53 protein-coding genes and 1 pseudogene (2 of these 54 cut by a window edge) are annotated in these 57671 nt (G+C 68.1%); 19 read left to right on the top strand and 35 right to left on the bottom strand.

Annotated elements, in window-relative coordinates:
* The 6 genes from UK23_RS06265 to sbnB form a co-directional block, all read right to left on the bottom strand.
* Window positions 1-94, bottom strand: partial view of an SDR family NAD(P)-dependent oxidoreductase gene (locus tag UK23_RS06265; protein ID WP_052684411.1) — the 5' portion only. It extends 629 nt beyond the left edge of the window; only the first 94 of its 723 coding nucleotides appear in the window; its start codon is at window positions 92-94; the stop codon falls past the left edge of the window.
* Window positions 91-1008 carry an NAD(P)-dependent oxidoreductase gene (locus tag UK23_RS06260; protein ID WP_052684410.1) on the bottom strand — a complete coding sequence of 306 codons (918 nt, stop codon included), beginning with the start codon at window positions 1006-1008 and terminating at the stop codon, window positions 91-93. The genes UK23_RS06265 and UK23_RS06260 overlap by 4 nt, the downstream gene beginning before the upstream one ends.
* Before the next feature lie 2 nt (window positions 1009-1010).
* Window positions 1011-2147 (bottom strand): Glu/Leu/Phe/Val dehydrogenase dimerization domain-containing protein, encoded by a 1137-nt coding sequence (locus UK23_RS06255; RefSeq protein ID WP_082114443.1) that lies wholly within the window; start codon window positions 2145-2147, stop codon window positions 1011-1013.
* On the bottom strand, window positions 2144-3796 hold the full coding sequence (locus UK23_RS06250; protein ID WP_045310389.1) for a thiamine pyrophosphate-dependent enzyme: 1653 nt from the start codon (window positions 3794-3796) through the stop codon (window positions 2144-2146). Before UK23_RS06250 ends, UK23_RS06255 begins: the two co-directional genes overlap by 4 nt.
* Window positions 3793-4770 carry a 2,3-diaminopropionate biosynthesis protein SbnA gene (gene sbnA, locus UK23_RS06245; RefSeq protein WP_045310388.1) on the bottom strand — a complete coding sequence of 326 codons (978 nt, stop codon included), beginning with the start codon at window positions 4768-4770 and terminating at the stop codon, window positions 3793-3795. Before sbnA ends, UK23_RS06250 begins: the two co-directional genes overlap by 4 nt.
* Before the next feature lie 65 nt (window positions 4771-4835).
* Window positions 4836-5840: a 2,3-diaminopropionate biosynthesis protein SbnB gene (gene sbnB / locus UK23_RS06240; RefSeq protein ID WP_045310387.1), complete on the bottom strand. Its 1005-nt coding sequence runs from the start codon at window positions 5838-5840 to the stop codon at window positions 4836-4838.
* A 270-nt stretch (window positions 5841-6110) separates the two neighbouring features.
* Here sbnB and UK23_RS06235 point away from each other — a divergent pair, with 270 nt between their 5' ends.
* Genes UK23_RS06235 through UK23_RS06215 form a run of 5 tightly spaced genes read left to right on the top strand, consistent with a single transcriptional unit; the run spans window position 6111 to window position 11320 of the window.
* Entirely contained in the window at window positions 6111-7169 is a 1059-nt protein-coding gene (locus tag UK23_RS06235; RefSeq protein WP_045310386.1) for a phytanoyl-CoA dioxygenase family protein, read from the top strand.
* The gene (locus UK23_RS06230) at window positions 7151-8455 is read left to right on the top strand and encodes a DUF6271 family protein (protein WP_045310385.1); all 1305 of its coding nucleotides are present in this window, start codon (window positions 7151-7153) and stop codon (window positions 8453-8455) included. Before UK23_RS06235 ends, UK23_RS06230 begins: the two co-directional genes overlap by 19 nt.
* Window positions 8456-8468: 13 nt before the next feature.
* Window positions 8469-9653 carry an ornithine decarboxylase gene (locus UK23_RS06225; protein WP_045310384.1) on the top strand — a complete coding sequence of 395 codons (1185 nt, stop codon included), beginning with the start codon at window positions 8469-8471 and terminating at the stop codon, window positions 9651-9653.
* Complete coding sequence (locus tag UK23_RS53600; protein ID WP_045310383.1) at window positions 9646-10134, top strand: GNAT family N-acetyltransferase; 489 nt, start codon at window positions 9646-9648, stop codon at window positions 10132-10134. The genes UK23_RS06225 and UK23_RS53600 overlap by 8 nt, the downstream gene beginning before the upstream one ends.
* Before the next feature lie 13 nt (window positions 10135-10147).
* Entirely contained in the window at window positions 10148-11320 is a 1173-nt protein-coding gene (locus UK23_RS06215; RefSeq protein WP_045310382.1) for an MFS transporter, read from the top strand.
* 49 nt (window positions 11321-11369) lie between these two features.
* Here UK23_RS06215 and UK23_RS06210 read toward each other — a convergent pair whose 3' ends face one another.
* On the bottom strand, window positions 11370-12374 hold the full coding sequence (locus UK23_RS06210) for a ParB/RepB/Spo0J family partition protein (protein WP_196777633.1): 1005 nt from the start codon (window positions 12372-12374) through the stop codon (window positions 11370-11372).
* 699 nt (window positions 12375-13073) lie between these two features.
* Between UK23_RS06210 and UK23_RS06205 the strand changes: the two genes are divergently transcribed.
* Entirely contained in the window at window positions 13074-14474 is a 1401-nt protein-coding gene (locus UK23_RS06205) for an aldehyde dehydrogenase family protein (protein WP_045310381.1), read from the top strand.
* Between the two features lies 1 nt (window position 14475).
* Window positions 14476-15495, top strand: a complete 1020-nt coding sequence (locus tag UK23_RS06200) for a C-terminal binding protein (RefSeq protein WP_045310380.1) — start codon at window positions 14476-14478, stop codon at window positions 15493-15495.
* Between the two features lie 121 nt (window positions 15496-15616).
* Here UK23_RS06200 and UK23_RS52535 read toward each other — a convergent pair whose 3' ends face one another.
* From UK23_RS52535 to UK23_RS06135, 13 genes are all read right to left on the bottom strand, one after another.
* On the bottom strand, window positions 15617-17866 hold the full coding sequence (locus tag UK23_RS52535) for an iron-containing alcohol dehydrogenase (RefSeq protein ID WP_052684409.1): 2250 nt from the start codon (window positions 17864-17866) through the stop codon (window positions 15617-15619).
* Complete coding sequence (locus UK23_RS06190; protein ID WP_045310379.1) at window positions 17859-18737, bottom strand: isocitrate lyase/phosphoenolpyruvate mutase family protein; 879 nt, start codon at window positions 18735-18737, stop codon at window positions 17859-17861. Before UK23_RS06190 ends, UK23_RS52535 begins: the two co-directional genes overlap by 8 nt.
* 51 nt (window positions 18738-18788) lie before the next feature.
* A complete protein-coding gene (locus UK23_RS06185) occupies window positions 18789-19937 on the bottom strand; it encodes a nucleotidyltransferase family protein (protein WP_045310378.1) in 1149 nt (382 codons plus the stop codon).
* 51 nt (window positions 19938-19988) lie between these two features.
* Window positions 19989-20651, bottom strand: a complete 663-nt coding sequence (locus UK23_RS06180; RefSeq protein WP_045310377.1) for an HAD-IA family hydrolase — start codon at window positions 20649-20651, stop codon at window positions 19989-19991.
* Window positions 20648-21313, bottom strand: a complete 666-nt coding sequence (locus tag UK23_RS06175; RefSeq protein WP_045310376.1) for a ribulose-phosphate 3-epimerase — start codon at window positions 21311-21313, stop codon at window positions 20648-20650. Before UK23_RS06175 ends, UK23_RS06180 begins: the two co-directional genes overlap by 4 nt.
* Window positions 21314-22420: a DegT/DnrJ/EryC1/StrS family aminotransferase gene (locus UK23_RS06170; RefSeq protein WP_045310375.1), complete on the bottom strand. Its 1107-nt coding sequence runs from the start codon at window positions 22418-22420 to the stop codon at window positions 21314-21316.
* Between the two features lie 26 nt (window positions 22421-22446).
* Entirely contained in the window at window positions 22447-23544 is a 1098-nt protein-coding gene (locus UK23_RS06165; protein ID WP_052684408.1) for a hypothetical protein, read from the bottom strand.
* Window positions 23541-24677, bottom strand: coding sequence for a sedoheptulose 7-phosphate cyclase (locus tag UK23_RS06160; protein ID WP_045310415.1), 1137 nt, complete (start codon window positions 24675-24677; stop codon window positions 23541-23543). Before UK23_RS06160 ends, UK23_RS06165 begins: the two co-directional genes overlap by 4 nt.
* On the bottom strand, window positions 24674-25741 hold the full coding sequence (locus tag UK23_RS06155) for an ROK family protein (protein ID WP_052684407.1): 1068 nt from the start codon (window positions 25739-25741) through the stop codon (window positions 24674-24676). Before UK23_RS06155 ends, UK23_RS06160 begins: the two co-directional genes overlap by 4 nt.
* Window positions 25738-26409 carry a 6-phosphogluconolactonase gene (pgl, locus tag UK23_RS06150; RefSeq protein WP_052684406.1) on the bottom strand — a complete coding sequence of 224 codons (672 nt, stop codon included), beginning with the start codon at window positions 26407-26409 and terminating at the stop codon, window positions 25738-25740. The genes UK23_RS06155 and pgl overlap by 4 nt, the downstream gene beginning before the upstream one ends.
* A gap of 133 nt (window positions 26410-26542) precedes the next feature.
* Complete coding sequence (locus UK23_RS06145) at window positions 26543-28003, bottom strand: glycoside hydrolase family 3 protein (protein WP_156212857.1); 1461 nt, start codon at window positions 28001-28003, stop codon at window positions 26543-26545.
* Window positions 28004-28075: 72 nt separating this feature from the next.
* Window positions 28076-29860 (bottom strand): ABC transporter ATP-binding protein, encoded by a 1785-nt coding sequence (locus tag UK23_RS06140; RefSeq protein WP_045310372.1) that lies wholly within the window; start codon window positions 29858-29860, stop codon window positions 28076-28078.
* Entirely contained in the window at window positions 29860-31758 is a 1899-nt protein-coding gene (locus UK23_RS06135; protein ID WP_196777632.1) for an ABC transporter ATP-binding protein, read from the bottom strand. The genes UK23_RS06140 and UK23_RS06135 overlap by 1 nt, the downstream gene beginning before the upstream one ends.
* A gap of 527 nt (window positions 31759-32285) precedes the next feature.
* On the opposite strand from UK23_RS06135, the gene UK23_RS06130 reads away from it, so the two are divergent.
* From UK23_RS06130 to acpA, 4 genes are all read left to right on the top strand, one after another.
* Window positions 32286-33125 carry a peptidoglycan-binding domain-containing protein gene (locus UK23_RS06130; RefSeq protein ID WP_045310371.1) on the top strand — a complete coding sequence of 280 codons (840 nt, stop codon included), beginning with the start codon at window positions 32286-32288 and terminating at the stop codon, window positions 33123-33125.
* 44 nt (window positions 33126-33169) lie between these two features.
* The gene (locus UK23_RS50010) at window positions 33170-33991 is read left to right on the top strand and encodes a CHAP domain-containing protein (protein WP_082114440.1); all 822 of its coding nucleotides are present in this window, start codon (window positions 33170-33172) and stop codon (window positions 33989-33991) included.
* Window positions 33992-34300: 309 nt separating this feature from the next.
* Complete coding sequence (locus UK23_RS06120; protein WP_052684404.1) at window positions 34301-35605, top strand: TolB family protein; 1305 nt, start codon at window positions 34301-34303, stop codon at window positions 35603-35605.
* Window positions 35606-35745: 140 nt separating this feature from the next.
* On the top strand, window positions 35746-37404 hold the full coding sequence (gene acpA / locus UK23_RS06115) for an acid phosphatase (protein WP_045310370.1): 1659 nt from the start codon (window positions 35746-35748) through the stop codon (window positions 37402-37404).
* A gap of 80 nt (window positions 37405-37484) precedes the next feature.
* Here the strand turns inward: acpA and UK23_RS51300 are convergent, their stop codons facing one another.
* From UK23_RS51300 to UK23_RS48305, 3 genes are read right to left on the bottom strand one after another with little or no spacing between them, the layout of a single operon-like run.
* Window positions 37485-38177, bottom strand: a complete 693-nt coding sequence (locus UK23_RS51300) for a hypothetical protein (RefSeq protein ID WP_156212855.1) — start codon at window positions 38175-38177, stop codon at window positions 37485-37487.
* A 10-nt stretch (window positions 38178-38187) separates the two neighbouring features.
* Window positions 38188-38631, bottom strand: coding sequence for a hypothetical protein (locus UK23_RS06105; RefSeq protein WP_156212853.1), 444 nt, complete (start codon window positions 38629-38631; stop codon window positions 38188-38190).
* Between the two features lie 48 nt (window positions 38632-38679).
* Window positions 38680-39171 carry a WXG100 family type VII secretion target gene (locus UK23_RS48305; protein ID WP_156212851.1) on the bottom strand — a complete coding sequence of 164 codons (492 nt, stop codon included), beginning with the start codon at window positions 39169-39171 and terminating at the stop codon, window positions 38680-38682.
* Between the two features lie 456 nt (window positions 39172-39627).
* Between UK23_RS48305 and UK23_RS06095 the strand changes: the two genes are divergently transcribed.
* On the top strand, window positions 39628-39870 hold the full coding sequence (locus UK23_RS06095) for a hypothetical protein (RefSeq protein ID WP_045310367.1): 243 nt from the start codon (window positions 39628-39630) through the stop codon (window positions 39868-39870).
* A 171-nt stretch (window positions 39871-40041) separates the two neighbouring features.
* On the opposite strand, the gene UK23_RS52530 is transcribed toward UK23_RS06095, so the two are convergent.
* Complete coding sequence (locus tag UK23_RS52530) at window positions 40042-40224, bottom strand: hypothetical protein (RefSeq protein ID WP_052684402.1); 183 nt, start codon at window positions 40222-40224, stop codon at window positions 40042-40044.
* 634 nt (window positions 40225-40858) lie between these two features.
* Between UK23_RS52530 and UK23_RS06085 the strand changes: the two genes are divergently transcribed.
* Genes UK23_RS06085 through UK23_RS06075 form a run of 3 tightly spaced genes read left to right on the top strand, consistent with a single transcriptional unit; the run spans window position 40859 to window position 44682 of the window.
* Complete coding sequence (locus UK23_RS06085) at window positions 40859-42790, top strand: SIR2 family protein (RefSeq protein WP_156212849.1); 1932 nt, start codon at window positions 40859-40861, stop codon at window positions 42788-42790.
* Between the two features lie 39 nt (window positions 42791-42829).
* Window positions 42830-43840: a radical SAM protein gene (locus UK23_RS06080; RefSeq protein ID WP_045310365.1), complete on the top strand. Its 1011-nt coding sequence runs from the start codon at window positions 42830-42832 to the stop codon at window positions 43838-43840.
* 2 nt (window positions 43841-43842) lie between these two features.
* Complete coding sequence (locus UK23_RS06075; protein ID WP_045310364.1) at window positions 43843-44682, top strand: inositol monophosphatase family protein; 840 nt, start codon at window positions 43843-43845, stop codon at window positions 44680-44682.
* On the opposite strand, the gene UK23_RS54940 is transcribed toward UK23_RS06075, so the two are convergent.
* The 7 genes from UK23_RS54940 to UK23_RS06045 all read right to left on the bottom strand — a co-directional run bounded on the left by UK23_RS54940 (window position 44676) and on the right by UK23_RS06045 (window position 49753).
* A complete protein-coding gene (locus UK23_RS54940; RefSeq protein ID WP_419503868.1) occupies window positions 44676-44909 on the bottom strand; it encodes a DUF4365 domain-containing protein in 234 nt (77 codons plus the stop codon). The two genes, UK23_RS06075 and UK23_RS54940, sit on opposite strands and share 7 nt — an antisense overlap.
* Before the next feature lie 315 nt (window positions 44910-45224).
* On the bottom strand, window positions 45225-45707 hold the full coding sequence (locus UK23_RS06070; RefSeq protein WP_231114393.1) for a hypothetical protein: 483 nt from the start codon (window positions 45705-45707) through the stop codon (window positions 45225-45227).
* 143 nt (window positions 45708-45850) lie between these two features.
* Entirely contained in the window at window positions 45851-46402 is a 552-nt protein-coding gene (locus UK23_RS06065) for a hypothetical protein (RefSeq protein ID WP_156212847.1), read from the bottom strand.
* Between the two features lie 129 nt (window positions 46403-46531).
* Window positions 46532-46984 (bottom strand): hypothetical protein, encoded by a 453-nt coding sequence (locus UK23_RS06060; protein WP_045310362.1) that lies wholly within the window; start codon window positions 46982-46984, stop codon window positions 46532-46534.
* Window positions 46981-48456 (bottom strand): lipase family protein, encoded by a 1476-nt coding sequence (locus UK23_RS06055; RefSeq protein WP_156212845.1) that lies wholly within the window; start codon window positions 48454-48456, stop codon window positions 46981-46983. Before UK23_RS06055 ends, UK23_RS06060 begins: the two co-directional genes overlap by 4 nt.
* Window positions 48423-49217: a hypothetical protein gene (locus tag UK23_RS06050; RefSeq protein ID WP_156212843.1), complete on the bottom strand. Its 795-nt coding sequence runs from the start codon at window positions 49215-49217 to the stop codon at window positions 48423-48425. The genes UK23_RS06055 and UK23_RS06050 overlap by 34 nt, the downstream gene beginning before the upstream one ends.
* The gene (locus UK23_RS06045; protein ID WP_196777631.1) at window positions 49214-49753 is read right to left on the bottom strand and encodes a hypothetical protein; all 540 of its coding nucleotides are present in this window, start codon (window positions 49751-49753) and stop codon (window positions 49214-49216) included. The genes UK23_RS06050 and UK23_RS06045 overlap by 4 nt, the downstream gene beginning before the upstream one ends.
* Window positions 49754-49981: 228 nt before the next feature.
* On the opposite strand from UK23_RS06045, the gene UK23_RS06040 reads away from it, so the two are divergent.
* Window positions 49982-50332 (top strand): ESX secretion-associated protein EspG, encoded by a 351-nt coding sequence (locus UK23_RS06040; protein ID WP_045310358.1) that lies wholly within the window; start codon window positions 49982-49984, stop codon window positions 50330-50332.
* A 14-nt stretch (window positions 50333-50346) separates the two neighbouring features.
* Here the strand turns inward: UK23_RS06040 and UK23_RS06035 are convergent, their stop codons facing one another.
* From UK23_RS06035 to UK23_RS54930, 4 genes and pseudogenes are all read right to left on the bottom strand, one after another.
* Window positions 50347-50787, bottom strand: a complete 441-nt coding sequence (locus UK23_RS06035; RefSeq protein ID WP_052684400.1) for a hypothetical protein — start codon at window positions 50785-50787, stop codon at window positions 50347-50349.
* A gap of 25 nt (window positions 50788-50812) precedes the next feature.
* Complete coding sequence (locus UK23_RS49995) at window positions 50813-51292, bottom strand: hypothetical protein (RefSeq protein ID WP_052684399.1); 480 nt, start codon at window positions 51290-51292, stop codon at window positions 50813-50815.
* 1404 nt (window positions 51293-52696) lie between these two features.
* Entirely contained in the window at window positions 52697-52804 is a 108-nt protein-coding gene (locus UK23_RS54935) for an IS3 family transposase (RefSeq protein WP_419503867.1), read from the bottom strand.
* Window positions 52805-52821: 17 nt separating this feature from the next.
* Window positions 52822-52932, bottom strand: a pseudogene (locus UK23_RS54930) (integrase core domain-containing protein); the annotation flags it as partial.
* Between the two features lie 219 nt (window positions 52933-53151).
* Between UK23_RS54930 and UK23_RS06030 the strand changes: the two are divergent.
* The 3 genes from UK23_RS06030 to UK23_RS06020 all read left to right on the top strand — a co-directional run.
* On the top strand, window positions 53152-53766 hold the full coding sequence (locus UK23_RS06030; RefSeq protein ID WP_052684398.1) for a DUF3825 domain-containing protein: 615 nt from the start codon (window positions 53152-53154) through the stop codon (window positions 53764-53766).
* A 554-nt stretch (window positions 53767-54320) separates the two neighbouring features.
* Complete coding sequence (locus tag UK23_RS06025; RefSeq protein ID WP_196777629.1) at window positions 54321-57527, top strand: helicase-related protein; 3207 nt, start codon at window positions 54321-54323, stop codon at window positions 57525-57527.
* Window positions 57524-57671, top strand: partial view of a DUF1156 domain-containing protein gene (locus UK23_RS06020; RefSeq protein WP_045310355.1) — the 5' end (the start) only. 2573 nt of this gene lie beyond the right edge of the window; the window shows 148 of its 2721 coding nt (coding positions 1-148); it begins with the start codon at window positions 57524-57526; its stop codon lies off the right edge, out of view. Before UK23_RS06025 ends, UK23_RS06020 begins: the two co-directional genes overlap by 4 nt.

Genomic DNA, 57671 nt, shown 5'->3' with positions numbered 1-57671 from the left:
GGACCGCGATCGCACCGTTCTTCTCGGCCTGGCCCGCGATCGCGGTGCCCAGCGCGCCGAACCCGCCGGTGATCAGGACGACCGGCTGTCTCATCCGCTGCTCCGAACCGTCAGAAGGTCACCATCACGCCGGAAGTCCTCGAGGTGCGCGAGGAACGTCCTCGCGACCTCGGCCGGTTCGCCGGGGAAGGCGAACGCCCGATGGGGCGACACGACCAGCCGCGGGACGTCCCAGGCCGGGTCGTCGTCCGGCAGCGGCTCCTGCTCGTGCACGTCGGCGAAAGCACCCCGCAACCGCCCGGCCCGCAGTGCGGTGTGCAGTGCGGCGTTGTCGATCGACTCGCCGCGGCCCACGTTCACCACCACCGCGTGCGACGGCAGCGCGGCGATCACCTCGCGGCCGATCAGGCCTCTGGTGCCCGGACCGCCGGGCAGGCAGGCGACCAGGTGGTCGAGATCCGCGGCCTCCCGCGCCAGACCGGCGACCCCGATCGTCCGCCACGCCCCCGGAACGGCCACCGCGCCGTCCCTGGTCACCGCGACCGGGCGAGCGCCGAACGCCACCAGCCGCCGCACCACGGCACGGCCGATGCGTCCCGCGCCGGCCACGCCCACCCGGCTGCCGGCCAGCAGCAACGCGTCCGAGCGGAACCAGGCCGCGCCGCGCCGGTTCGCGAGGTCCGGCAAGTCCTTCAGCAGCAGCAGAAGTCCCGACAGCGCGTACTCGGCGACGGCCGTCACGGGCACCTCCGCGGAGGTCGTGACCAGCACGCCGGGCGGGAGTCCCGTGGCGGCCAGGTGATCAGTGCCCGTGCCGGTCAGGTGCAGCCAGCGCAGCCGGGGCAGATCCGCGAGGCTGCCCGGCGGGAAGTGGTACCCGATCAGCACATCCGCCTCGCGCGCCGCCGGGCCGACCCGCTCCTCCACCCGCAGGCTCACCCCGTCGGCGGCCGCGAGCTCGGGAGCGAGGCGCGCGGCCATGCCGCAGCAGGCGATGCAGACCCGCATCGCTACCACGCGGTGCGGCGTTGCGCGAGCAGGTGCGGCACGGGATCGGTCACGCCACCGGCGATGAGCTCCATCGCCGCCTCGGTGTTCTCCCGCACCCGCAGGCCGACCCAGTCGAACATCCAGTTCACCATCGGCTTCAGCGCCAGGCCGAACGGGACGGTCCCGGTCAGCACGCAACCGGTGGCCGCGGCCGCGCCGACGTTCGCCACGACGTCGGGGATCAGCAGAACCCCTTGCCCGGCCAGCATTTCCTTCGCCTCGGCGGTGCAGCACAGGTTGCCGCCCTCCACGACGACCTCCGCGGTGACCCGGCGCACGTTGTCCGCCCGGATCGCGTCGACGTCGGCGGCGAGGACCAGCACGTCCGCGTCGACGCCGAGCCACGCCTCGGGTTCGCCGTGCACGGTCACCCCGTCCGGCATCCGGGTCCTGTCCATGACGCCGGCCGAGTCCGTGAGATCCAGCAGGTGCCCGACGGGCAGGCCTTCGCGCGCCTCGACCGTGCCGCGGATGTCGGCGACGGCCACGACGGAATGCCCGCGCTCAGCCAGGCTCTTGGCCACCGCGCGGCCGACCGTGCCGAACCCCTGGATCGCCACCCGGCAGGGACGGCTGCCGAACCGGGTCCTGATCGCCGCGGCCGCCGCCTCGCACACCCCGAACCCGGTGATGTCCGCGAGATGCGTCCACAACGTGCCCCAGTCGACCGGCAGGCGGCCCACGCGCGGGTTCTGCGCCACGTCGTAGCCTGCCTCCGCCAGGAACAGGTCGCGGTCCGCGTGCGTGATGCCGAGATCGCAGCCGAGGTAGACACCTCCGTGCAGCAACGGCGAACTGACCCGGCCGAACGCGCGCAGGGTCGTCTCGCGATCACCCGTGCCCACCCGGATCCCGGCCTTCGCACCGCCGATGGGCAGCCCGGCCAGCGCGAGTTTCGTGGACATGGCCCTGGCGAGCTGGGCGACCTCCTGCCTCGAGACGGTCCCGGTCATCCGGGTGCCGCCCATCGCCATGCCGTCGACCAGCGAGTCGACGGCCACCCAGGCCTGCAGCCCCGGCGAGAAGAGCTCGGTCACCGAACACGGGTCGGTTCCGTCCGCGGCCACCACGGCGCGCTCGAGTCGTACGGTGGTCATCTGATCTTCCCCTGTGCTGTGAAGCCCGGCGGTTGCAGTCCAGGCAGGTGCTTGTAGGCCGAAATCCAGGACAGGCTCGTGCGCACGGACACGACGACGGGCCCGTCGCAGGCGAGGGCGGCCTTGAGAACTCCGATGAGGTCGCTCTCGTCCTCGACCGCCATCCCTTGTGCGCCATGGGCTCTGGCCAGCGCGACGAAGTCCGGGTTGTGCAGGTCGGTCGCGACGACCCTGCCGGGGAAGGCGCGTTCCTGGTGCTGGCGGATCGTCCCGTAGCTGCCGTTGTCGGCGATGACGATCACCAGCCGGGCGCCGCGGCCCACCGCGGTGGCGAGCTCGGTCCCGGTCATCAGGAACCCGCCGTCACCGACGAACGTGATCACCGTGCGATCGGGGTGGCGCAGCGCCGCGGCCAGACCGGACGGCACACCGAAACCCATCGCCCCGCAGCCCAGACCGAGCAGCGTGCCGCCGTCGCCGAACCGGTGGTAGCGGTGCACCCAGCTGGTGAAGTTCCCCGCGTCCACCGTGACGACGGCGTCGTCGTCGGCCAGGGTGGTCAGCGCCGCGACCACAGCGCCGAACGGCAGCCCGTCGCCTGGACTCGGCGGCGGGGTCCACGTGCTGTTGCCGACCTCCGCGTCGTGCAGCTTCTCGATCCACCGGCGGCGTTCGGCGTTCTCACCGGCCGGGTGCCCGGCCAGCCTGCCGAGGAACGCGGCCGGGTCGCAGCTGATGGCCCGGCCACCGCCGAGCCGCTGGGGGTCCGGGTACACCTGGATCGTCGTGGCCGGCGCCAGGTTCCCGGTGGTCACCACGTCCAACCGGCTGCCCACCGCGAGCAGCAGGTCGGTGGTGCCGAGCAGGTCTCGTTGCCACGGCTGGGTGGCGAGGTGGAGATGGCCCGCGTAGTGCGGGTGGTGGTTGCCGATCAGGTCCTGGTGCTTGTTGCTGACGACCACCGGCAGCGCCAGTTCCTCCGCGGCCCGGCGCAACGCCCGCCGTCCTGCGGGAGCGGCCGCCAGCAGACCTCCGCCCAGCAGCAACGGGCGGCGCGCCCGCGCCAGCGCTTCCGCCACCTCGGCGACCGTTTCGGCCGCGGGGACGGCCGACGGTGCGGCCGGGCGGGCCGCGGCGGGCGAGGTCAGCTCTCCGAAGACGTCCTCGGGAACCACCAGCACCGCGGGACCGGGGGTGCCCTGCGTGGCCGCGCGCAACGCACGGGTCGTCATCTCGGCGGTGTACCGGGCGTCGTGCAGGGTCCACACGCCTTTCGCCTGGTCCGCGAACGTGCGGTGGTAGTCCATCTCCTGGAACGCGTCCCGGCCCAGGTCCGCGCGCGTGACCTGGCCGACGACGAGCAGCAGCGGTGCCGCGTCCTGGTGCGCGGCGTGGATCGCGATCGCCGCGTTCGACGCCCCCGGCCCTCTGTTGACCAGGCACACGCCAGGACGTCCGGTGAGCTTGCCGTCGGCCAGCGCGGCGAACGCGGCGGACGCCTCGTGGCGGCAGGTCACCACGTCGACATCGCTGTCGTGCAACGCGTCGAGCGCAGGCAGGAAGCTCTCCCCCGCGACGCAGTAGACGCGGTCGACGCCGTGCGCGGCCAAGGTGCTGACGAGCACGTCGGCGGCGCGCACGTACGTCATGACAGGACCCTTCCCGGAACGGTCGCGAGCTCGGGACCGAAGTGCTCGCTCACCCAGTTGTCGTCGTACACCGTGTCGACGTACCGCTCGGCGAGGTCCGGGCTGATCACCACCGCGGTGAGCCGCCCGTCCGGGTCGTGCCGGGACAGCCAGTCCATCGCACCGGCGACGACGGTTCCGGTCGAGCCACCGAAGAGGAAACCCTTGGCCGCCAGCATTCTGCAGTATCGGACGGTGTCCTGTTCGGACACGTGCACCACGTCCGCGGGCAGCTCGGGGTCGAGCAGCGGCGGGCGGGTGCTGGTGCCCAGACCCGGGATGAGCCGCGGCCCCGGCTGCCCGCCGAAGCTCACCGAGCCGACCGCGTCGACGGCGACGACCCGCACCTCGGGTGCCTTGTCCTGGAAGAACTTCACGCACCCGGTGAGCGTTCCTCCGGTGCCGGCTCCCGCGAACAGCACGTCCAGGCCGGGGAACTGCGCGGCGACCTCCGCCGCGGTGAGGTCGCGGTGCGCCATCCAGTTCGCCTCGTTCTCGTACTGGTTGAGCCACAGGTACCTGTCGTCGCTCGCGCACAGCTGGCGCACGTGGGCGATCCGCCCGGCGAGGAAGCCCCCGTTGCGGTCCGGTGTGGACAGCACGACCACCTCGGTGCCCATGGCCCGCAACAGCTTCACCGTCGCCGGGTTGCATCGGATGTCGGTGACGCAGACGAACCGGTGGCCACTGGCGGCGGCGATGGCGCCGAGCGCGAGACCGAGGTTGCCCGAGCTGGACTCGACCAGCACCGAGTCGGGGCCGAGCCGGCCGTCCGCCTCCGCGGCCGCGACCATGCTCGCCGCGGTCTTCAGCTTCACCGAACCCGTGAGGTTGAGCCCCTCGACCTTCAGGTACAGACCGCGCCCGAGCACCTGCCGGAGGTCGACGTACACGTCCGATCGCACGAACTGGTGCGGCGCCGAGATGACGGGCACGGATTCCCCTCGCTGTCGGGCCGGGTGAGCGTGTTCAACTGCGGAAGTGCCGTGGTTGAACGCCGCTACCAGCGTTCGGTCTCCTCGAAGAAGTCCGGGGTCGCCGCCACCTGGCCGGACTCCACCGCCGCGGTGTAGACGTGCACGCCCACCGCGAGGTCGAGCACGCCGAGCCCGAACGGGGAGAAGATCCGCGGCCGCCGGTCGTCGAGCACGAGCTCGCCGGTGAGCACGTCGGCGAGCGTGCCGCTGATGAACGCGCGGTCACCGGTCTGCTGCTCGGCGAGATGCGGTGAGGTGCCCGCGGTCAGGCAGTGGTCCACGTCGTCGACGACGTTCTGGGCGTTGAGGATGACGTCGGGACCCAGGTCGCGCAGAGAGATGTTCAGCACCGTCTGCTCAGGACGCAACGCCGAACCGTCCACAATGTACGGACTGGCCGCCGTGGTGGCGAGCACCACGACGTCGGACGCGGCCAGCACTTCGCCGAGCGACGCGGACGACGAGGGCACGCCGGTCATCTCGTGCGCCCTGGCCGCCAGCGCGCCGGCGTAGTCGCCGACCTGGTCGTGGACGAGGATCTCGCCGATGTCCCAGCCGTGCGCGACGAAGAAATTCAGGATGTTGCGCGCGATGACACCGGCGCCGACGAACCCGACGGTGCCCGCCTTCCGGCTGCCCACCAGGGCTTCCGCGCCCAGCACCGCGCTCGCCGCGGTCCGCGCCGAGCTGATCTGCGCCGCTTCCAGCAGGGCGAACGGGTAACCGGTGTCGTAGTCGTTGAGCACCACGACCGCGGACGCGCGCGGGACGTTGCGGGCGATGTTGGCCGGAAAGCTGCCGATCCACTTGATTCCCGCGACCCGCACGTCACCACCGACGTACGCGGGCAACGCGATGATCCGGGCGTCCGGCTTCTCCGGGAAGCGGAGGAAGTAGCTGTTCGGGTTGACCGTGTCGCCCTTGCCGTGCAACAGGTAGCACTCGCGGACGATGTCACTGATCCTGGTCGGCGAGGACTGGATCACCGAGTGGACGACGCGGCCGGGCACAACCGTGAAACCGAACAAGTCTTGCCCCCTTTTTCCGATGCCGCCGCAGGTTATCCAGCGACCCCCACCGTGTCGAGCAAGCCCGGCGTACAACCGAGAACGGTCGGCACTTGAACATCGGCCGCCACACGTTCGTGGGATTTTCCCAGTCCCGCAAGGGATCCCGGAACCTTGACACATAACAGCGGCATCGGTTCAGATTCGGGCTGACAGGTACTCATCTTCCGCATCGCCCTCGCGTGGCCGCTTCTGCCCGCGCCGACCGCGATTCACCCTCGGGAAGCTCCCATGTCACAGGATTTCCTGCACCGATCGCCGTCCGACATCCCCTACTTCAGCGCGAACGCCGAAACCTATCTGGCGCAGACGCCGTTGCGCGACCTCACCAAGTCGCGCCCGCTGCGCGTGCTGTCCGAAGAGGATTTCGCGCACTGGCAGACCTACGGCTACGTGGTCGTCCGGGAGGCGATCTCCCCGGCCGCGGCCCGCGAGCTGCTGGACTTCGCCTGGGACTTCCAGGGCCTCGACCCCGGCAGACCGGAAACCTGGTACCCGCAACGGGAGTACCGGTCCGACCTGGACAGGGACCTGCACGTCTACGGGTTCGTGGAGGCCTACCACCACCAGCTGCTGTGGGACAGCCGTCAGTCGCAACGGGTGTACGACGCCTTCGTCGACGTGTGGGACTGCGAGGAGCTGTGGGTCTCGCTGGACCGGCTCAACCTCAACCCGCCCAACGTCGGCAACCGCGACCGCGCGCTCATCCCGCACACCGACACCGGGTTCGACATCGAGCTGCACTGGGACGTCGACACCACGCTGTCCGTGCCACCGCAACGGGTCCAGGGCATCATCGCGCTCACGCAGACGCGGCCGGAGCTCGGCGGCTTCCAGTGCGCGCCCGAGCTGTTCCGCGTCCTCGAGCGGTGGAAGGCACTGCAGCCGGCGGACCGCGACCCGATCCGGCCCGACGTCGACAGGGCGGTGTTCCCCGTCGTGCAGCCCCAGCTGAACCCCGGCGACCTGCTCATCTTCAACGGACTGCTGGCACACGGCGTCGGCCCCAACGTGTCCGAGAACGGCGTGCGGGCGGCGCAGTACCTCGCCATGATGCCCGCGCTCGAGTCGCACGAACGACTCCGGCGGTCCCGGATCGACTCGTGGCGCGAGCTCTCGACACCGGACTGGAACGCGACGTTGCTCGGCGACGCGATCCGGCACGAGTCGCTGCGCTACCCCGCGGCCACCCTCAACCCCCTCGGCCGCAGGCTCCTGGGGCTCGACTCCTGGGGCGTCACCACGTCCGAGAGCACGATCGGAGAGCCGGCGTGCGCAGGATCTGCCTGACCCTGCCGACGAACCGGCCCTGCGCCGACACGCTCACCGCGGTCGCGCAGGAGGCGTCCTGGGCGGCCGGGCACTTCGGCGTCGAGGTGGTCCTGCTGGTCCTCGACTCGTCCAGCCGCGTCTCGTTCGCCCGGCACGCCGCGGTGCTGGCGGGAAGCCCCCGCTCCGGCGCCACGGTGCTGCACCTGGACGAGGACGACCAGCGGGCGTTCCTGCGTCAGGTGGTCGACGGGGCCGGTGTCCTCAAACCGGACCTGCTGCTGGACTTGATGCTGCCGGCCGGCGTGTCCTACGGCGCGTGCACCAACCGGGCGTTCCTCCTCGCCGCCGCGCTCGGCTGCGAGTCGGTGCACCGCAGGGACTCGGACTTCCGGTACCAGATCCACGACGGCACCAAGGTCTTCCCCGTCCTGCACGAGCTCACCTCGCTCGGCTGGCGGGCACGCGACGTGATCGGCTCGGTGACCGAGACAGACCTCGACCCGGCGCATCTGGACAGACCGGTGGTGCTGGCGGGCGGCTCGTTCATCGGTGAGCTGTCGGTCGACATCGGTGAGATCGCCGCGCTGGACAAGGAGGTCTACTACGACGTCGTCGGACTGTGGGCGCCCGCCGGCTGGTCGCGGGAGGAGAAGCGGAAGCTGGCCGACGACTCGTTCGCCGGCGCGGGCGACGAGCCGTTCACCGGCGACCACTCCGTTCTGTCCGTTGTGGACCCGATGCACGTCGACATGTGCAACATCGCCTTCTACCAGGTGCACGAGCAGATGCCGTTGTCACCCGCGACCGACACCATCGGCAGCGACTACTTCCTGCACCACCTCGTGCGCAGCGCCGGACTGCCCGGCGTGCTGCACAACCGCCACATCGTGAACTACCACACCGCGGAACGGAAGACCGGCGCCGGTTTCGACGCCTACCACCTGCGGCTGACCAAGTTCTTCCTGTCCATGCTCTACCTCCACTTCGTCTACGACCGGATGGCGGAGCTCGGCGACTCGTTGCTGGACAGTCGTTTCCACGTGCGCACCCCGGTCGTCGCGGAGCTCATCAGGAACAGCACCGAACTGGCCGAGGACGAGAACGCGGAGCGCCTCGACGTCCTGGGCCGGTCCTATCGCAAGCTGGGCGGCCGCTACGCCGCCTTCGCCGCCACCCTGCCCGAACGCGGCCCGCTGCTGCTCGCCGAGGCCGAACGGGACGCGGCGGACTTCGCGCTGCTGGCCGAGGACTGGGCGGCGCTCGTGTCGCGGAGCAAGGCGACCCCGTTGCGGCAGAACCGGTAACGGCACCCCGGAGATGCGACTGAACACACGACTGCGGGCCGCCCTGACAGCGGCGGACGAAGACCAGATCGTCTACGACATCACGGGCATCGAGGACACGTACGACGCGCTGACCGGAGAACTGCCGGGCGTTCGCGTCCGGTTCGCCATGAAGGCCTGCCCGGTCGGCGCTGTGCTGGAGGCGTTGTCCGGGCGCGGCGCCGGCTTCGACACGGCCGGTCCCAACGAGATCGCGCAGGCCCTCGCCGCGGGAGCGCCGGCGAGCGAGATCCACTACGGCAACACCGTGAAGTCCGACCGGGACATCGCCGACGCGCACCGCCTGGGGGTCCGCGACTTCGCGACCGACAGCGTCGAGGACGTCGTGGCGATCGCGGCCGGCGCACCGGGATCGAGGGTCTTCTGCCGGCTCGCGACCGCCGGAACCGGTGCGCTGTGGGGACTCAGCCGCAAGAACGGGTGCTCGGCGGCCGACGCGGTGCGGGTGCTGGAGACGGCCCGTGCCTCGGGGCTGACGCCGTCCGGCCTGTCCGTGCACGTCGGCTCGCAGCAGATGACCGCCAGGGCGTGGCAAGACGCGTTCGACACCCTGGCCTGGGTGCTCACCGAGCTCCGGCACCGGGCGATCCACCTCGACCACGTCAACCTGGGAGGCGGGCTGCCGGCCCTGGGGTACCACGACCTCGGCGGCGTGGCGCTCCACCCGCCGATGGACGAGATCTTCTCGGCGATCCGGGCCGGCATGCGACGGCTGCGCGCGATCGCTCCGATCGGTTTCGTCATCGAGCCGGGCCGGCACCTCGTCGCCGACCACGGTGCCGTCCGGGCGCACGTGGTCCGGCTGACCACCCGGCGGCAGCTCACCGGCGACACCGAGTCCTGGCTGTACCTGAGCTGCGGCAAGTTCAACGGGCTCTACGAGATGGACCAGGTCCAGTACCGGCTGGTGTTCCCGGGGCACCTCGGCGGCGACCAGGTCGCGGCCTACGTCGCCGGCCCGACCTGCGACAGCGACGACACGTTCAGCAAGGGACGCGCCAGGATCCTGGTGCCGCGGGCGGTGACGTCCGGCGACCCGGTGTGGATCCTGTCCAGCGGCGCCTACTCGACCAGCTACACCACGCTGGGGTTCAACGGTTTCGCCCCGCTGCCCGTGCGCTTCGCCCGCGACGGCGCACGGTGCCCGGTCGATGTCTGACGAGATCAGGCGCATCCTCGACGCCGACTGGAAAGCCGTCGCCGAGCTCGAGAACCTCACCTACGCGGCCGCCGGGCTCTCCGAGGACCGCGCGGTCCTCGAGGCGCGCGGCCGGTCCGCGCCGGAAACCTGCTTCGTGCTGACCCAGCACGGCAGGACGGCGGCATACGTGCTCGCGCTGCCGTGGCCCGCGTTCCGGTTCCCGGACCTGGCTCGGCACGAACAGATCACGTCCTGGTCGGCCAACCTGCACCTGCACGATCTCGTCGTGGCGCCGGACCTGCGCGGGCGGGGCCTGGCAGGGAAGCTCCTGCGGCACCTCACGACCGTCGCCCGCGACCGCGACCACGACCGGGTGTCCCTGGTCGCGGTCGGCACCAGCGCCTCCTTCTGGGCGGCGAACGGGTTCCGTCCCTGCGCCGCGGTCACCGTGCCCACCGGCTACGGCACGAACGCGGTCTACATGTCCAAGCCGATTTGAGAGGCAGATTCGCATGCCCCCTGTCCAGACCGGGTTCCGCCGCTCGCAGCTCGCGATCGCGGCCCTGTTCTGCTTCCTGGGTTTCCAGTACGCGACGTGGGCGGCACAGCTGCCCGCGCTCAAGACCCGGCTGGGCCTCACGCCGGCGGAGATCGGGGTGCTGCTGCTGACCACCGGGGTGGGCGCCGCCGTGTCGTTCCCCGTCGTGGGAACCCTGATGCGGCGGCTGGGATCCCGCCGGCTGGCCGGGCTGTCGTGCGTCGCGCTCGGTCTCGTGCTGGTGGCGCTGGCGTTCGTCACGAGCCACCCGGTCGCGCTGGTCGTCATGTTCGCCGACGGGGTCGCGGTCGCCTGCCTGAACGTCGCGATGAACGCACAGGGCACCGCGCTGGAGGTCAAGTACGAGCGCAGCACGATGGCGAAGCTGCACGCCACGTTCAGCGGCGGGACCTTCTGCGCGGCGCTGCTCGCCTCGGCCGTCACGTTCGCGACGCCCTCGCTGGTCGTGCACTTCGGCGTCGCCATCACGATTCTCGCGCTGCTGGCCGGAACGACGCGGCGAGGCCTGCTGACGGAGGACCTGCCCGCCGAGGCCAAGAGCCGGCGCCGGACGGGCCTGCCTTCCCGCGTCGTCGTCTGGCTGGGGCTGGCCATGGTGTTCGGCACCATCGTCGAGGGTGCCGTGAACGACTGGTCCGCGCTGTACCTCAAGGACGTGGCCGCGGCGCCACCGCAGCTGGCGCCCGTCGGCATCGCGGTCGTGTCCGCGACCATGGTGGTGGCACGCCTCTTCGCCGACGGGTGGCGGGCGCGCTGGGGTGACAAGGCCGTGGTCCTCGCGGGCGCCGGGCTGGCCGGTACGGGCCTCGCACTCGCCCTGGTGGCAGGCGGAGTGGTTCCGGCACTGATGGGTTTCGCTTGTGTGGGCCTGGGAATGGCGGCGGTCACGCCGTGCATCTACGTGGCAGCGGCCAAGGAAGGCACGAACGCGCTCACCGTCGTCGCCGCGATGGGAACGACCGGGCTGCTCAGCGGTCCGCCGGTGATCGGCTTCGTCGCCGAGGCGGCCGGCCTGACGTGGGGCATGGGAGCCGTCGCGCTTTCCGCCGTCCTCGTCACCCTCTGCGTCTCGCAGGTCCGCTGGGCCACCGTGCCGGACCAGGAGCCGGCCACGGCGGAGAGCTGATGAGCCGATGCGGTGGCGGCGGCCCGTGTGGCCGCCGCCTCCGCGCGCCTCAAGCCGAAGCGCGGTAACGGTTCTCCAGTTCCTCCGCGAACTCCAGCCAGGAGCTGCCGCACCGGCGCGCGAGATCCGCGACGGTGCCGGTGCAGTGCGTCGGCATCTCGTCGACCATGGCCTGCCAGTCCCCCGACTCGATGATCCGGCTGCCGAGCCAGCGCAACAGCTCCCTGCCGGGTTCGTTGAACCGCAGCGAGGGATCGGCCAGCAGGATCCTCATCATCATGGCCGCGCTGCGGTGGTCCGCGAGCTCGGCGGTCTTGATCTCGGCCACGGGAGCGCTCTCAAACGACTCGGAGCGCGCCTTCGCGTTGCGCACCGGGTCCTCGCCCCGCAGCACCCGGTCGCGGACGTCCGCGGCGGTGCCGAGCGAGATCCCGGCCAGCTTGGCGATCTGCCGCAACGGCGTCCGCGGGTTGGCCTTGACCAGCTCACCGGCGGATCTGCGGCCCTCGGCGGCGCACAGCGGCCGTCTCCTGCCGTCGCGCCCGATCCTGGTCTCCGGCGGAGCCAGGTCCGTCGCGTTGCCCTGGCGGATCCCGCTGACCGTCTTCGCCGCCAGCCCGGTCGCCGCCGCGATGGCACGGTCGGACCACTGCGGGTGCGAGGTCAGGATGCGCGCCGCCGCGGCCCTGCGGTCGGCCGACGAGAGCGGCAGGCCGTGGTGGGCGTTGAGCCGCACCGCGAGCAGGAACAACTCCTGCTCGGGCACGTCGACGTAGCGGACCTCGATCTGTTCCTCACCGCGCAGCAGTGCCGCCCGGATGCGGTGCATGCCGTCCACCACGCGCATCGTCCGGCGATGCACCACGACCGGCGGTAGTTCCCCCTCCACCTGGGCCAGCATCCGCGCGTGGTCCAAATTCTCCGACTGCAACCGGGGTGAGTCCGCCGCGTGCAGCGACGAGATGAGCACGACCTCCGGCTCCGCCTCGATCCAGTGACCGGTGAGATCCGCGCGCCCGCCCCCAGAGCGGTCGCGCAGCGGTGTTTCCTCCATCGCCATCTGTTCGGTGCCCCCTGTGAGAATGCGATCTTCGTGTGACACGCCCGTCCTGTCGGCGCGGTGCCGTGCCCGGACAGCGGTCGTCTCCACGACCTGCGGTCCAGGAATGAACGTCGGGTCCACGCATGCGCGTCGATGGGCAGCAGGACGCCGGTTTCGTGAGATCTGGCGGGAAGTACGACCGTGGCCGCGTGCTACTGCTCGACAGGGAGCGGAGGTCCGGCGGCGACGACGGTGCGACCGCTGCGGAATCCGGCATTCGGCGCTGAACGCCGTCGCGATCGGCGACGGTCACGCCGGTCCCGCGGTATCGCCGGCAGACGCAAGGCACGCTGAATGACCACTTAGTTCCCCCATAGACCTAATTGGTCTAGACGACTTTTCCAGCGCCACCGCCGGTTGTCAAGGCCGGGCCCGTGCCACTGATTGTGCTGCTGCCAAACACATCTACCAGGATCGCGGGGCAAGCCTCGCCCACCGCCGCCAATGTCGGGTTTGCCGGACAGGACACGAATTACGAGGAGTGAGCGTTCACAAACATGACAACGTCCACAGTGGAGGGTCGGGTCCCGGCACCGATGTTCAACCGGTGGAACCCCCGCAGTTGAACGCTTCCGGCCGAGGTCGGCGCCAGCCAAACTGCGAACGCGCACGCATCGCCGATTTCCACTACCAGGAGGACTGGCGTTCACCATGCTGCTGATCGACGGTGAGTGGTCGGAGACGGAGAGCAAGATCGCCGTCCGCAATCCATTCGACAACGAGATAGTCGGGTACGCCTCCACGGCAACGCGCGCACAAACCCTTGCCGCGGCGGAACACGCCAAGGCGTACACGTCGAACCTCACGGCACACGAGCGGCACGAGATCCTCCGCGGCACCGCGGCCCAGATCGAGCGCGACGAGCAGGAGTTCGTCGACCAGATCGTCGCCGAATGCGGTGCGTGCGTCGCGGAAGCGCGCAAGGAGGTGCGGCGGGCCGTCACGCTGCTGCGAGTCTGCGCGGAGGAGGCCACCCGCATCTGCGGTGAGGCGATTCCCACCGACGGCACCTCCGACCGCAGGAGGAATCTCGCGGTGACCGTGCGCGAGCCCATCGGGCTGGTCTGCGCGATCACCCCGTTCAACCGGCCGTTGAACCAGGTGGTGGTGAAGCTCGCGCCGGCCATCGCGGCGAACAACTCCGTGATCCTCAAGCCGTCGGAGAAGACTCCGCTGACCGCGGTGAAGTTCGTCAAATGCTTGCTGGACAACGGACTTCCGCCACGGATGGTGTCCGTCGTGACGGGTGATCCCCACGAGGTCGGCGAAGCACTGGTGACGTCCCCGCACGTCGACATGATCACGTTCACCGGCAGTCGCGCGGTCGGCGAACGGATCGCGAAGAGCGCGGGCATGGTCCGGATGACGTTCGAGCTGGGCGACAGCGGAGCGTTGATCGTGCTCGACGACGCCGATCTGGAGACCGCCGCGAAAGTCGCCGCCCAGGGCGCGTTCGCGACGGCGGGCCAGTCCTGCCGCGGCGTCAAGCGAATCCTGGTGCAGGAGGGCGTCGCGGACCACTTCGCCGCGCTTCTGGTCGACCACGCGGGGAAACTGAGGTTCGGCGACCCCCGATCACCCCTCAACGACATCGGCTGCCTCATCGACGAGGCCGCGGCGCGGACCGTGGCGGAACGGGTGGGCGAATCGGTCGCGGCGGGCGCGAAGCTGTTGCACGGCCTGCCCCCGCAAGGCGCGGTGCTGGGTCCCCAGGTGCTCGACTTCGTCCCGAGAGAGTCCACTTTGGTCCGCGAGGAGACCTTCGGGCCGTGCGCGCCGATCGTGCGCGTCGAGGACCTCGACGACGCGATCGAGTACGTCAACAGCAGCGACTACGGCCTGCAGACCGGGATCTTCACGGCCGGCGTCCACCGGGCGTTCCGGGCGGCGCGCGAGATCAGGGCGGGAGCCGTCGTCATCAACGACGGCCCGCAGTTCGAGTCCCCGTTCATCCCGTTCGGCGGCGTGAAGCGCAGCGGTGTCGGCCGTGAAGGCGCCCGGTTCGCCATCGAGGAGATGACCACGATCAAGACCATCGTCTTCCAGGAGTGACGTGAAACCCGTTGTCGTTTACACCGACCCGTTCTGGGCTCTCGAGGACGGCGTGGTCAACCCGGCGCTGGCGGACGTCGAGCGGGAGGTCTTCGGCGACCGCGCCGAGCTCCGCTTCGGCGTGGTCGAGAACGGCGCGTACGTGAAGTCCGGCAAGCGCTTCATCGACAACCTCGCCGGCGCGTCCGCACTCGCCGTCTACCGCGCGCAGATGACCGAGGAGGTCTACGCGGCGATCCGCGGCGAGGTCAAGGTCATCGGGCGGCAGGGCGTCGGCTACGACAACATCGGAGTGCCGTTCCTCGAGCCCAACGGCATCTTCGGGTTCAACGTGCCGGACTACTGCGTCGACGAGGTCTCGACGCACACGATGTCACTCGTGCTCGCGCTCGAACGGCATGTCTGCCTGCAGAACGACCACCTCAAGAACGGTCGCTGGGACATCTACGACGGCGGCTACCCGCGCCGCCTGCAGGGGCTCACGGCCGGGATCATCGGGCTGGGCCGGATCGGCAAGTCCACCGCGCAGAAGATCAGGAACTTCTACGGCCAGGTGATCGGCTACGACCCGTACGTGCACGGCGACCAGATGATCGGGTACGGCGTGCGGAAACGGCACTCTCTCAAGGAGTTCCTCGCCGAAGCCGACGTCGTGATCCTGCACTGCCTGCTGAACGACGACACGAAGGACCTTGCCGGAGAGGCGTTCCTGGCCGGCATGAAGAGCGACGCACTGCTGGTGAACACCGCACGCGGCGGGCTGGTCGACCCGAAGGCGGTGCACGACGCACTGGCCGCCGGTCGGATCGCTGGCTACGCCAGCGACGTGTTCTCCCCGGAGGACCCGAACGAGCACGAGTGGAACCGCAAGCTGCTGCCGTTCGAGAACGTGATCGTGACGTCCCATCGGGCGTTCCTGTCCGCGGAGTCGGAGCTGAGCCAGCGCCGGCGGGTCGCGGAGGAGATCCTGCACGTGCTGGAGACGGGCCTGCCACCGCGGTGGGGGAATCTCACCGGCTAGTGGCGTGGCCAGAACGCTGCCAGGCGAATTCGCGGTCGGACGGGCGCATCGTGGTGCCCTGCTGAGCGTGAATCACCCGGCCCGCGTTCTGGGCCACGCCACTCGGCGTGGCGCGAGGTGGTCAGGCGTGGGCGTGCTCCCACCCGGCCACCTCGGGCAGCAGCCAGGCGAGCTCGGCGCGGACGTCCTCGTGCTCCAGCCGAATCGGGGTGCCGATCATCCGGCCGGACGACAACCCCTCCGCGACCATCAGGTCGATCGTCGCGGCGCTCGGCGCACTGGAGAGCAACGGCTCGCTGAAACGCCGCCGCAGCAACGACCTCATCGCGGCACCGAGGTCGGCCGGTGGCGTGTCCAGGACCTCGCACACCGTCGTGACGGCCGCGCGAACGACCGCGGGCCCGCGTTCGTCGACGATCCGGTCCACGTCCGCGCCGGCCACGAGCTGGGCCAGCCAGATCAGGTTCATCGCACACGCGATCCCGTGCGGCACACCGAGATGCGCGGTCAGCGGGTAGGCGAGGGCGTGCGCCGCCGTGGTCCTGGTGATGTCGATCGCCCGGCCGCCCAGCGTGGCCGCGTGGCTCAGCACGTCCCGTTCGGCCGGCAGCGGTTCCGGTCCCGCCTCGGCGATCACCGGCGCGACCAGCCGCAGTGCCTCGGCGGCCAGCTCGCGGCTCTGCCCGGTGGACCGCATCGACCACAGCGACTCGACCGCGTGCGCGAAGGTGTCGAAGGCACAGGCCCAGGTGAGGCCGGGAGGGCAGGTGTCGGTCAGCTCCGGGTCGACCACCGCGAAGTCCGCACGCACCGCCGGGTCGTCGAGCGACACCTTCCTGGTGCCGCGGTACAGGGTGGCGAACTGCGTGACCTCGCTACCGGTGCCGGCCGTCGTCGGGACCAGCAGCAGCTGGGCCCGCGTGGCCCGGGGTGCGCTCCAGCCGGCGATCACGACCTGGGCGGCCGCGAGCTCGGTCGGCAGCACCCTCGCGGCCTTCGCGACGTCGAGCGCCGATCCGCCACCGAGCCCGACGACGAGGTCGGCACCGTACGGGCGGCACCGGCGGGCGGCCTCGACGGCCTGCTCGACGGTGGGGTTCTCGTGGAAGTCGCTGAACACCTCCGCGCTCGCCGGGAGCCAGTCGAGCGCGGAGGTCCGGCGCAGCGTTCCCCTGCTGGCCACCACGAACACCCGCCGTCCCGCGCACAGCCTGGCGATCTCGGCCGCGCTCCCCCGCCCGGACAGGAGCACGGGCGCGGCACCACGGGCGTCCTGGGCTGCGGCGCGGAACCGTTCGGCGTTCTCCGGCAGCCCGATTCCGCTGCTGGCGCGGGGATGCACCTCGTCGGGTGTCGGCCGCACGGTCAACGCGAGCAGCACCGGTCCGTCCGCGGCCAACGCCTCCCGCAGGACCGCCGGGAAGTCGGCGTTGCTGTCACACGACAACACCCGCTGGTAGCCGAGCCCCTGTCCCAGTGCCGGCCAGTCCATTCGCGCGGAAGTCGTTGCCTGGCAACCGGTCGACTCGTAGCACCCGTTGTCCACGACCACGTGCACGAGGTTGCGCGCCCCGCTGGCACCGATCGTGGACCCGGTGCCGAGGTGCATCAGGAACGCACCGTCGCCGTCGAGAACGACGACCCGGCGTTGCGGGTTCGCCGTGGCCAGGCCGACGCCGATGGCCGAGGCGTGCCCCATGGAGCCCTGCATGTAGAAGTTGCCGGCCCGGTCGAGCTCGTGATGTGCCTGGCGGGACAGGTATCCCGTGGTGCTCACCAGGAGCTCGTCGGTGAGTTCGGCCATCAGCGTGGACACCAGCTGTGCGCGGGTGAGCTGACCGTCGCCCGGCCGCGCGACCGCCGGCGCGGCTGCCTTGCCGATCGAACCCCTTGGTATCAAAAGGAAGAACGGGAGTTTCCGCGCACGTGCCTCGGCGGCCCGTGCCAGCGCCTCGTCCAGGTTCCCCGGTTCCAGGACCTGATGCGGAACGTCGAGCGTGCGCAGCAGGTCGATGGTGCTCGCGCCCATGATCGCGTGGTGCGGCTCGTCGTCCGCGCCGTCCGGCCAGCCGCGCAGGGTCATCACGACCAGGGCCGGGATGCCGTAGGGCAGGACCAGCGACGTCAACGGGTTGATCAGGTTGCCGAAACCGGAGTTCTGGCAGAGCACGGCCGCCTGCCGGCCGCCCAGTTCCCAGCCGGCCGCGATCGCGAGCGCCGCACCCTCCGACGCGGCCGGAACCAGGTCGCCGGCGTCGTCGAAGAGGCTCCACGGGCCACTCAGGTGACCGCAGGGCACCCCTGTCACGCGCTGGACGCCGAACCGGCGCAGGGCCGCGACGAACTCGGCCGCGGCGATGCTCTCAGCCACCGGCCCGCTCCAGCCATTCGTCCATGCCGGAGATGGCGAAGACGTCCTTGACCGACGCGATCCGCATCTCCAGGCTCGCCGCGGACCCCTCGGCGATCACCGTGGCCCAGGTCTGCCGCACCGCGGTGATCTGCGCGCGCATCCCCTGGTTCGCGTAGATCATCATGGCGACGCCGGCCTGCCGCGCCTCCTGTTCGGAGAAGTCGGAGTAGGTGGTCGGCACGACCACGACCGGCGCGCGGTCGTCCCACTTCTCCATGAACGACAGGATCTCGCCGGAGTGCGACTGCTTGGAGTGCACCAGCACGGCGTCCGCGCCCGCGTCCACGTAGCGGTGGCACCTGTCCAGCGCCTCCTGCAGGCTCATGCCGCAGATGAACGCCTCGGTGCGCGCGATCAGCACCGTGTCCGGGTTCATCTGGACGCCCTTGGCGGCCTCCAGCTTCTGGCAGAACTCCGCGGTCTCCAAGAGCTTCTGCCCGGAGTTCACGAAGCTGTTCCGCTTCGGGAAGAGCTTGTCCTCGATGCAGATCCCGCTGATTCCGGCTTCCTCGTACCGCATCATGGTGTGGGCCGCGTTCAGGTTGCCGCCGAAGCCGGTGTCGCAGTCGGCCACGACCGGAACGGTGACGGCGCGCCGCATCGATGTCCCCGCCGCGAGGTATTCGGCGAGCCCGAGCAGGCTGACGTCCGGCAGGCCGTGCGCGGCCGAGATCTCCAGCCCGGACGCCCACACGGCGTCGAACCCGGCCTCCTCGGCGAGCCGCGCGGACAGGCCGTCGTGCGCACCGGCGACGCGCACCAGCCTGCGGGCGGACAAGGCCTCGCGAAGTGCGAAGGCGCCTCGGGTGCCGTACGAAGCGGTTGTCATCGGATTTTCTCTCTCCTCAAGCAGATTCGTTCGGCATCGGTCAGCGGTGGCTCACGAGAGTGCGACGCGGGCCTGTGCCGCGAACCGCGGCTCGCTCATCGGTGACAGCGCCGGTGGTTTGCCGGACCGCAGCCATTCGCGCATGTCGCCGTGCCATTCCAGGTACGACCCGTCGACGGCGCCGATGCTGCGCAGCCACGCACTGTCGCAGTAGTCGCCGAGACCGAGCCCGTCGGCGATCCGGCTGCCGAACACCCCGTCGGCGTGATGGCACGCCCACGCGATCGGGGGTGCGACACCGTACCGGTCGATCAGCGCGGCCACCGTCTTGCGCGCCGGGTCGTCGAGCCGCTGCCACAACCGCCAGAGATCCGCGAACTGCCCCAGCCGGATCGCCTCGCCCGAGATCTTCCGCTCGAACCAGGTCTCCCGGAAAATGTGCGTCGCGACGAAGAGGAAGTCGTACGGCGCGGAAAGCGAAGGCAGGCCGAATGTCTCTTCGCCGGCCCGCACCTCGACGGTGTCCAGCTCCGCCAGCACCTCGTTCATCGGAATGTTCCACCCCGCGCCGTGCCAGGTGAAGTTGAAGCAGACGTCCACGTCGTGGAACGGCATGATGTGTCCCTCGACCGGCCTGGCGAAATGCGGCAGGTGGTCCGGGAACATCCGGTACATCATCAGTTCCCGGCGCGACCTGGTCACCGTGGTGTTGGTGAGCAGGTCGAGTTCGAGATGTGCCTCGTAACCGATGCTCAGCAGGATTTCCGCGGCGGTCTGCTTGTCGCTCTCCTGGATCATCAGGTCGATGTCGCGGAAGTCGCGGCCACCGAATCCGCCGTAGAGCGACTGCTGGAACACCACGCCTTTGGTGCACGCGACGGCGACCCCGCCTGCCTGCAGCGCCGCCACGACCTCGCTCGTTTCCCGCGTGGTCGCCGCACAGGTGAACCGATTGGTGTTCAGCGCGAGCACCAACGCCCTGCGGATCGGTTTCGGCGTGGCGGCCATGCGTTCCGACCTGATGAGCAGATCGGCCAGCCGGGGCATCAGCCGGTGCCTCATGGCGCGCACCAGCACGACGTCCCAGTCCACCTCCGCCAGAATCTCGTCGACGTCGACGTCCGGCATGTCCGCGGCGACGTCGTGAATGCTGGACAGCGCGACCAGTTTCCACGCCGCCTCCGCACCGATCGTGCTCATCCGGCCCCCATTCGATTCACCACGATCGATTTTCCAGGAATCAACGCGCGTTCAACTGCTGAATTCCGACTGGTTGCGCGGCGCGGGCACGAATGCGCCCGCCAGCACACCGGGGACGTCGGCGAGCCCGGTCACGACGACGTCCGCCTCCGCCAGTTCCGCGGCGGGGTGCGTCGTGGTCACCGCGATGACGAACATCCCGGCACTCCTGCCCGCACCGACCCCCGCAGGCGCGTCCTCCACGACCACGCACCGGCTCGGATCCGCGCCCAGCGCCGACGCCGCGGCGAGGTAGCCCTCCGGATCGGGTTTCCCGTTCTCGACGTGGTCCGCCGCGACCAGCACCTCCGGCACCGGCAGGCCCGCGCCGGCCAGCCGGGCGGTCACGGCCCTGCTGGGCCCGGAGGTCACCGCGGCCCACCGGCCGGGCGGCAGCCCTCGCAGCAGGTCGAGCGCACCGGGAAGCGCCCTGGCCCGCCCCGCCCCGGCCAGTTCGAGGTCCTGGATGCGTGCCAGCACCCGGACGACGTCGTCGGGCTGGAAGAACATCGGGACGACCTCGGCGTCACGACGGCCGTGACAGACCGCCAGGATCGCTTCGCCGTCCACCCCGAACTCGGCCGCGACCTGCCGCCAGACGTCCTCGATCAGCCCGGCCGAGTCGACCAGGGTGCCGTCGACGTCGAACAGCAGCCACGGCTCCGGCGTGCTCACTCGCCCCTCGCGGCGTCGCCCAGCGCCTTGTACGCCGCCTGCACTCCGGCCGGATCGGTGAACAACGCCGAAGCGATGATCAACCTGTCGGCGCCGGCGGCCCGCAGCGCGGCGGCTCGCTCCGCGGTGACGCCACCGTCCGCGGCGACCCGGATGTGGCCCAGCCCGCGTTCGTCGAGCGCGGCGCGCAACCGCGCGATCTTCGCCACGGTGTAGTCCAGGAAGTCGCTGGTGCCGGGGTTGACCGCCATGACGACGACCTGTTCCACCAGGTGCGCGATCTCCTCGACGGCGGTCAGCGGGGTGCCGGGGTTCAGCACGACACCGCGCTCGACACCCGCCTTTTCCAAGTCGCGCAACAACCTCGCGAGGTGCGGGGTGTTCTCCACGTGCACCGACACCAGGTCCACGCCCGCGTCGACGAGCCCTGGCAGGTGCGTCTCCGGGCGGTCGACCTGCAGATGCACGTCCAGTCTGCGCGGGAAGGCGGCGCGGATGGCGCGGACGGCCTTCAGCCCGAAGCTGATGTCGGGGACGAACACCCCGTCCATCACGTCCAGGTGCAGCAGCTCGGCGTCGGTGGCGGCGACGTCGGCCACCGCCTGCCCATATCCCAGTGGATCGGCGCCGAACAGCGAGGGCACCACGGCCACGTCGGTCATCTAGTTCTCCTCCGTCCGGCCGACGACCGCCGCGAGGGCCGTCGTCACCGTGTCGATCTCGGTCGGGGTGAGGTCGGGACGCATGGGCAGGCACAACGCGTTGTGCGCCAGGAAGTCCGCGTTCGGGTAGTCCTCGGGGACGAACCCGAACCCGGCGAACGCGGGCTGCCGCGCGATGGGCACCGGGTAGCGCAGCACGGCGTCGACACCGCGGTCGCGCAGCTCCGCCAGCGTGCGGTCGCGCTCGGGGACGATCACCTGGTACATGTGCCCGACGTGGTCCTCGCTGACGTCCAGGACCCGCACCGGCAACGACTCCAGCGCCTCGGTGTAGCGGGCGGCGACGGCGCGGCGCCGCCGGTTCCACTCGTCCAGGCTGGGCAGCTTGTGGTCGAGGACCAGGGCCTGGAACGAGGACATGCGGCTGTTCAGCCCGAGCGCGTCGTGGTGGTTCTGCTCCCGCTGACCGAGGTTGCGCAGCTGCCGCAACCGTTCGGCCAGCACGGGATCGCTCGTCACCACCGCGCCCGCGTCGCCCGCGGCGGCCAGGTTCTTCGACGGGTGGAAGCTGAAGCACCCGATGTCGCCGAACGTGCCGGCGGCTCTGCCGTCGCGGCGGGCTCCGATGGCCTGCGCGCAGTCCTCGACGACGGCCAGGCCGTGCTTTCGGGCCACCTCAACGACATCGTTCATGTCCAGCACCTCGCCGAACATGTGCACGGCGATGATCGCCTTGGTGCGCGGGGTGATCGCGGCTTCCAGCCGGTCCAGGTCCATCATCTGGTCGGTGTCCGTGCTGTCCACGAGCACCGGCCGCGCGCCGACCCGCGCGATGGCGAGAACGGTGGCGTGAAAGGTGTTCGCGACGGTGACGACCTCGTCCCCGGCACCGACGTCCAGCGTGAGCAGCGCGAGGATCAGCGCGTCCGTGCCGGAGTTGACACCCGTCGCGTGGCCCGCGCCGAGGTAGTCGGCGAGATTGCGCTCGAACGCGGCGACGGGCTTGCCGGTGATGTAGTCGCCGGACAACAGCAGTTCGGTGATCCGGCCGCCCAGCTCGTCGATGTCACCGAACTGCGATGGATAGCCGTAGCGCGAAACCAGCATGCCGTTCCTCTCCGCCGTGGCGCGGTTCAGAGTCCACAAGGGACTTCGTGGACGAGCGTGGTGAGGTCGGGGGCCCGGCTCGTGCCCGCGGGCAGGGTCGGGTCGATCACGACCTTGAGGTGCTCGCCGGTGACCCGGTTCCCCGGCCGGTCGGTCGCCATGGAGTGCAGGACGGCGCCGGCCTCCTCCAGCGAGTACACGTGGGACAGCAGGCGCCCGAACCGTTCCGGTTGCCGGCAGAGGAGATCCTGCGCGCGGAGGAGGTGATCCGCGGACGTGCCCCGGTGCCCGGTCAGGTTGACCCGCCTGCCCGCTGGGGACGTGACGGTGGTGCGGTGGCCGGGCACCGGGAACCCGGACGCGTTGGCACGGCGGACTTCGCCGAGATCCACTCCCCCGGTCAGCCGGTGCGCGGCTCCCCGGCCGAAGCCGCCGAACAGGTCGACGGTCGCGCCGTCCACCAGCAACGGCAGCGCACTGGCGAGCGCCTGTCCCGCGGCCTCTCGCGGCAGGCAGACGAACGCTCCGGTGAGCGCTCCCGGTGATCGAGTGGTGAGCACACCGGTCGTCAGGACCTCGCGGCCGCGCAGGTAGTCGAGGCGCTCCTTCCTGGTGTGCACCAAGGTCACCGGCGACCCGCGCAGCTCGCCGACGATCGCGGCGAGCACCGCCGTCGTCCCGCCACCCCAGATTCCCACCGGGCCGGGGGCGTCCACGAGGTCCCAGCCGTACAGGACCGCGCCGAGCGGTTCGACAAGCGCGGCGAGATCCGCGGGCAGATCGGGCCGGGCGGGCACCAGGTCGCGCAGCACCGCGGCACCGTCCGCGGCCGGGAACCACCGGCGGAAGATGCCGTCGAAGGAGTGCCCGAGGATGACGTCCTGGTCGTCGGCCGCCACCGGGTTGAAGATCACCCGCCGGACACCTGCCTGCGTGCGGTGCTCGGCGAGGCCCTCGTGACCGAGCACGGCGGCCACGTCGCCGCGGACGCCGCGCTGGATCTGCAGGTCCGTCCCGCAGATGCCCGCCCTGAGCACCCGCAGCGATCCCTCCGCCCGATCGTTGCGGTCCTCCAAGGACAGTCCGCCGTCCGCGGTGCGGATCCACGCCACGTCGGTGCTCATGCCGGGATCCCCGCCTCGGTGCCGGCCAGCCGGTGCAGCTCAGACACGCAGACGCGCAGTTCGTCCTCGGTCACGTCGTCGACGAACACGCAGGTACCGATGCCACTGGGCAGCGGGATGCTCTGCCGGCCGCCGCGGTGACGGACCGAGTCCTCGACCGCGGACCACAGGAAACCGAGGTCGCACACCGGGTTCCAGACCGGCAGACCGGCTCTGCGCAACAACGTCAGCACCCGCGCCGTGTCGGCGTGGCCGAGCAGCCCGCGACCGGCGGCCAGCACGCAGGACAGCGCCATGTCGATCGACACGGCCTCGCCGTGCAGCAGCACCGGGTCGGCCGCCATCTCCACCGCCGGGCTGATCGTGTGGCCGAAGTCCACGACCCGGCGCAGGTCGTGCTCCCACAGGTTCACCTCGAGCTCGGCCAGCATGCCCGTGATCGCGCGGTGCATCACCCGTTGCCCGGTCTCACCGGAGAGCCGGATCCTGGCGAGGTCCTCGACCTCCGCGTCGAGCAGGCCGAACAGGACCGCGTCGCGGATCACCGCCATCTTCACGATCTCGGCGAGCCCGTTGGCGACGTGCCGCTGGGGCAGCGTGGCCAGGAAGCCGCGGTCGAGCAGCGTGTGGTCGGCGGGGTGGTAGGAGCCCAGCCGGTTCTTGCCGCCGTGCAGGTTGATCCCGGTCTTGGCGCCCACGGCCGCGTCGACCTGGCCGATCAGCGTCGTCGGCACCCGCACGTACGGCGTGCCGCGGCGGTAGAGGCTGGCCGCGAGCCCGGCCACGTCGGTCAGCACCCCGCCGCCGACGGCGACGATCGGGTCCCGGCGGTCCAGTCCTGCCGAGTCCGCGGCCAGGCCGATCTTCTCGACCCAGCGCAACGTCTTGGTGGCCTCACCGCCGGGCACGCCGACGACCACCGGGACGACCCGCCGGTCGGTGAAGTAGGCCCTGATCTCCTCACCGCGCAGGGAAAGCACGTTCTCGTCCACCAGGACCAGCCGCCGGCTGCCGGGGCTGCACCTGGCCGCCTCGGCGAGCGCGTCGTTGCCGGGCGCCAGCAGGTCCACGACCTCGGTCACCCGGTAGGACACCTCCCGGACGGCACGGACGGTCCAGTCGCCCAGCTTCATGCCGTGCACGCTCCCCCTTGTCGGAAACCCCTCGCGTGGATGCCCGCCCCGCGCAACGCGTCGAGCCGGTCGGCCTGGCCGGTGCGCAGCCTGCGGGCGAAGTAGCCGGGATCCCGGTCGCTCACCCCGTACAGGCCGAGGCGGCCGAGGTTGCCGGTCAGGCTCGCCAGGTAGTGCTCGCCGAGACCGTCGACGACGCCGCCGGTGAACACGGTGTGCTCGACCCGCGGGTTGAGACAGGCCTGCGCCAGCACGACTTCGGCCATCGGCATCGTCACGGCGTCGAGCACGGCGCGGGCCCCCGCGTGTCCGTTGTGGACAGAGGCGGCGAACGTCTCGACCGTGCCGTCCGGGACACCCCAGCGGGGCGACCGGATCTCCCGCAGGAACCGCTCTACCGCCGCACCGGAGGCGAACGCGCTCACGTGGTCGCGCGCCCCGCAGTCGCACAGAGCGGTGACCGGCCGGCCCTCCCAGTCCATTCTGGACGGGAGGTGCCCGATCTCGCCCTGCAGGCCGTTGTCCCGGTCGTACGGGATGTGCCCGGTCGCCAGGTCGATCGTGCGGTAGGCGATGCCGGTGCTCACGGTGACCGCGGCGGCCGTGCCGGCCTGGTTCACGTCGTCGTTGTGCAGCAACGCGTACGCGAGCGCGGACACGTCGTTGACCACGGTCCACGCCACCTCCGGACGCGCCAGCCGCAGCTCCTTCTCCGGCCACCAGGAGAACCGCTCGGCGCCGAACAGCGGCGCCGCGCCGACCACCTCGCCGGTTCGTCCGTCCATGGCCGCGCCCAGGGAGACCGCGCACCTCGCCACCCTGGTCGCGCCGCTGATCCGGTCGAACGTCTCCGCCAGCCAGCTGATGATCCGCCGCCGTGCCTCGTCACCGGCCCGCACGCCACCGAGAACCGTGCTCGTGGGTGTGCGTTCCAGGCCGACGACCTCGCGACCGTCCAGCACGCCGGACCGCGACCAGGTGCCGCCGAGGTCGAACACCACCACCGGCACCGCGCTCGACCGGGCCAGCCCAGCCGAGAAACCACCGGCCAACGGCGTCGTCAACGCCCCGCGCCCGCCTCATCGTCCAGCAGCAGCACCCCGCCGGAGCCCAGGAACGTCCGAGTCGCCAGCGTGTCCGGCGTGCTCGCCCGCACCTTGGCGACCGCCTCCGCCTTGCCCGCGCCGGTCGCCACCACGATCCGCGTGGCCGCCCCGGTCAGCGACGGCAGGGTCTGGGTCATCCGCAGCACGCCCTCGCCGGGCGAGGTGACCGCGACGCCGGCCTGGTCCTCGGGGTCGTACCGGCCGTCGAACAGCGACGCGAGGTGCCCGTCCGGGCCGAGCTGGAGCAGCACGAGATCGGCGCTTCCCTTGTCGGTCAACGACTTCAGCAGTTCCGCGTACGCGCCTGCGCCCGCCTCGGGGTCACCGCTCACCGGCATCGGGTGCCTGCGCTCCGCGGGCACGCCGGCCGGGTCGAGCAACGTCTCCTCGATCGTGCGCCAGTTCAGCCCGGTCTCGGCCGCCGGCAGCACCCGGTCGTCGGTCTGCGTGACGTGCACCCGGTCCCACGGCACGTCGTGCCCCGCGAGCCGCCGGTAGATCGGGACCGGGGTGTTCCCGCCGGTCAGCGCGACGACGCACGAACCGCGATCGGCCACCGTCGCCCGGATGGCGCCGGCGATTCGCGCGGCCGCGTCCTGGGCGACCGCGTCCGCGGTCGGCAGCACAAATGAATTGTCGGAATGCACTGCCGTACCCCCGTGGGCCTGGAACACCGTTTTTTCGACCAAAGAAACGTATCACCGGCGATGCCGGGCAACCACTTTCCGATTGAACACACAAATGCGCACGAAGAATCGCTCAGCAGTCGCGGGGCGCGCCCGCGGTCCGGCGGCCGGACAGCAGCTCGCTCGCCGCCACCGCGTTCACCAGGCCCGCGCCGAACGTCTTCAGCACCACCGTGCCGGGCGGGACCGGCACGTCGCAGTAGCCCATGTCGACCACGACCGCGTCGGGACGCCGGCGCAGGATCCGGGCGAGGGCCTCGTCCTGCCACGTCCGCTCCGAGTCGGCCCGCACGACCACGACGACCGGCCCGTCCGGCAGCTCCACCCCGGCCGCGCCCTCGGGCACCTCGATCGCGCCGGACACCCCTCCGAGCCTGGTCAGCGGCTTGATCAGGCCCCAGGGCACGGTGCCGCACGAGATGCTCGGCTCCGGCCGCAGCTCGACGACGAACCACCGTCCGGGAGCGGGCGGCTCGCCGCGCACCGCCAACGCCCGGCGAGCCGCGACGATCCCGGTGCCACTGAGATCCGCGGCCGGCCTGCGCGGTTCGCCGCTCCACTTCCGCAGGTCGGCGACGCGGCCGGCCGCCTCCTCCAGCCGGGCGAGCGGAAGAGTGCCGTCCTCGATCGCCGCGAGCGCACCCTCCCTGATCTCCGCGCAGATCCGTTCGCCGTCCCGCGGCCCGAGGATCATCAGGTCCACCCCGGCCTGCCAGGCCCGGACCGCCGCGCCCGCGAACCCCCGCCCCGCCCGCGCGGGTTCCATGTCGAGCGCGTCGCTGATCACCACACCGCCGAACCCCAGTTCACCGCGCAGGATGTCGGTGACGAACCGCCGGCTGAAGGTGGCCGGCGTGCTGTCGACGGCGGCCGCCAGCACGTGCCCTGTCATCACCGCCCGCACGCCCGCGCGGACGGTCGCCGCGAAAGGCACCAGGTCGCGGGCCCGCAGCACCTCCTCCGGGTCGTCCACGGACGGCAGCGCGAAGTGCGAGTCGGTGCTGGTCGAGCCCAGTCCCGGGAAGTGCTTCGCGGTCGCGGCCACACCGTGCTTCTGCAGGCCGTCGACGAACGCGCAGGCGTGCTCGGCGACCCTGGCCGGGTCGGCGTGGAACGACCGGGTGCCGAGCACCGGCAGGTGGGCACCGGGGCAGACGTCCACGCTGGGGGCGAGGTTGACGGAGACTCCGAGGTCGATCAGGTCCGCGGCGATGGCCTCGGCGACCGCACCGGTGAGCGCCGGGTCGTCCACCGCGCCGAGGGCGAGGTTGCCGGGGTAGTTGCTGCCCCGGTGGTACTCGGCCCTGGTGATGTCACCGCCCTCCTCGTCCAGGGCGATGATCATGTCCGGGCGGTGGGCGCGCAGTTTCCCGGTCGCGAGCGCGCCCACTTCGCCGTTGAGCGGCCCCAGGTCGGCGCCGAACAACACCAGCCCGGCCAGGCCGTTGTCGAGCTCCCGCTTCCACCAGTCACCGGGATCCGCGCCGCCGTAGGACGGGAGCAGGCAGGAATTGACCAATTCAGCGTAGGACACCAAGGCCTCCCGGTTGTTCAGATGCCGAAGAATCAGCGGTTGAACACGGCCGCCGATATCGCCGGAATGCGATCAGAGGTAAGCGCGGGCTTGCAGACGGAACAGTTCGGCGTAGGCACCGCCGTTGTTCATCAGCTGCGCGTGCGTGCCCGACTCGGCCATCCGGCCCCGGTCGAGCACGATGATCAAGTCGGCGGTGCGCACCGTGGAGTACCGGTGGGACACGAACAGCGTCACGGCGCCACGGTCCTGCGCCCCCGCCCTGGCCAGTTCGGCGAAGCGTTCGAACAGGGCGTGCTCCGCCGTGGCGTCCAGCGCGGACGCGGGTTCGTCGGCCACGAGCAGCAACGGCCGTTCCCGCACGAGCGCGCGGGCCAGGCACACCGTCTGCCACTGGCCGCCGGACAGCTCGGCCCCGTCGCCGTAGCCCCGCCCGAGCAGCCCGTCGAGCCCGCCGGGCACCCGCTGCAGCACGGCGTCCGCGTTCGCCGACCGCAGCGCCTCCCGCAGCACCTCGTCGTCGTGCATGCGCGGCAACGCCCCGACCCCGACGTTCTCCCGCACCAGCAGGTCGAGCCGCGCGAAGTCCTGGAACAGCGGGGCGACCTTGGCCGCCCAGTCCGCCGCGGACAGCTCGCTCAACTCGGTGCCGTCGACGAGAATCCGCCCGCTGGTGGGCCGGTACAGCCCGCACAGCAGCTTGACCAGCGTGCTCTTGCCCGCCCCGTTCTCACCGATGAGCGCGACGGTGCTGCCCGCGGGGATCGTCAGGTTGACGTCGTGCAGGCGTTCCTCGTCGGTGCCCGGATAACGGAACCCGACGCCCTCCAGCGTGATGCCGGTCCGCAGCCTCGCCGGCACCGGCCCGCTGCCCTCTGACGTGCTCCCGGCCTGTGCCAAGGCTTCCAGCTCGTCGATGCGCGTCAGCGTCCGCCCGGCGCCCTGGAGGGTGGTGAGCAGCCCCAGCACGGCGGCGACCTGCGCGCCGACCTGCAGCGCGAGCACGATGACGAGCACGAGGTCGGCGACGTCGGCCTGTCCCGCCAAAGCCTGGCGCACCACCAGGAAGATCGCGGCGCCGTAGCTCAGCGCGAAGCACAGCTGTCCGCCCGCCCGCAGCACGGCAGCGCGCAGCCGGGCGCGTTCCAGCAGCCGGTCCGCGGCGGCGCGGCTTTCCCGGTGCAGCCGCAGGACCTCGTCCTCGGCCTGGTAGAGCCGCATCTCGCAGACGGCGTTCGCCGTTGTGCCCAGGATCAGGAGGTTCCGCGCACGCCGCTCGTCCGCCGCGCCCGCCACCTTGGCCGCCTCCAGGACGGCGTCCGCGCGACGGCTGGTGAGCACCGGCAACACCGCCACCAGGGGCAGCAACGCCAGCCACGGAATGAGAAACCCGAGCAGCACCACGGTGATCAGCGCCTGCGCGATCAATCCGCACAGCTGAAGCGCCGCCTCCAGCACACCGCGCGTGGCCGGCAGGTCACGTCGGACGAGTGTCAGCACGTCGGCGAACCGGGCGTTGTCGAGGTGCTCGACACCCCTGGTGCCGTTGGTGATCCGGGCGAGGCGCTCCTGCAGCACCGTCTCCTGCGACTCGCCGACCTCGAAGTACAGCAGGTGCGCGAAGTGGCCCATGAGCAGTTCGAAGACCACGACCACGGCGATCGCGACGGCACACCACACCACCGCCGGCACGTCCCGCTGCACCGCCGCCCTGGTGACGACGCTGAGCAGCACCGCGACCACAGGCGTGGCGAGATAACCGGTCAGCAGCAGGAAAGCCGCACCCGCGACCTTGCGCGGACTGATGCGGGCGGCCAGGACGAGGACGGGCCACAGGCTTCCGGTCGGCCGCGACATCAGATGACTTCCACCGGGTCGCCGGCGAGCACGTCGTGGAACCGCTGCGCCTGCAACCGGAACAGCTCGGCGTAGCGCCCCCCGGCGGCGACGAGCTCGTCGTGCGTCCCGCTCTCCGCGACCTTCCCGTTCTCCAGCACGACGATCCGATCCGCCCGGCGCACCGCGGCGAACCGGTGGGAGATCACCACTGTGGTCAACCCCTTGGTCAAGCCGAGGAACTCGTCGTAGAACCGCGCCTCCGCCCGCGCGTCGAACTGCGCCGTCGGTTCGTCCAGGACCAGCACCCCGGCACCGTGTTCAACGGCGTACAAAGCCCGGGCCAGCCCCACACGTTGCCACTGACCACCGGACAACTCGTGCCCGTCGTCGTACTGGCGCGACAACACGGTTTCCGCGCCGTGCGGCAGTGCGTCCACGATCTCACCAAGCCCGGCCTTGTCGATCGCACGGGCGAGAGCCGGGCCGACGAGCGCGGGTTCCGTGACACCGGGCGCGCCCATGCGAACGTTCGCTCCCGCGGACAACTCGTACCGCACGTAGTCCTGGAAGATCACCGCACAACGGCGCTGCCAGGCACGGGGATCGATGTCCCGGAGGTCAGTGCCGCCAACGGTGACACGTCCGGATTCCGGGTCGTGCAACCGGGTGAGCAGCTTCACCAAGGTGGTCTTGCCCGCCCCGTTGAGCCCGACGACGGCCGTGGAACGACCTTCCTCGATCTCCAGGTCCAGATGGTCGAGCACCACCGGCCCCTCAGGGGCATAACGAAAAACGACGTCCTCGAACCGAATCGTGCTGCCACCGGGCAGAACCGTCGCACCCGCGTCCCCCACCGGCTCCGCCTCGGCCCGCTGAAGCTCGCGCATCGATGCCAGCGATCGCATCCCGTACTGCGTCTTGGTGTCGCTCTCGGGAAAGTAAACTCCGAACCGCAGCGGCACGAGCACACCTTGCAGCGCCACGGTCATCTGAAAGATCGACAGGTTCCCGCCGGCGATCGACCACGCCAGGCCGAGCAGCACAGCCGTGCCACCCACAAGACAAACGACGGCCAGCCACACGAACGGCCGCAACAACAACTCCCGCCGCGCCCTCCACAATGGACGCAGAATCGCATCGGTCTCCACCGCGTGCCTGCGCAGCACCCAATCCAGCAGCCCGAGAACCCGGACCTCCTTGGCAACACCGGGAGCACTGGCGACATCACGCACATAACGCACCCGCCGGCGCAACCCGGCCAGCCCGCCCCACATCGCGGCGAACCGGTCCAGCGACCCCCGCTGCCCGAACCTGATCACCAACGCCGTCACCCCCGCGACGACCGCGAGACCGGGCCCCAGCACCACACCGACGAGCACGACCGCCCCCGCCAGGTTCACGTACCGGTACACCAGCGACACCACTCCCCCGACGGCATCGCCGGGCGTGAACGCCTGCCCCTCGAAGGCACTCCGGCTGTCCACGAGCAGATCGAGGGTGTCCTGACGCTCCAACGACCTCAACGGCGTCCGCGTCAAAACGGTGGACATCAGGTCACCGGCACAACGGCTGTCGACCACCCGCCCAAGGCTCTCCGCGATCGCGTGCCGAAAGGGCTCGAGCAACTGCTGCAACACAAAAACCGCAACAGACACCCCGAGAGGCCACACGACCGCCCCCCAACGCTGCCCAGCCGACACGTGACCGATCTCCGGAATCCGCCCCAGCAACGCCGCGACGCAGACGACGAACACAAGCGGCAACAACCCGAGCACCACGTTCAAAGACACCGCGGCAACGACTCTGCGCGTACCCGCGACCCGGGCCAGCCGCCACATCGCACCCCAGTGCCGCACCCGATCACGACACGCGGACACAAGTCGCCGGACGTGCACAACCACCTCCGGAGGTGTCAAGCCTCTGACGATCGTCAACGAGAGCGGAACGATCCTGACGCGAACACGCGAACACGGCCAATGTTCAACCGCACGTGATTCGCACTTGAACGTCCCAGCCCTCGCCCTGACGTCTCCGCTGACACGGTGAAGCTCGCAAGGACAACCGCCGCCAACCGCATATGCGCCGAGGTGCACGACCTCGCGCTCACCCAGCCGGCGCCGTCGCCTCTTGCAGACAGAAGAAACAGCCTGCTCATCGCCGTGTCAGAGCAATGTCAGAGCTTTGTCAGCGCCATGTTCCAGCCTTGTTCAAAGGCACTGCGCTCGCGCTGTCCCCACTGCCAGAACAAAGGGAACGACGATGTCCGAAATAGCCACTACCGCGGCCTTCGCGGTGTCCGTCCTCATAGGCGCAGCCGGAACCGCGCAGGCCTCCGCCTCCGGGGACACCACCGCGTTGACCGACCAACGGTGTGGCTGACCCGCTGACCGGCTGACCTCTGGCCGTGGGAAATGCACCTCCATCGAACGGAAAGAAAAACCGCATGAAGACGAAGATGAAGGCCAGGGGCGCCATCACGGCGCTGGCGAGCTTCGCTGTCCTGGGCAGCCTGACGTTGAGCGCGACGCAGGCTTCAGCCGCGCCCGTCGTCAACATGGAAGCCACCGTCCTGGCCGCCCAGATCGATCCCCAGCGCGCCGACAACACGCTGACCCCTGGTGCCAAGGACTCCGTGCTGGCCGTCGAGCGAGCACTCCAGGCACGCAACCTGCTGGACGCCCAGTGGGTGGACGGCTACTTCGGAACCACGACCGTCAAGGCGTACGCGGCCTACCAGCGTTCGCTCGGATACACCGGACTGGCCGCGAACGGGCTGCCCGGCGCGAGCTCGCTGACCTCGCTCGGACAGGGCCGGTTCACCGTCTCCCACGTGATCAAGCCGGGCGCGAAGGTCCAGCGTGACGGGTACGTCGTCAACACCCGCACCCAGGCGATGCTCACCGAAGCCGAACGCCTGCTGGGCCGTCACCTCAAGCTGGACCAGGGCTCCTACAACCCCGGCGGCGACCCGACCTCCGCCGGCACCCACGACGGCGGTGGCGTCGTGGACATCAACGTCGACGGCATGTCCGCCGACACCCGCACCTCAGTCGCCCGTGCGCTGCGCCAGGTCGGCTTCGCCGCCTGGGTCCGCAGCCCGTCCCAGGGCCAGTGGCCGTGGCACATCCACGCCGTGGCGATCAACGACACCGACCAGGCCACCCAGGCCCAGAACCAGGTCGGTGACTACTACCTCGGCTTCAACGGCCTCGCCAACCACCGCCCCGACGACGGCCCCAAGGTCCCGATCAAGACCTGGGAGGACTACCAGCGCGCGCAGTGACCAGCCGCACCCCGATCACCAACACTTCAGGAAAAGGGAAACCCGTGAAAATCGCACGCATGATGCTCGCCGCCACCGGGGCCGCACTGGCCCTGGTCGCTCCCCTCATGGCCGCCACCGCCTCGCCCGCCTCCGCCGCGAGCCGCGACGGTGACTGCGACAGCGGAGAGTTCTGCCTCTTCTACAACAGCAACCAGGCCGGCTCGATCTCCGACTTCACCGGCTCGATCGACGACTACGGCGCCACTCAGCCGTCCTGCTACGAGTTCAAGGGCGAAGGCGCCGGCAAGGGCCTGTGCGTGAAGAACGCCGCGGCATCAGTGCGCAACCGCACCAGCAAAACGGTGCGGGTCTACTTCAACAGCAACTACGGCGGCGCCAGCCAGGACTTCGCACCCGGCGCGTCCGGCAATCTCAACGCCACGCTGAAGAACAACAACGCCAGCCACAAGTTCCTCACCAGCGGCGGCGGCGGTTCGGAAAGCCCCACCAACGACTACGACGGCCGTCCCCGCGGGTTCGCCCAGGACAACTGCACCGCCTTCGCGGCCTACCGGATCGCCAGCAGGCTCGGCGTCCCCAGCTTCAGCAACTCCTACGGCGGAACCACGTGGGGCAATGCCGGCACTTGGGACGACGCCGCCCGCCGCGTCGGCGTCACGGTCAACAAGACCCCGAAGGTCGGCGCCATCGCCGTCAACGACGTCCACCGGGTCGGCCACGTCGCGTACGTCAACGCGGTCCACTCCGACGGCTCGTTCGACGTCGAGGAGTACAACTGGAACAACCCGCTCGCCTACGGCACCCGCAAGAACGTCCACGTGAGCAACGCCCAGGCAGACTTCCAGTACATGCTCCACTTCTGATCGGTCAGTGATCGCGTCGAGGTGCCGGTAGCCGCTACCGGCACCTCGGCGCAGCTTTTTAAGCACCATAAAGTGATCTGAATCACAGCTCAGGATTGTATTTCGGCAAATCGGGCGAAGTTCATTTCACGAAAATGTCCGCGAACCGTGTTAACCCGTTCACAGCAGTCCACTGAGGACAAGTGGCGGCGAGCACATCGTCGTACGCGTGATCCATGCGGCGTAAGAAGAAGCGGCACCCGCAGGGCTTCAAGCCCCACCCCGTAGCGTGATCTCTCGTCAAGATCCTTTCCTGGAATCGGCGGGAACATGAAACGAGCTGGAATCGCTCTCACGGCGCTGGCCGCACTGATGATCACTACGCCGGGAATCGCGCTGGCCGCCGATCCGGGCGTCCCCACCACCCTCGACGTCGCCGTGGACGGAGCCAGACCGAACGACCGCTCCTTCGGCGGCAACTCGATGTCCGCGGACGGCAGGTACGTCGCGTTCACGTCGTTCGCGTCGAACCTGGTCGCGAACGACACGAACGGCAAGCTCGACGTCTTCGTCCGCGACACCGTCTCCGGCACGACGACGCTCGTCAGCGTGGCCTCGGACGGCAGCCAGGCCACCGCGCCGAGCTCCGATCCGTCGATCTCGGCGGACGGGCGCTACATCGCCTTCGAGTCGTACGCGCCGAACCTGGTCCCCGGTGACACGAACGATGCCAATGACGTCTTCGTCCGCGACCTGCGTACCGGGACGACGACCAGGGTCAGCGTCACCGCGGACGGCCGCGCGGGTGGCTGGCACGACGTCAGCCAGTTCCCGTCGATCTCGGCCGACGGCCGCTACGTCGTGTTCGAGACCGAGAGCAGGCTGGTGCCGTCGGACGTCGACTTCCAGTCCGACGTGTACGTCTACGACCGCGCGACGGCGAGACCGTTGCGTGTGAGCGTCTCGACATCCGGCGGGCAGACCGACCGGGCGAACTACTGGGCCCACGCCCGCATCTCGGCCGACGGCCGGTACGTCGTGTTCCACTCCGACGCGACGAACCTCGTCAACGGCGACGTCAACGGCAAGCAGGACGTGTTCGTCCGCGACCTGCACAAGCTGCGGACCAGCCTGGTGAGCGTCTCGGAATCCTTCGTGCAGGGCAACGAGTTCAGCTACGAGGCCTCGATCTCGGACGACGGCCGTTACGTCTCGTTCATCTCCATGGCCACCAACTTCCCCAACGGCGCCGACGGGGCCAACCGCCACCGGGTCTACGTGAAGGACCTCGTGACGGGTGAGCTCACCCGCGAAGACCGCAACACGGCCGGCGAGTACGTGTTCGGCTACGAAGCACAGATCTCCGGCGACGGCCGACACCTCGCGATGCAGGCGGACTCGGGGATCACCGAAGGCGTGGCCGGAAGCGAGAACATCTACGTGCGTGACCGTCAGACCGGCGTCCTGACGCCCGCCAGCCACGGCTTCGCAGGGGCGCCCGCGGTGAGGACGTGCCTGGACATCGCCCTGTCCGCGGACGGCCGCCACGTCGCGTTCACGTCGGACGACGGCACGCTCACGCCGGACGACAACGACCGCAAGGACAACACCTTCTTCACCACGCTCGCAGGCTGATCACACGCTCTGGCTGGTCCACCGCGGACCAGCCAGAGCAGCCGCCGGGCGCGCGGGCTTCTCATTTCGGACAGGTCGGGTTGCCCGCTGCCGGGAGGTGGGTGAAGCTGCACAACGGTTGACGGCGTAGGAGGTGCGGCATGGTCTCGCGACTGGTTGTGCTGGGGATGGCGGTGCCCGTGTTGCTCGCAGGCACACTCGCCGCCAATGCCGAGGATCGCGGCCATCGGATCGACCACATCGTGGTGATCTACGAGGAGAACCACAGCTTCGACAACCTGTTCGGCGGATGGGAACGAGTCGACGGCCTGCGCGGCGCACACCCGCGGCAGCAGGTCGCGCCGGACGGCACGGCACTGCCCTGCCTGCCGCAGAACGACGTCAACCTCACCTCGCCGCCGCTGCCCGCGACCTGCACCGGGGGAACGATCAGCTCGGCGTTCGCCAACAAGCCGTTCCGGATCGACGACTACATCGCGCCCGCCGACAAGACATGTCCCGCGCCCGGCCAGTTCCTGCCCAACGGTGTGCCCAAGGGCCAGGGCCTGCCCGGCGGCTGCACCCGGGACCTGGTGCACCGGTACTACCACGAGCAGTACCAGATCGACGGCGGCAGGATGGACCGTTACGTGGCGGGCAGCGACGCGGTCGGCCTGACCATGGGCACCTATGACACGCGCGGCCTGCCGATCTACGAGTACCTGCACGGCAAGCACGCCCCGAACTACGCGATCGCCGACCGCTTCTTCCAGGCCGCGTTCGGCGGCTCGTTCCTCAACCACCAGTGGTTGATCACGCCCAACACGCCGACGTGGCCAGGCGCCGTGCGCGACGGTTCGGCCAACGACCTGCACTCGGTCGTCGGACCGGATGGCTACCCCGGCTCCTCACCGCTGCACCCCGCCGCACCCGGCACCGCGGACCGCGCCCTCACCCAGGCAGCGAACCCGGATGGCACATGCGTCGTCCCGGCCGGAGTGGCAGCGCCGCCCAAGGGCACGACGTGCGGTGACTTCGCCGTCAACACGGTCCAGCCCCCGTACCAGCCGTTCGCACCGGGCACCGCGGTGACGCGGCAGCTGCCGCCGCAGACGACGCCGACCATCGGCGACCGCCTGTCCGCGGCGAAGGTCGACTGGGCCTGGTACTCCGGCGGCTGGGACAACGCGAACGGCAACGTCGGCGGCCCCGGCTGGACGAACGGCACCACACCGGGCACCTGCACGAGCCCGCGCACCGCGACCGGCGCGGTGTACCCGAACTGTCCTGATGCGACGTTCCAGTACCACCACCAGCCGTTCAACTACTTCGCGAACTACGCCCCCGGCACAGCCGCACGCGCCGCGCATCTGCGCGACGAGGTCGAGTTCATCTCCGCGGCCAAATCCGGTCACCTCAAGCCGGTGAGCCTCATCAAGCCGGTCGGCGAGGAGAACGAACACCCCGGCTACGCGAGCGAGGACACCGGCAGCCGCCACCTCGTCGACCTGCTCAAGGCAATCGAGGAAGGCCCGGACGCCGCCCACACCATGGTCGTGGTCACCTACGACGAGTTCGGCGGCCAGTGGGACCACGTCGCACCACCGTCACGCCGCGGCGTCAGCGACAAGTGGGGCCCGGGCACCCGCATCCCCGCACTGGTGATCTCTCCCCTGTTGCCACAACGGTTCTCCGTCGACCACACACCGCACGACACGACGTCGATCATGGCCACCATCGAGCACCAGTTCCACCTCAAGCCGCTCGGCACGCGCGACGCCGCGGTCCGCGACCTCTTCACCACCTTCCGGCGGTGGTGACCAGAACCTTTACGACGCAAGGGAGATCGTGGCTCCACGGGTGAGTTCCGCAAGGGTGGTCGCCCGGAGTCGTCGTTCGCTCACTTCGTCGTCGGTCTCGGCCCGTACTTCTCCAAACCGACTTTCGGCGACACGCCAATATCGCCCTGACCGATCGACTTGGACACTGCCACTTCACCCTTTACCGGCGGGTTGTCCGAGGAGTAGACGACGTACTGAAACGACTTGCGGTCCTCCCGGTCGTACGCCATGCTCAACCAGTAGTCGCGGTTCGCGATGTCCTCCAGCCTTACAAGGACCTCGGCCGTGTCCGACTCCGCACGGACGATGGCATCGAAATCAATCTGCTGCCCCGAGTCGATGCCGTGCACGTAGACGTAACTCGCGTCGACTACCTCTGCCTGTGCTTTCCAGTCCGCCACGATCTTCTTGCAGAGCTCGTCCACGTCCTCGTAGTACTGCACGAAGAGATTGCACCCGGACAGCAGCCCGACCAGCAGCACAACCAGGCCCACCACACCGGCCACACGCCTTGCCGCGCTCAGTCCACTCCCTCCCGCTTCCCGTGATCGAAGTGACCCTCGTGCGGTTCGAGGTGGTACTGGGGCGGGCCTCGGCATAGGCTTCCGCGGTTCAGGAGTACGGAACGCAGGCACCGACACATCGGTGTCGAGCTGTCCTGCCTCCTCCAGATTGCGACGGAACGCGACCGCGTGGCGCTGCAGTTCCGCGGCCTTGGCCTCGAAATCGGCCAGCCATTCGTCCGGCGTCATCGTCGTCCCATCACTTCGTCGGCCTCGGCCCGTACTTTTCCAGCCCGACTTCCTTCGATATACCGAGGCCGGCACGGTGGATCGCGGTATCGGGCCCTGATTGAGTCGGGGGAGGGTTGTCGGAGGAGTAAGCAGCGAATCGCAACGGCATGCTGCCTCGGTCGTATGCCGTGCTCTGCCAGTAGTCGCGGCTGCCGATGTCCTTCAGCTTGTCGATGATCTCGTTCGAGACCGACTCCGCGCGAATGACGACCTCGAAGTCCATCTGCTGCCCCGAGTCGATGCCGTGCTGGTAGCGGTAGCTGGCGTCGGTGACTTCGGGCAGCTCCTTCCAGTCGGCCACGATCTTCTTACCGAGGTCGTCGACATCCTCGTAGTACTGCACGACGCTGTTACACCCGCCAAGCAGCCCTACCAGGAGTACGACCAGAGCCGACCTCACGACCGCCCTCACTTCACGCCCTCCCTCGCCACTCTGTAACGCCGCAACTCCGACTCGTGGCTACCCCCGGTGAATGCACCGGTGCCGTCCATAAATCGCCGAACCGATGGTCCACGGCGGCTGCGGAGGCGACGGCGGCTGACCACCACCGAAACCCAGCACATCGGCGACACCGTTCGCGAAGTCACTGGCTGCTTGGTTGAAGGCATCGAGCGCACGCTCGAACCTGTCGATCGCGCTGGTGAACCAGCCAACTACGGCCTCGGAGACCTTCTTGATCATCGCGATCAACTCGCGTACTTCCCGCGCGTGCCGACGGAGCAGCGCGGCAGCCTCGGTCAAGCCGTCCGCGGCTTTCTCCAGCTGCCGCTTGTCCCCGCCGACTGTTTCCCGGCATCGCTCGGCCGCGACCGAATGCCACTCCATCTTCCGCGCGTCGTCGTCGAGCTTCTTGGCGCGATCCCGCACACCATCGGCGCGTTTCTCGATCTCGCCCGCGATCCGATCCAGCTCGTCCGGGTTCCCGTACATGCCCTCCCACCCCTCACTCACAGCGAGCGAATCATGACAGGTGGTAGACGCGCACGCCTTTCATCCAAAGATGCGTGCTTCTACTCAGCGAACAATTCGGCGAGCACGATCGGTTGTCATAGCCACAAGTGGCATCAGTCAGACCAGCGATGACGCCACTTGTGGTCGCGATGTGGTCGCACCCGGCCCATGCTCCCGTCCTGCGCTGCTTACTCCGCCATGCGGCACTCGATGCAGTCAAAGCGATCAAGACAGCGCTGAAGGAAGCCGAGGCGGCGTAGCGCCACCACAATCGGGCAGAAACGACAACAGCGGGTCTACCTCGAAAGGCAAACCCGCTGGTCATTGGCCGTCGGGACGACAGGATGTAGCGCAGCATCCGGCGCCCGAGCTCGGACTCCGCCGGCAGGGTGAGCGAGCCCAGCTGTTTCTCGGTCACCGTCTCGGCGTTCGGAATCGAGTCCGAGTGGTCTGTGCGTGCACGACTCGACCGTCCTGGACGACGCAGTCGACGTGCAGCAGCTCGCCGGTGAGGAACTCGTCGACCTCGAAGTCCTCGACGTCCAGTGTGATCTCCAGCCACCGTGTGAGCTCGGCGAGCGAGCCGAGCCTGGCCGACCGCTCGCTGCACGTCCCGGCGACCTCTTTGACGAAGACCGGAAGGAGGTGACGGCAGTGATCTCCCTGGCCGCCGTCACCGCGTCGAAGTCCGGTCCCTAGGCGTTGAGGCGAACGAACCTCGGCACGTCCAGCCCAGCCGCGTCGATGAGCTTCTTCACGGTCGGACCACCGCTTCGACGCGGCCTGCTTCGCCCTGGCGCTGCGCGCGTGGCGTACGAGGCGGCACGAGCTGTCACAGCACTCGGCGGCCACCGCCCCCGCAGCGTGAGCTCAGCTTTCACCGTGGGTGTGCGCGACGGGTGCCCCGCCGGTCCCCGGCTGCACCCGAGGCACGCTGACCACGATGTGCACCAGGCTCTCGCCGTCCAGCGACTCGTACACGTGTGGCTGATCCCCCGGATACCGCACGAAGTCACCGGCCACCAGCTCCACCGGCTTGTCGGCGGGCCCCACCCGAACCCGCGCTCCCAGCGCTCTACCCGATGTGCACGAGGTAGTTCTCGATGACACCTGAGCCGTACACGTGATCGAGTGACCGCGACTCGTATCCCCTTGCTGCTGCCACATCACGTCGTCAGCGCGTTACACGATCAGGACCTGCTCACGCTCCGCCACCAGCCGTGTAAGCGGCACTCCCAGCACGGCAGCAATGGCGAACAACGTGTCCACCGGGGGTTGCCGGCACCGTTCTCCAGGTTGGTTGGACAACGCCTGTTTGGCCAGTCTGCTCGCCACGCGAACTCGGCCGAGGACAGGCTCTACTGCTCCCGGAGGAGGCTCACGTTGCGGGCCACCACGGCGTTCCTGAGGACAGCCGATCATTTTAGATGCATGTCGACACGTCCTCCATCCGCGTGAATTCCGATTCCACACCAGGTGGACCGGATATTCGCACTGGAGTCGTGTCACACTTCGGCGCTCCGCGGCGATACACCAAACCAGCAGCAGATCCGGAGCAACGAGTCGGCTGCGATGCTCAGCTCGTCCTCTCAGGGAGGAAACCTTGTCGTCGGACCAGACCGGTCTGCTGGTCAAACGGCTCAAAGCCCTGCTGACCTCCGACACCGAAAGGCGCCAACTGTGCGTTTTGCTCGGCGCGGGCGCCACAGTTCCCCTGGTTCCAGGCGTGGCGGAGCTGACGGTGCAAGCCGAGCAATGGGCTGACGAATCGGTCGCGACACCGTCAGAACAACCAGGTGCGGTGTCGCCACGGGCGACCTCGGAACAGACCGGGCGGATAAACCGCTACGCGCAGTCCCTGGAACTGGTCAAACGCGTTCGGGGAACGAGTGGTGTACGAGCCTTCGTTCAACGTGCGATTTTCCAGCCGTACGAGGGCGAACTACCTCCAGGCTTGGCGCATCGACCGCTCACCGACTCGGAGTTCGAGCGCATCGAGTTCGACGTGGCCAGGTGGCGCGTACCCAGCGGGCTCAAGGCGCTGTCGAGGATCATCAGCGATCACCGCGCCAGGATCTGCCGATACCTCCTCACCACGAACTTCGACATCCTTCTGCAGACCGCCATGCGGGCACAAGGACTCACGGTGCAAACCTACGCCGTGTCGCACAACGCCACACCCACCGGATTCCGACTGAACTCCGACGAGCGAATGGTCCTGCACCTGCACGGCGACGCGCGTGGCGGCACCCTGCACTCGCCAGTCGAGATCGGCAAGCCTCGCATGCTCCTGGAGCGATGGCTCGGACGTCATCTCCAGGGCAAGGTCCTGTTGGTTGTGGGCTACAGCGGCTGGGACGACGTGATCAGACGCACCTTCCAGTCCGAACTGAACGAATTCACGGCGGAAGACCCGGAGACCTCGCTCGAGGTTCTTTGGGCCGTGTACGAAGACGAAACCAACCACAACCACATCAACCCCAAACTCGAGAACTTCTTCAGAGAGCACGCCCTGCACGTCACGCCGTTCTACGGAATCGAGCGGGACCGTTTGTTCGGTGAGCTGGCAGATGCCCTCGCTGAACCACCTCCGCCGGACGGGGAAGCTCCACCCGCTCTCCGCGTTTCCTCCTTTCACAGCCGGGTGAACGAGCTGACGAAGTACTACGGCTTCGGCCAGACCGGCGTGTCCCGGTCGACCGAGCCCAGCCTGATCTTCTGGCCGCACAGGCTGCGCTCACCGCACCTCATCCACGGCGTCCACGCTCTCGCCGCAGTGCTGTTCAGCAAGATGGGCATCCCGGTGGAGCTGCACCTCGACGACACCGGAATCTTCGAGCCGAACGCCAGCCGGGTCGCCGCACGGTTCAAGGAGGCGGTTAGCGCCTGGTTCTCGGTGTGCGGGGCACCCAGACTGCCCGAGGTCTTCCGCATGAACGAGCTGCTGAGATCCATGAGCGAGCCGGACAGGTCAGCTCGACTGTGGACGCTCGCCAACTCGTTCTACGCACCTACCAACTACGTGTTCGACACCCTGGCCGCAGCCAAGGTGATCAACACGAGGGACGACAACAGCGTGAACGTCCCACATTCGCCCGCGCACAAGGTGCTCCGCCCGCTGTACACCTGGCTTGCGCTGGAAAACGCGCTCGACCGCCACGGTCTGGGCAAGAGCGACGAGGCCGCAGTCGTCACACTAGGTGGTCAGGACGAGCAGAAGATGTGGGACCTCTGGCGCGCCCGGAACAGCAACCCGCCTCTGTCCAGCGTCTACGTGCGCCGGCTCGTCGCTCTCGCCGACGGCCGCAACCTCTGGACGCACGAGTCGTTGAACCGTGACGCCACTTACCACGTAGACGATTTGAAACGGTTCGTGCGGCAAGCCCAGGCAGATCCCAGCAAAGGCAATGACCTGCTCGAGTGGTTCTTCACCGTGGCTGTACGACTGGCAGCCACCGTGTCGGACGCGCGAGTGGCGCAACTCGTACACGATGGCCGGGTTCTCGCGAACTGGGGAGAGGCCCAGCTAACCCTGCGCGAGGATCCTGTGGGAGCATCCGCGTCCATCGCCAATGCGGTGTCGAGCTGGTTCCACGCCGAAACCGAAGAAACCACGTAGGATTCGCAGTCCACTGAGGACGTCAGAAAGCAGGCCGGAGTGACCGAACTGTTGTCAGGTGGTGACCTGCGGTCATCAGTGGCCGGCGGTCTGCCCGCCAGCGACTTCAAGCTGGACAGCATCGACGTCTACGTCACCTCGACTTGCAACCGGCGCTGCACGTACTGCTTCCTGTCTGATGAGTTCCTCAACAGCAAAACCCGGATGTCGCTCGACATGGTCCGGGACATCGTCGGCTGGGCCGCGACCGGCAGGGCTCGCGAGATCACGCTGCTCGGTGGCGAGCCAGCGATGCACCCGGAGTTCTCGCGCATCGTCACCACGATCTCTGGCGCCGGGTTGAGCGCGAGGACGGTGACCAACGGCAGCCGTCAGTTCCGCACCGCTCTAACCGATGACGCGGTGGCGAGCTCACTCGGACGAGTGGCCGTGAGCATCGACGCTTCCACTCCGACACGGTTCGACCGGCTGCGCGGCCGGGGTGCGTTCGCCGACGCGATGGCGACGGTCACCGAGATCCGAGCGCGCGGCATCCCGCTGGAGATCAACTACACGGTCCTGCGATCGACGGTCGGCGACGTGCAGGCGATGATCGAACTGGCCGAGTCCATGGACGCCGCCCGCCTGAACATCCACTGGTTCTCCCTGGTCGGTCGAGCGAGAACGCACGCAGCGGACGAGACCATCTCACCGCAGGTCTGGCGGGATGAGGTGCTGGAGGTGGTGCGCGGCTACGTTTCACCGCGCGCCGACTTCGCGGTGGACTGCGAACTGGGATATGCCTACGGCCTTCCTGGTGAGGACCTTGGTGAGTGCGCGGTCCGCGGTCTGAGCAACCTCCAGTTCTTCCCCAGTGGTGCCGTGTTCGCCTGCGGCATGCTGGTGGAGGACGAGGATCTCAGTGGTTACCGCTGGCAGGACGGCATGTTGACCGAACGCTCCGGCAGCTCCGAGCTCACCCGGACCGACGCGTCCTGCGCAGGCTGCCCGTTGCGACATCCGGACAACGGATTCACGCCCCTGTGCATCTACAACCGGCTGATGGCCTAGCCATGACTCCCGCGGACCTCTGCGACCTGACCGAGGTCGAGGGTCTCCTCCGCTCCATCGCAGCAGAGCACGTGATGCCCCGATTCGGTCGAGTGGCAACACAGGACGTCATGGCAAAGGCCGATGGTGGTCTGGTCACGGCGGTCGACCACACCGTCGAAGATGCCCTCACGAATCGGTTGTGCGCCATACTTCCCGGCAGCGCCGTCGTAGGCGAGGAGGCTGTTTCCGCGGACCCCACCCGACTCGAGCTGGTGGCAGGCGCGGAGCCGGTGTGGATCGTCGATCCGATCGACGGCACCGAGAACTTCGCGATGGGCAATCCTCGGTTCACCAGTCTCGTGTCGTTGGCCGTGCAAGGCCGGGTGATGGCTTCGTGGACGTACGCACCGGCGCTCGATCTGATGGCCATCGCCGTGGCGGACAACGGGGCACACATCAACGGTGAAAGAACTACGCTGCCCAAATCGGTCACCGTACTACGATCCCTCGACGTGAGGGTTGCGCAACCACGATGGTGGTCAAAGCTGCCGGCTCGCCTCCACATCAACAGGCTGTGCATGAGCGGCATCTCGCTCTCCTACTTCGACGGAGCCGGCCTGGGATATCTCGAACTCGCCTCGGGCCGGTGCAGCGCGATGATTCTGACCTGGGAGACCGTCTGGGACCACGCCGCGGGAATCCTGTTGCTGCAGGAAACAGGCGGAACCGTGACCGGCCTCGACGGCAGCCCGTTCCGCCTCGACGGGGACAACGAACTGCCACTGGTCGCAGCACCGGATTCCACCGTAGCCGGGCAGATCCGAGCAGCCATGAGCGACGACGAAGCCACGGTCTACTGAGAACAGAACGATTTCTGCGAGCCAGAACCGGTCAGTCGCGAGTGGACAGTCGAGCGCGCGACAACGATCTGCAGTGCTAGCAGCCGCCCTCGAACGTCTTCGCCGTCGACAACCTCGACATGAGCGTCAATGCCGTAGTCCTCAGTCGGCTGCTCGCGGAACAACCAACCCAGCTCGTCCTGGATGGCCAGCTGGGTGTGGTCACGCCCTCGCTGGCGCTCTGGCAGCAGGTTTGCGGCGCATCCCGAAGTCTTCTCAACGCGAGCGCCCTTTCGACGAGCACAGGGTTCGCGGTCAGGATTACATCTACCCGACGATCTCGCACAGCCAAGGAATCAGCGTGGAACAGGCTGCAAACACCGCGCCCTTGATGGCCTTTCGGCTGGTTGAGGACCGCTACTCGACCAGTCCAGCAGGGTCTGGAGCAGCGTGATCTGCATTCGCTTCGGTGGACCGCAACCCGGCGCTACACCTACCGCGTGGCCGACCTACGCCTCATCAGGCCAGTTGATGTGCTGGATCGTTGGTCAACACGGGTGCCGTTATCGCGCCCTGTTCCACAGTTCCTGATCATCAAACGTTGCCAGAGTTTGTCGCTCGAGCTCCCTCGCCGCGAGACGGTCCATGACCGTAGCCCACCGGATGTAGATCTCCGCCCACTCGAGGGCCGCCCGCGCCCACGCCTTAGCTCGCTGCGGACCGTGCTCGTTCATCTGCGCAAGTTGGAGCTTGATCCAGGCCGGATCAGCCAGCGCCCGATCAAAGGCTGCTTCACCTAAGCCGCTCACCGCGCCCTTACCACTGGCGTACACGGCCAACCGGCCACGAAGGCCTTGCGGTGCACGCCGGCCGTCACGGCCCGCACGCTCGCCTGCCATACCGACATAGATGACCGGACCCGTCAGCCCCTGCCGTGCCATGTACACGCCGGGAAGCCGCGGTGCCAGCACGATCGCGTTGGCCAGCGGCTCCCAGTTTGACCACTCAGCGAGGCTATTCACCTGATCGGCATCCTGACCACCCACTCCGAAATCGTGCCACGAATCGCCGACTACAGCCGATGAGACTGCGCGATGCTGATCTATGGCTCACCGAATGTGCACAGCAACCGAGGACGCGTGTCGACGACGGTGGCGAGGCCTTGCTCGTTTTACGGATACTGAGGCGATCACAACGCCTCCAATGCGTCGCGCACCTGGTCTCGCTGGCCTGGGCTGAGAACGGTTGATTGGGCCAGCGACTCATACAGGTCCAGAGCGAACTCCGGGCTGATGCACTCGACCTCCTCGCATGCTCTGAGCCTGATATAGAACGGCTGAGCGTCGTCCTGCACGAGTCGCGCCAAGAGCGTCAGCACGTAGCCCTCACCCGCATTCGCCAGGTACGAGACAGTCAGTTTCGTCGGCTGCAACGAGACGAACAGGCGATAAGCGTCGTCTGGTTTGTTCTCGGCCAAAGCGGCACAGGCAGCGACGCGGTACTCGTCATCGAGCTCTCCCGCTCCGACCACGAGCCGGAGACCTGCCACCTTGTCCTCAGCCGACGGCGTCCCGAACGTCGCTCGCGGGATCGCTTGCTGGTGGTAGGACGGATCCGGGGTACTTCTCGTAGTCTCAAAGGTGAGCCACTGAATCGCAGCGGCGACCGGGCCTCGTTGCCGCACCAAGGCGTCGATGATGCCGAGCCGGTCGGACTCGTCGACATCAACATCGACACTCAACGCCAACCGGCGTACGACGCCCTCTTCTGGCCACCAGTCGTCGAGAGCTTCAGCTGCGGCTGCGTGTGTCTCGAGGTACTGATCTTGGCCTCGAAATCGGCCAGCCATTCGTCAGGAGTCATCGCCCACTCACCTCGTCGTCGCTCGCGGCCCGTACTCCTCTTCAGGGGATCCGGAGCCCTGGCCGAGCCCGCCCTGGTAGATCACCGGACCCGGCGTCGCCGACCCACCGCCGAGCCCGCTGCCCTCGGCGTGCACCGCCAGATTGACCTTGACGTCGGTCGACGAAGTCTTCTGCCAGAAGTTCTTTCGGGCGACCTCCTGCAACTGGCCGATCACCGTGTCCTTGTCGACGTCTCCGCGGATCGTGACGTCGAGGTACATGAGCTGTCCCTGATCCAGCCCGTGGCGGTACTCGTACGTCGCATCGACGACCTCCGGCATCGCCTTCCAGTCAGCGACCGTCTGCTTGCCGAAGCTGTCGACGCCCTCGTAGTACTGGTCGGTGACATTGCATCCGGCCAGCAAGCCCACCACGACGAGCAGGACGGCCAGCACTACCGAACGCAGCGCGTTGCTCACTTCACTCCCTGACGCGTCACCTGATAGGTCCTCATCTGCGACGCCGGGCCGCCTTGAGTGAAGGCGTCCGTGCTGTCGAGGAACCTGCGGACCGAAGGATCCGAACTCTGGTCGAGCTGTTCCGCGACCGCGACGTAGTTGCGGTCGACGCGCGGGCTCTGCGGCTGGCCAGGATTCTCCCGATAGCCGCCGATGCTGTGGTTCTCGCCGATAGTGCCGGTCTGGTTCTCGAAAGTGACCGTCGTGCGGTTGGCGGTGTTCGGATTGTCGCTGGCATCGAGGTGCGGAACGATGTCGTTCTTGTTCTCCAACGAGAGCATCTGCACGTTGCCGGGGATTTCGATTCGTCCGACCGGGGAGCCGGCGGTGACCACGTGTGTCACGTTGTACCCGCTCGCGACGAGGTCGCTGGTCGACTGGGCAGCCACGATGCCGCCCTGGCTGTGACCGACCAGCATCACCGGCACACCAGTTCCCTGCGCACCGGCATCACGCAGCGCCTGCTCGATGCCCTGCTGCAGAACGGTTCTGTTGCCCGCCATCGCGTCGACGTTCACGCCCGAGTCGTTGGCACTCTTGGGATCCCACGGCGCGTTCCAGTCCTTGGTACCAGGCACATCCACGACATAGCCGGTCACGTTTCCGTTGGCGTCCTTGATGATTCGCACATCGATGTTGCTCAGCTCCTTGTTGGCGGGACTGTTGCGCTCATCGAGGCCCAGCAGGATGTCACGCAGGTCATGCGGTCCCGTGTCGCGATAAGTATGGAGGTACTTGACGTCCGCTGTGCCGTCCGCATAGGTGGCGGCGAGCAGGTCCAACGTGGAAGCCAGATCAACCGGTACGCCGAGCGACGAGAGCATGCCGGGCGACATACCGATCAGGGTGTCGACCATGCCGGGGTGATCAACCAGCCACTTCTGCCAATCACCGTCGTAGTTGGCGTACACGTCCGCGGCGATCGCAGTCCCTGTTGCGAGTCCAGCGGCGACAACACCGCCTGGGGCCGAAGCGACCGCCAGCCCTGCCATCCATCGCGAGGCGTCGAGGCCCCTGGCGGCGAGCTCGTCCGCGGCCTCGTAGGCCAGCTTCGTTGCGCGCAGGGCGTCGCCGCGCAAGCCGATGGCCGCGGAGGTGGCGGTGAGACCGGTCGGCCCGTCGAGCGCCAAGGCCATGGCCGCCTCGAACTTCGCCACACCGGACGGATTCAGCAGCGCCGAGGCCAGCACGTCCGGCTCAGCAAGGAACTTGTGCCCGGCCAACGCTGTCTTGAGCGTGTCACCAGCAACCTCATCGGTGAGAGCACTCATCGCCACGAGATCCTCGCCTTTGGCTCTGAATCCGCCGACGCCACCGCTGACCTGGATGTCGGTGACAGGAGCGATCCCCACGTTGCTGCGGTCTACCGGCCTATCAGGCACTTCGACGTTGTCAGGCATTACAGAGCTCCTGCCACAGCCGGGGCGACCCACATGCCCAGATCCTCACGAGCAGCCGGTTCCAACCGCACCATCCGGCGTCCCGAACCATCCGGCTCGGGATCGAGACCGCTCCAGCCACCATCGGTATGCACCCAGCTGACCTGAGACGTCATCCCGTTGCGCCCGACGACAAAACACCGCAACGCCCCATCCGTCTCGGTCGCCACCTGCTGAGCGAGCGCTGCCTCATCGCCGGACAATCGCAACCTGGCGACGACAGCGGCCGGACCGCCGGGGTCGGCGTCGCGAAACAGGCGAGCGGCACCCATCTCCTGAAGCGCTGCCAGCGGGAGCCACCCATGCAACGGAGTCTGCTCCGGTCCTCCACCGCCCAAACGCGACTCAATCCCGGCATCGCCGTCCTCATTCTCCGGCGGAACTGCCCGAATCAACTCCTTGCCCAGATCAGCCGAGGCGAACATCGACATCTCCACCCCGCCGTCGCCCAGCTCGAACAGCGACGCGCCCAGCGGACCAGCGATCGTGTGCATGCTGTGCAGACCCTTGTCGCCGATCGCGGCGACCGTGTCCAGCATGACCATCGGCAACGCCAAGATCTCCAGATTCTTCTCCACCGACCGATGGACCTGCCCACCTGTGGTGTCGACCACCCGCTTCTTGATCAGCCCTGCCTCAGCTGGACCGATGTCCGCCGTAGGAGTCCAGGCCGGAGGCAGCTCGACACCCATACGTTCAACCAGGTACGCGAACTCACCCGCAGTCAGCACCAGACGATGCGGTGCCGGGGTCACGCGGGCACCCCCTGCGCGCGCAGGTACTCGCCCGCCTCCAGCCACGCTTTGTCTCCAGCAGGGGGCAGGTTGTCCGGCCCCCACTTCCTACCGGTCCACGGCGGCTGCGGAGGCGACGGCGGTTGACTACCACCGAAGCCCAGGACATCAGCGACGCCATTCGCGAAGTCCCTGGCTGCCTGGTTGAAGGCATCGAGCGCACGCTCGAACCTGTCGATCGCACTCGCGAACCAGCCGACCACGGCCTCGGAGACGTTCTTGATCATCGCGATCAGCTCGCGGACCTCCTGCGCGTGCCGCCGCAGCAGCGCGGCAGCCTCGGCCAACCCGTCCGCGGCCTTCTCCAACTGCCGCATGTCCCCGCCGACCGTCTCCCGGCAGCGCTCGGCCGCGACCGAATGCCACTCCATCTTCCGCGCGTCGTCGTCGAGCTTTTTGGCGCGATCACGCACGCCATCAGCGCGCTTCTCGATCTCGGCCGCGATCCGATCCAGCTCGTCCGGGTTCCCGTACATGCCCTCCCACCCCTCACTCACAGCGAGCGAATCATGACAGCTAGTGGACGCGCATGCTCTTCGCCTCAAATTGCGGGCTTCTACCTATCGACGGTGCCGACATCGAACGCGATCTACTCACGGACTGTAGTGATCAACCCGCCAATTGGGGTCAAACAGTGCTGTAACGCTCCGTACCCCACAGGTCGACTGGCAGTATGACTGCCGGTCACACACCGTGGGAGCGGTGTTCGGGGAGGAAAGATCCACGTGTCAGGGGAGATCGTCTGCTCGTTCGTCGAACTCGACGCGCTGGGGGTGGCACTGAGGCTTAACGTCCGACAGTTTCCGTTCTCGATTCCGCACTTCGCCGTCGAAGCGGAGGAGCGGCTGAGAATGGGGCAGGATGACCTCATCGCGCGCGGGCTGATCCGAGGTGACAGTTTCGCGCCTGAGCTTGAGCAGGCGCTGAACGTGTACGCGCGCGGGCGGGTCGCCACCGCCATGCCTCCCGCACCCGCCGCCCGACCGCGGTCTCGACCATCTCGTAGGTCAGCGGGCATGGTGCGACGCCGAGCTCGCCGTGGATGGCGGGACCACAAGATCGGCATGCGGATCTGACCCTTCTCTGGTGATCAGCGGCGGAAGGGACGACGTGGATCCCTCGGCGACATGTTGTCGAACGGCGTGAACCACGCAGACGGGGTGTAGTCGCCCACGCCCAGGTACTGGTTCTCGTCATCGTCGGGAGCTTCGATGCCGTCACGACTCGGGTCGAACAACGCGAGAATGTCGGTGTCCTGGAACAGAACATCCACCAGCATGCCCCAGCCGAGATCATCAGGATGCTCTGGCAACCCGCTGAAGCGGTCCTCCAGCCCCGACCAGCCATCCGCGACCGCCGCCTGTGCCGTCGTCAGCATCAGGTGCAGCGCCATCTCGTCGGCCGCACAGCTCGGCTGTGGCCATCGCCCGGCCGCCAGGTCCGCACGCAGATCGTCGAACGACCGCGCCGCCTGTCGGCGCCAGATCGCGTCCTGCCGCCAGGTAATGCGCGGGAACGCGTCGAACACCATCCACAACTCCGCGGACCCAACAGGATCATCGCCGTGTGCGATCACATCGTCGAAGGCCTGATCCGCCAGCAGAGCCGCCAAGTCCACAACACGCGGCAGTCCGCGGAGTCACCTGGAAGCCACCGCATTTCTCACACGACGGCAGGCCGCACTCACAGGCCTCGAACAGCTCCGCGAAGTCCGGCGACACCGACCGCGAACGACCGTCCGCACCGGTCTCCCCTACCGAGTATTGGGCGCCACCGACCTCGACACCGTCGACTTCGACGATGGCGTCCGGATCCAGCAGGAGTGACAGAGCGGCCGCCGGGTCACCTGCGACGTCCTCGCGTTCTGCGGCACGCAGTTCTTCTTGCGCCTGCTCGGAATCGTCGTCCACGGCGAACACCATCTCGTCGATGTACGCCAGCGCCGCGCGCGCCAACGCGGCAGCGTCCACCACGTCCAGCTCGATCTCCGCGGTGACCATGAACCGCCGCCTGGCCATGGCATCGTCGTCGACCATCCACGAAGCCTAGGACCAGGCAGCTCCGCCACCGCGCCCATTTCAGGCCCGTTCAGGCCAGGTCGCGCAGGTCCGACGCAGTTCAGGACGGTTCGCCAGATTCACCCGTTGGTGGACGACCCCATTTGCCGTTGGTCAAAACGAAGGAGCCAGTGGCTCCTGATTCGCTCCTTCATTCGCCTGAATAGATGATCAAGCGAAGATCGCTTTTAGCGCACGAAAAAGCCCGCCGACCTGGGCTTTCACCCGGAATCAGCGGGCTGATTCAGACCGTCGGGACGACAGGATTTGAACCTGCGACCCTTGAACCCCAGTCGTATGACGACTGAGCGGCATGCTCCAGCCTGTTCTTCCAGGTCAGCCTCCAGTGTAACCAGCCGAGTAAAGGAGTCTCAGGAACGCAGCAACCACCGCAGATCACGCCGGAATGCTGCACTGATCGTGCTACTCCAAGGCCGCCTGCACAGCCTCCGTAGTCGCTTCGACGCCGCGCATGTCGAGTCCACCGATCTCGTCCGTCGTGAGATGGTTCGTGCCAAGCTCACAACCGTTCCGCGCGGGCTGCGCGGTCCGCAACCTGTTGAGCGTGCTGATCATCGGATCTGCACGTTGCGGAGACAGTCGGCCTGCTGGCGCCAGCGCCGTGATCCGCCCGAGCACGCCGCATCCGTGCTGCCCGCTTGATCGTCGGGGACGCGCGGATACAGCAAGCGTGCCGCGCTCATGTCCCCGCAAGGTTCCGCCCTGGGCTGGACACGATGCCGGCCGAAACGCAGCGCTCCACCATCGAGCCGGACCGTTCCATCGTGGCGCTCGGCCCGCCGTACTGCGACCAGACCCCCCTGGCCGCGGCGAGTACGATCCGCGGCCAACCTCCGCCATCACATCAAGCTTGCCCCTGTCCCGCAACGACTTGACCCGCTCCGCACCGTGGGCGAACGGCGGTTGATCGTGCTCCAAGGGCACGCAGGCCAGCCCGACCTCAGCGCGCCGCAGCACTGTTCGACATTCGGCGACATCGAGCCCGCGCTCCTTGGCGCAGGCAGCCAGTGCCCAGCACTGCGAGTAGAACCGCACCAGCCGGGTCAGGGTCGAGATCCCAGGTACGAGCGTGTCCGCCATAGCCATCACCGGCGCCTCGACCGCCAACGGATACCGGTCGCCCGCGACTCCAGTCCAGGTCCGCACCACATAGGCCCGACGACCTCTACTTGATGAGCGGTCACAAGCTTCCCTCTTGGCACATACAACGATGGCCACGCTGTGCTGTCGCGCGTGAGCGGCTTTTCGTTTCAAGCCTCCAGTAACACCTACCCACCGTCGACACGATCAGACGACTGCACGAAGTGTGACTGCGCTCCGTGGGCTTGTCCCGTTTAGACGGACAGAGACGATATGGTGTGGTCAGGCTACCTGAAGTGAGGCGGCCGTTTCGTAGGCGGCGGGGCTGAGGTAGCCGAGGCTGGAGTGCCGTCGGCGGGTGTTGTAACAGCCCTCGATGTATTCGAAGATTCCTTGTGCGCCTTGGCTTTCGTCGACCAGGGCTGCCGGTCGAGCAGCTCGGTCTTGATGGTGGCGAAGAACGATTCGGCGACCGCGTTATCCCAGCACTGCCCCTTGCGGCCAACGGAAAGCCGCACCCCGGCGTCGGCGGCCGCGCGGGCGTACTGGCCAGAGGTGTATTGACAGCCCCTGTCGGAGTGGAAGATCACTCCGGGCTCGGGGCGACGCCACGTCGGCGCTGCTCGACGATCTCCGCCTTGAACTCGTGGGTGAACGCACGACGAGGACGCCGGGGCTTGTTCGAGCCCGTGGTCTTCATAAGGACATCCTTCCAGGGGCACAACCCCTGATCTCAGATGTCCGTCAAAACGGGTCAGGCCCAGGACGGCGACTACAGCGCGTTCAACATCGGGCTCGCTACCGCCCGCCAAGAGTCGATCTACGGCCTGTTTCGCCGCAACGCCAACGAGCGCCAACCGTGGCGACTGCAGTCGTGGCTGGTCGAGAGCGACCGCCTACTGCTCGACAAGTTCCCTGCGCTACCTGACTTCGCCACGTACACGGAGAATCCAGCCGACTACATCTTCGACTGGCGGCGAGAGCTGAAGGTCAACATTCGCCACATCGTCGAGGACAACCTCACGCGGTTTCCCGAGGAGCTACAGGGCGAGCCGTACGCCTTGGAGCTGTCACTGAACGGAGTGGTCGAGGTCGCGAAGAAGCGCGTACAACACAACTACAAGACCGCCGTTCCGTTCTGGTATCCACCACATCAGCAGGTTCAGTTGCTTCTGCCTCTATCGCTACGCGAACCGTCGAAGGTGGATCTCGCCCTGGTTGTGTCACGACGCGGTGAGCACTACCGAGGCGACACCGTTCTCACAACGGGGATGGCCTACAACAACGCCCGGCTTCTCGCTCGGCCAGACGGCGACTGGCTGCATCCGGCCACGTCACCGGATGACGCCTAACCTCAGGTCAGTGAGTTCCGACGACTGAAGGCGTACGCCTTTGACGCAAGCGCGCCGTCCCGCAGTCGTCGCTGCGAAACACCGGCGGCTCCGCGAGCCTCACCCCTGCGCCGCTGGTTCAGCTGGCCGACCGGATGGATGCTGCTGAAGGGCCTGCCGCTGGAACCGTGCCATACCTGTATCCCGACTTCGGCTGTGTGCCCCGCACGAGCGCTGTTCCCGTTCGACAGCCCAGAGCCGCGCGCCAGGCTGATGACAGCTTCCGACTGCAGGTCACCCCGATCGTGTCTGCACGGAAGCGTGGACTGCGTCCGACGATGGTCTCGTTAGGGTTGAGATCGACAACAGTCGAGGTGACGCGCTGATATTGGACAGCCTTGGCCTCGGGGAAACCTGCCTGCACGACGGCACCGGCCCAGGGCAGGTTCTACCTCTAATATCTATCTGGATGATCCAGAAGACCAGCCCGACGTTGCAGTGGGCCGATTCGCTGCAACGCACGTAGATCGACAACCAACAGGACGCGGATAAGCATGCTTGCAGACGGTGGATTCGTGTTCGAGCGCTATCAGAGGGTCCGCGTCGACGTCGAAGGCGTACCGGAGTTCGCGACAGTCCGGTTCGCGCTTCCCGGCGATGAGCCAGGAACCTGGGACCTCATACTCGTCGATGACGACGACCGTCGGCACGAGGTGAACCTGTCAGCCGGTGACACGCAGACCGTGCGACCGCTGTCCAGCGATGGACGTGGCGACTCCGCTCGAGTGCTCGCCGCCATGTGGACGCGGTGGATGGGTGCCGCAGCTACCAACGCCGAATCCAGCGCCATGGCGTCAACACCCCTCAAGCCGTACGCCCACCAGACCACAGCCGTCTATGGCGCGATGTTGCCACAGCCCCAACTGCGGTTCCTGCTCGCCGACGAACCTGGCACCGGTAAGACCATCATGGCTGGCTTGTACATCCGCGAGATGCAGCGGCTAGGCCTGGTTAAACGCGCCATCGTCGTGTGCCCAGCGAACCTGACAACGAAGTGGGTCGACGACTTCCACCGGCTCCTCGGTGGGGGCATGCGACAGCTCACCTCTGCCACTGTTCGCGAGGACGCACTTAATTCCAACGACCTGTGGGTAGCTTCGCTAGAACTGCTAGCGGTCAACCCAGCGGTGCAAGACGCTGTTCGGCCAGACAAAGCAGGCTGGGATCTTGTCGTCTTCGACGAGGCCCACCGCCTCACTCCCACAGCCATGGGGTTCCACCAAGTCGGCCGGCTGCTAGCGACGAACACTCCCCGCGCCCTGCTGATGACTGCGACCCCTCACCGCGGCAAGGAGTGGTTGTTCAGGCATCTGCTGCACTTGGTTGACCCGGCGATCTATCCCGAGCCTGGTGACGACCCCAACGAGCAGCTTCCCGCGCTTCGGCCTGGGCCGATCCACTTCCTGCGACGAATGAAGGAAGACCTCGTCGACTATGACGGCAAGACCCGTCTTTTTAAAGGACGTGTCGCCCAGAACCACAGCGTACCTTTGTCACAAACCGAGTACGGCTACTGCCAAGCCGCGCTCACCATGGTCGACCAGTTTTTCCCGCAGGCAGCGCAGCCCCTAGCACGGATGGTGTACGGCAAACGTGTGGCATCCAGCCTGCATGCGCTCGCTGAGACGCTACGTCGTCGATACCGTCGCATGGGCGAGATGAGTGAAGCCGAAGCCGCACTCGCGGTCGAAAGCGATGGCAACAGCGACGAGTCCGAAATCGACGAAGCCAAGGTCATCCACGCGACATCGACGGCAACCCGAGCTGAACGGGCCGCGATCAAGGCCCTGGTCGAGCAAATCGACACCACGGTGATGAACCCAGATTGGCAACCGTCGAAGTGGAAACGCTTCATCGACGACTGCCTGGCACCACATGAAATCCGCCCGGGAAACGGCGAGCAAGCGGTGGTGTTCACCGAGTACGCGGACACAGCGGAGTGGATCACCGCCAGGCTGGTCGCGGATGGCTTTACCGCCGAGCTGTACTCAGGTCGACAGAGCAAGCCCGAACGCGACGAGGTCCGCAGAGCGTTCATGCGGGGAGACTTCCAGATCATCGTCACCACCGACGCTGGCAACGAAGGTATCGACTTGCAGGCCGCCCGCGTGCTGGTCAACTACGACATCCCGTGGTCCTTGGTCCGGCTCGAACAGCGGATGGGCCGTATTCACCGCGTCGGTCAGCAGCGCGACGTCTACCTCTACAACCTGGTTGCCACCGACACTCGCGAAGGCGACACCTTGCTTCGACTGCTGGACAACTTCGTAACCGCCGCCAACGAGCTGCGCGGTCAAATGTTCGACAGCCTCTCCGCTGTCGCCGAGATAACTGGCGTGGACTACGACAAGTGGCTCTCCGACCTTTACGGAAACGATGAGGCCAAGAAGCAACAAGCTATTGATGCCGCCGCCGCGGTGCAGGCGCAGGAACTCGCTCGTGCTGCTCGACAGGTCCGCGACAACGAGCGCCGTCTAGCCAGCCAGGTCGACGCCGTCGCGGCTTTGACGCTACTGCAACGTGACTTGTTCGCCCGCATCAACCCCGCCATCGTGGAGGCGTACCTGGACCGGCTGTCCACAGCCGGCGTGCTGGGGTCAACCCCGACCGCAGCCGGATCAGGATTCCGACGGCTCTCCCTCGGCAGCGGGACGTTCCCAACTACGCTCGGCGGCGCCAGCGAGGTCCACATCGCGACCAGCGGCGATGCGGTGCGTGAAGCCGAAGGCAACATCGACGTCAGTGGCACCCTCACACTCGGGCCAGGAGAACCTGGGTTCACAGATCTCATCGCAATGGCCGAACGAACCCTGGCGGAAGATCTCTACCAGTCTGGTGCGGCCGCTGATCCGACTAGCCTCACTCCCTACGACCTGTACGCCTACGAGGCGCGGATGACGGAGAGCGACGGCAAACGCGCCAGCGTATGGGCGACTTTGATCAAAGTCGATGACAGTGGCGGCGCCCGCGCCGTGCGTTGGGAAACGTTGGCGAATCTCGCCCCTACCGACCAGCCAGGCACCGCACCACATCCGGCCCGCGAAGGACGGGCGATCGAGACCGCCCTCGCAGTAGCCGCTGACACCGTCGCCGAACACACGAAGGTGCGCTCGGACTGGTTCGCTCAGGCACGGCGAGATCTCAGCAACCTGCCGCTGAACTTGACTGACGGAATCGATGACCGCGATACCCGAGTCGAGATGCGCCGTCGCCTCCAAGCACAAACGACCAAGCGACTCGAGGAATTGGAACGCCTGGTCAAAGTCGCGCTGACCGAACCGAAGCTGGTCGGACGCATCCGTGTGCTCGCCGCGGCCGACAACACCACTCGAGCTGAAATCGATGCTGAACTGGTTTCCATGCGCCACGTTCAGCAACTGCTCGTCGACGATGGCTGGTTCGTAGAAGACGTCCACGCCGAAGGCCGCGGTTACGATCTTGAAGCACGACGACACAGCCAGGTGCGCCATGTCGAGGTCAAGGGTGTCCTGGGCAGCGCGGCTAGCAACGGCATCCGCATGACCGGCAGGGAGGTACTCATCGCCACCCAGCACCGCAAGGACTACTGGCTTTACGTCATCGACCAGTGCGCCGACAACAAAGGCCGGTTCTTCGGAGCCTACGAAGACCCCGCCACTCTCTTCGCCACCGACATGGTCGGGGATGCCATCTTCCGTGTCCCCGGCAGCAGCCTCAGGAAAGCCCCAGGGAGCAACGCATGACCAGGATGATCGAGCGCTGGTTCCCGAGCGCCGAGGTGTCGGCCAACAGCGACAAAGGGTGGGGTTCAGGCAACAGTGAGATCTCGCTGTTCATGTGGTTCGCGAAGCGTCCGACAGCCCAGGCTAAAGCAGCCACAATCTGTT

The sequence above is a fragment of the Lentzea aerocolonigenes genome (genome assembly GCF_000955955.1).
GTDB classification, from domain to species: Bacteria; Actinomycetota; Actinomycetes; order Mycobacteriales; family Pseudonocardiaceae; genus Lentzea; species Lentzea aerocolonigenes_A.
This window is presented reverse-complemented; position numbering and strand designations above follow the sequence as displayed.

Bases quoted from the DNA above. Each gene is read 5' to 3' on its own strand.
- UK23_RS06170 (WP_045310375.1), bottom strand. From the start codon at position 22,420: ATGCTGGTTTCGCGCTACGGCTATCCATCGCAGTTCGGTGACATCGAC.
- UK23_RS06235 (WP_045310386.1), top strand. From the start codon at position 6,111: ATGTCACAGGATTTCCTGCACCGATCGCCGTCCGACATCCCCTACTTC.
- UK23_RS06260 (WP_052684410.1), bottom strand. From the start codon at position 1,008: ATGCGGGTCTGCATCGCCTGCTGCGGCATGGCCGCGCGCCTCGCTCCC.
- UK23_RS06165 (WP_052684408.1), bottom strand. From the start codon at position 23,544: ATGAGCACCGACGTGGCGTGGATCCGCACCGCGGACGGCGGACTGTCC.
- UK23_RS06215 (WP_045310382.1), top strand. From the start codon at position 10,148: ATGCCCCCTGTCCAGACCGGGTTCCGCCGCTCGCAGCTCGCGATCGCG.
- acpA (WP_045310370.1), top strand. From the start codon at position 35,746: ATGGTCTCGCGACTGGTTGTGCTGGGGATGGCGGTGCCCGTGTTGCTC.
- UK23_RS06035 (WP_052684400.1), bottom strand. From the start codon at position 50,787: ATGGTGTTCGACGCGTTCCCGCGCATTACCTGGCGGCAGGACGCGATC.
- UK23_RS06175 (WP_045310376.1), bottom strand. From the start codon at position 21,313: ATGACCGACGTGGCCGTGGTGCCCTCGCTGTTCGGCGCCGATCCACTG.
- UK23_RS06190 (WP_045310379.1), bottom strand. From the start codon at position 18,737: ATGACAACCGCTTCGTACGGCACCCGAGGCGCCTTCGCACTTCGCGAG.
- UK23_RS06030 (WP_052684398.1), top strand. From the start codon at position 53,152: ATGTCCGTCAAAACGGGTCAGGCCCAGGACGGCGACTACAGCGCGTTC.
- UK23_RS06120 (WP_052684404.1), top strand. From the start codon at position 34,301: ATGAAACGAGCTGGAATCGCTCTCACGGCGCTGGCCGCACTGATGATC.
- UK23_RS06160 (WP_045310415.1), bottom strand. From the start codon at position 24,677: ATGAAGCTGGGCGACTGGACCGTCCGTGCCGTCCGGGAGGTGTCCTAC.
- UK23_RS06185 (WP_045310378.1), bottom strand. From the start codon at position 19,937: ATGAGCACGATCGGTGCGGAGGCGGCGTGGAAACTGGTCGCGCTGTCC.
- UK23_RS06255 (WP_082114443.1), bottom strand. From the start codon at position 2,147: ATGACCACCGTACGACTCGAGCGCGCCGTGGTGGCCGCGGACGGAACC.
- UK23_RS06205 (WP_045310381.1), top strand. From the start codon at position 13,074: ATGCTGCTGATCGACGGTGAGTGGTCGGAGACGGAGAGCAAGATCGCC.
- UK23_RS06250 (WP_045310389.1), bottom strand. From the start codon at position 3,796: ATGACGTACGTGCGCGCCGCCGACGTGCTCGTCAGCACCTTGGCCGCG.
- UK23_RS06075 (WP_045310364.1), top strand. From the start codon at position 43,843: ATGACTCCCGCGGACCTCTGCGACCTGACCGAGGTCGAGGGTCTCCTC.
- UK23_RS51300 (WP_156212855.1), bottom strand. From the start codon at position 38,177: ATGACGCCGGACGAATGGCTGGCCGATTTCGAGGCCAAGGCCGCGGAA.
- UK23_RS06210 (WP_196777633.1), bottom strand. From the start codon at position 12,374: ATGGAGGAAACACCGCTGCGCGACCGCTCTGGGGGCGGGCGCGCGGAT.
- UK23_RS49995 (WP_052684399.1), bottom strand. From the start codon at position 51,292: ATGGTCGACGACGATGCCATGGCCAGGCGGCGGTTCATGGTCACCGCG.
- UK23_RS06130 (WP_045310371.1), top strand. From the start codon at position 32,286: ATGAAGACGAAGATGAAGGCCAGGGGCGCCATCACGGCGCTGGCGAGC.
- UK23_RS06225 (WP_045310384.1), top strand. From the start codon at position 8,469: ATGCGACTGAACACACGACTGCGGGCCGCCCTGACAGCGGCGGACGAA.
- UK23_RS53600 (WP_045310383.1), top strand. From the start codon at position 9,646: ATGTCTGACGAGATCAGGCGCATCCTCGACGCCGACTGGAAAGCCGTC.
- UK23_RS06140 (WP_045310372.1), bottom strand. From the start codon at position 29,860: ATGTCGCGGCCGACCGGAAGCCTGTGGCCCGTCCTCGTCCTGGCCGCC.